The following is a 57,671-nucleotide window of genomic DNA, read 5'->3' on the forward strand; positions in this document are numbered from 1 at the left end:
CAAAATGTAGTGCCGAACAGCTTCCAGCCGACAGGTCAAGTGAATAGCATTACAGCTTTCACTCAACAGGCCGAAGGCTATGCATCAACAGGTGGTATGGGGTCGTCAAGCATTGTACAAAGCGTGTCAGACCAGTCCTACACCTCATAATATAAGACCAAAGACGGTTCAGAATATAGAACCGTCTTTTTTTGATCTAATCTGCTTACTAATATATAACTATTTACATTAGAGTGCTTATTGTTATAATAGTTGTTACGACAAGTTAATAGTTGTTGCAACAACTATTTCTGATTGTGCAGGTGAAATATTAGGAGGTAACACACAAAATGGTACTGCATTTGGAACGAAGGGTAGGTTACATGCTCGGTCAGACACACCGTAAGGTAGCTGCGGAGTTAGGGGCGAGATTCCGCCCTTATGATATGACGATTGAGCAGTGGGGAGTGCTGTTCCGTCTTGTTGAAGAGGAAGGCATTAATCAAAAGGGATTGGCTGAGCGATGCGGGAAAGATCAGCCAACCTTGACACGGATTGTGCAGCACTTGCTGCGCAAAGGGTGGGTAGAGCGCAGAACCTGCGAACAGGATCGGCGCGCATATCGGTTGGCGGTAACTGCTGCCGGGCGCTCTATTGTGGATCAGTTGATTCCCATTGAGCAGGAATATATCGCTCAAGTTATGGCGGGATTCTCAAGCGACGAGGAGCAGCATCTGCTGCAACAACTGCAGCGGATTCAAGATAATTCTGCTGCAGCTGAGAAGGAACGGTTGGCAGCGGCGAGTCAGGAAAGCGGTGCGAACAAGTGAAAGACATGAATGTGGACTATAGAAATAACGATGAGATTCTTGAAGAAAAGCAGCCATTGTGGACGAAGCCATTTGTAGTGCTAGCTGGCTCGAACTTTCTCGTATCACTGAATCTGTTGATGATAACGCCCGCGCTGCCAGCGTATGTGAAGGATGCCTATCAAGCAGACAACATGACTGTGAGCTTTGTCGTCAGTTTGTTCGCTTTGTCGGCTATTGTGACCCGACTATTTGCGGGAAGATTTTTTGATCGGTTCCGAGCGATGAGCATTTTGATTGCCGGTTTGCTCATTTATGCCTTGTCGACAGGCGCTTATGCATTTGTACCATCCTTGGCCTTGTTCATGCTTGTGCGCATGATTTACGGGGCGGGATTTGGCATTACGAGCACAGCCCTAGGGACATTGGCAACGCGGATTATTCCTCCTCGACGCATGGGCGAAGGAATGGGGTATTACGGCTTGTCTAATAGCTTATCCATGGCAATAGCTCCGATTATTGGTTTGTGGCTGCTGCAAAGCTACGGATATGAGTACTTAATTGGAACGACGTTTGTCCTTATCATTATTATTTTTCCAATGCTGCCCCTATTGCGCAGTGCCAAAGCTCCTGCGAGTCAAGCAACCATTCGGCCGCAAGGCTCTTGGATTGATCGGCGGGCATTGCTGCCGTGTATGCTTAATTTTCTTGTCACCATCACGTACGGAGGTATCCTGTCCTTTATAACCATGTTCGGTCAGGAAAGAGGGATCGCGAATGTGAGCCTATTCTTCTTATGTAATGCGATATCTATATTGGTTGTCCGTACATTCGCTGGCAAGTTGTATGACAGCAAGGGACATCTCGCGGTCGTCCCTGCAGGAGGAATAATGTTGGCAGCTTCGCTGGTGGTCTTGGCCTACAGCGCATCGACAGGGATGCTGTGTCTTGCCGCTGCTATGTACGGGCTTGGATATGGCAGTCTGCAGCCTGCATTTCAGGCATGGGCTGTGCAGCGTGTACCTGCTGACCAGCATGCCGCAGCAACAGGTATGTTCTACAATTCAATTGACTTGGGCGTGGCTCTCGGTTCGTTGTTGCTTGGTGCAGTAGCATCAATCACAACTTATAGCAATACGTACCTCGTATCCTCTTTGTCTGCGGTATTGTTGCTGCTCATTTATGCATTTGCTCTCCTTCGAGCGAGAGCTTCTCGGATGAGTGGGCGTGACGAAGCAACTGCTTCTGCCACTTAGGTGGTGGGTCAGAAAGAGCAGAACGACAAGTTGTCTTTGTTAAGCATACAAAATATAAATTAAAAATAAATTTAACTCATTTACTTGACAAAAGTAAGTTATAACATTTATTATACTTACATAAAGTAAGTCAATGACATTAAATAAGCGGACAATTTTGAGTCAACATCATAATTTGCCGCAGGCTATGAGTTATCTTGTCAGAACTGAATGTAAGGCAATAATGTTATACGAATTTAATTATGAGGTGAACATGATGAAAAAAGTACTTGTTATTAATTCGAATCCTAAACCAACTGAAATGTCCTTCGGTCTTCGTCTTGGTGAGCACTATTTGACTGCACTTCAAGCTGATGCGGATGTACAAATCGAGCGCGTAAATCTGTATGAAGAGAACATTCCATTGATCGACGGCACAGTGTTGGATGCTTGGGGTAAAGCTGCCGCTGGTGAAGCGTTGTCTGCAGAACAAACAAGCACACTTGGCCGCATGAACGAAATTTTGGAGCAATTTATTGCAGCAGATGTAGTGGTATTCATTACACCAATGTGGAACCTGAGCTTCCCAACGCTTCTTAAGGCTTATATCGATAACGTGGTTATCGCTGGCCGTACATTCAAATACACAGCTGAAGGTCCAAAAGGCTTGCTCGGAGGCAAGAAAGTGGTTCATATCGAAGCGCGCGGTGGAGTTTACTCCGAAGGACCAACAACAGGTCTTCGCTTCACTGACTCTTACTTGCAAACGATCATGGGCTTTATCGGCATTACCGATTACGAGAATGTCGTAGTAGAAGGCATGGCTGCAACACCTGATCGTGCAGAGGAAATCCTTGCTTCCGCAAAGCAACGTGCTGAGCAAAGTGCTAAAAACTTGCTTGCAGCTGTAAAATAAGCAATCCCAATTATACAAAAGTGTTCGCACCTGACCATGAGCCGGTTCCTATTGGAGCCGGCTTTTTTTCATTTGTCACCAATTAGGCACTCGCACATATGATGGTAACGAATGAAAGGGGGAGGGAGGTAACAGGCACTGAAGGGCTGCTTCTATCAATGGGCTCGTGACGCTGATATTCGTCTAGCTCAACGCGCAATCAATGGAGAGCGCACCTGGCCTGCTTCCTATGCAATGTGGTTCTTTAGGCGGGCGGAAGAGTGCCCAGATACGTGGTTCAATCAACAAAATTCTGGTCGGTATCGAGCGCATTATTTCTTTTCCCCAACTGGGGACGACAGTCCAGCAGTGTACTCGGGGTAACGAGGCTTCATTAAAAAATCAGTCCAGATGAGACTGTAAAGGAGAGAGTGTAGCATGAATTACATGAGTTATGGTTATCCAACTCCGAACCAATCCGGTAATAGTTCGATTTCTCCAATGAGCACGTCAAAAGGCGGATCTTGTTGCGGATCAAAAGCCCCAATCAGTCCAACTCCGACGCCATATCCGGCACAGCAATCGATGCAGAGCATGCCGATGCAGAGCATGCCGATGCAGAGCATGTCGATGCAGAGCATGCCAATGCAGAACATGTCAATGCAGAGCATGCCGATGCAGAGTATGCCAATGCAGAACATGTCGATGCAGAGCATGCCAATGCAACAAGCTGTACAGCCTTTCGCCAATCAGCCAATGCCAATGCAGCAGCCTATGTCAATGCAACAGCCATTAGCTATACAGCAGCCGGTTGCAACGCAGCAGGCAGCAACAATGCCTCCTTCGGTCGCCAGCGGTAATGTGATTACGCCTTCCGGCACGGTTCTGACGGGGCTCCCGCAAGAACAATCCTTTATCGAGAACATTTTGCGATTGAATCTTGGCAAGATTGGTACGTTCTATATGACATATGAGAACAACTCGGAATGGAATGCGAAGATATTCCGCGGTAAAATTGAGGCTGCTGGTCGTGATCATCTCATCATCAGCGATCCGAGAACGGGTCAACGCATCATGCTATTGATGGTTAACTTCGACTATGCGACATTCGATGAGCCGCTTAATTATGAATATCCATTCCGTCAGCCTGAATCTTCTGAAGAACAGTAATTAGGCTATCCGCCAGCAAGCCGCCGCCTCTCCGAGAGGTTAGGGCGGCTCTTTGCTTATATTCACAAAACATCCAACTTCCGTTAAACCTCTGATGAGGAACCAACGTTATAATCCGTGGGAAGGAAGAGAAAGATAAAATAATCTCAGGGAAAGGAGGGAAAATAAAGAATGCATAAAGCTGCTTACAAGATTATGATCTTAACGTCCCGTTTCGGGGAAGGGCATTGGATGGTAACGCAGGCGCTCAAAGGACACATGGAGCGGCTTGGCATGCAGGTTATTGTTGTGGATTTGATGGCTGAGGCGCATCCGATGATGGATGCGATGTTTCGGTTTATATTTATGCAAAGTCAGACGATGTCGCAATACGGGATTCACTATTATGGCTGGAGCTACTATTCAACGCGCCGAATTGAACGTACACATCCACTTGTGCGCACAGGGTTCACACTAGGCAAGCGCAAGCTGAAGCAGCTGCTGCTGGAGCATCGGCTTGACGGCATTATCAGTACATTTCCCTACTTCGACGTCTCATCAGTTGTCCGGCAGATGAACAAAGCGATTCCCACATTTACGGTCATCACCGATTACGATCTCCATCATCGCTGGATATTGTCCACCACAGATCACTACTATGTTGCAACTGTCGAATTAGCCGAACAGATGATGAGAGCCGGAATCGCTCCAGATCTAGTGCATGTTAGCGGCATTCCAATTCGTGATCAATTTGACTTGTACTCTCAGCAGTACACGATGCAGTCCTCCATGCAGAATGAAGAGCAAGTGGAAGCACTATTCCATAAATATGGATTACATTCGGGGCTTCGAACTACGTTAGTAATGTCGGGTGGGCTTGGTGCACAGGCAATATCCAATCGATTTCTTCGCCTATTAGAACGAATTCCGAATCACCAGGTTGTTATTGTATGCGGCAGAAATGAACGCTGGGAGACAGAACTCAAGGAGAAATTCCGTTCATTGAGCAATGTACATGTCTTCGGCTATGTGTCCGCTATTCATGAACTGATGTTATGCGCTGATGCAATGGTTACGAAGGCGGGAGGTGTAACCCTAACGGAAGCCCTCGCTATGCAGGTGCCTCTATTTATCGCGCGCCCGCAGCCTGGTCAAGAGCGGGAAAATGCTCGGTATTTCGCAAGGCATGGTGCAGCTGTTGTCGTGCGGCAGGACGTTGAGCTGGCGATGAGACTCTGCGAGGCGTATAATCAGCCAGCCCTGCTTGAATCCATGAAGCGAAGCATGGTGAGTCTGGCGCGTCCGTATGCTGCGAAACGGATCGCAATAGATATTCTGGACGCGATGACAAGTGAGACCTATCCAGCTCAATCCTCCTTGCGCGTCAGCCAGTGCTTGGATGCAATGGTTAACAATGCTACACATACGAGCAGTGAAGACACAGCGAATGCTGCCGAGAATTGATATTCATTGTATAAAATCTCAATATGGAGCGGCATCGTATTCGTCTCGCCTCGTATATGCCCCGATACGACGGATACCGCCCCGAATTCCCCCATTGCCCTCGCATTACAAATGACTATGCCGTATAACAGTCCCCACTTGATATTGGGCAGCGTCACACGCCAGAACATTCGCCACCCGCTCGCTCCCAAGGTGGCCGCTGCCTCCTCCTCCTGTATTCCTTGCGTCTGCATGAGCGGAATGAGCTCCCTGGCAACGAAGGGGAACGTGACAAATACAGTAGCCAGTACAATGCCCGGCAGGGCAAAGACGATTCGAATATTTTGATTGTCCAGCCACTCTCCAAACCATCCGTTTGAGCCAAAAATTAAAATAAATAAAAAGCCTGCAATGACAGGCGAAATTGAGAAAGGGAGATCCATCATAGTAATGAGCCATTGCTTGCCGCGAAAAGAAAATTTGGTGATACACCAGGCTGCTGCAATGCCGAAAATTGCATTTAAAGGAACGGCGATTGCTGCAGTGACAAGCGTGAGCCTGATCGCTGCTAAGGCATCTGGGTCAACAAGTGCTGCCAGATAGACATCAGCTCCGCGCTTGAATGCTTGCACGAACACGGCCGCAAGCGGGAGCAGAAGGACAAGGGCAATAAAGCCTAGAGCAGCTGTAATGAGTAGGTATCGGACATAGGGGGATTCCGATGTACATGGGCGGGATTGCGGCGCCGATGGCGGGCGTCCTCCTTCCATTGACTTGCGCCTAGTATGAGGGGGGGATTTAGGTTGTTCCGTAAGCAATGAGGTATCGGTCATACGGGTGATCTCCTTGTTTTCGCGTTTTCAAGTATTGTTGATGGGGTGAATCGGAGTGCAGTTTCATCCTTCATTGGCTCTAATGGGGCATAACGCGTCTGCCCATTCTCCATTGAATGAAATTGATGATAAACAGCAGGACAAAAGATATAACAAGCAATACAAGTGCAATAGCCGTGGCTGCGGCATATTCATATTGCTCCAGCTTCGTCATAATAAGCAACGGTGCAATCTCAGTCTTATATGGCATATTGCCGGAAATAAATACAACGGAACCATATTCGCCAATTCCGCGTGCAAAGGCAAGCGCAAAGCCTGTCAGCAGCGGCGGTATGAGTTCGGGGAAAATGATTCTGGAGAATACCGCCCAACGCTTGGCACCCAAGGTTGCCGCTGCTTCCTCAACTTCCGTGCTCCATTGCTCTAAGATTGGCTGAACGGTTCGCACCACGAAGGGGAAGCCAATGAAGGTCAGCGCGATCATGATGCCAATCTGTGAATAGGCGCTCTGTATGCCAAGCGGATACAACAGCTGTCCAATCCAGCCGTTCTCTGCATAGATGGAGGTCAGAGCAATGCCTGCGACAGCAGTAGGGAGTGCGAATGGCAGATCAATCAAGCCGTCTATCCATCGCCTTCCCGGAAATGAATAACGGACAAGCACCCAAGCGACAATCAATCCAAAACAGACATTGAGGAGTCCCGCGGCACAAGAGACGATAAAGCTGATCCGATACGCTGCGATGACACGGTCATCCAGCACCGTGCTCCAAAACTCGCCCCAGGTTAATTCAGATGACTTCAAGACGATGGCTGACAGCGGTATGAGTACGAGGAGAGACATATAAATCAGCGTATAGCCTAGTGTAAAGCGGAAGCCGGGAAGCACCGAATACGATGCTTTCCTCGGCTTGATGGGAGATCGGTCAAGGTGAGCGGATTGTGTGGTCATGATATCCAGTGCTCCCTTCTACTTTTTATAAATTTGATCAAATAGTGCTCCATCAGCGAAGTGCTTCTGATGCGCGGCTTCCCATCCGCCGAAGTCATCCTGAATGGTGAGCAGCTTAAGTTCGGGGAACTGTGCCTTGTGCTTGGCCGCAACGGCTTCTAAGCGTGGGCGATAATAGTGCTTTGCTGCAATTTCTTGTCCTTCCTCTGAATACAGATAGGATAAGTAAGCTTCGGCGACTTTGCGGGTTCCTCGCTTATCCACCGTTTTGTCGACGACCGCTACAGGCGGTTCTGCCAATATACTTAGCTTAGGAACGACAATTTCGAATTTATCCTGCCCAAGCTCGTTCGTGGCGAGGAAAGCTTCATTCTCCCAAGAGATGAGTACATCACCGATTCCTCGCTCCACGAAGGTGGTCGTTGCTCCGCGCGCGCCTGAATCGAGTACGGGGACATTGGCATAGAGGGCGGAGAGGAATTGCTTCGCCTTCTCTTCATCTTGTTTGTTCTCAGAGAGGGCGTACCCCCAAGCGGCGAGATAATTCCAGCGGGCGCCTCCGGAAGTTTTGGGGTTCGGTGTGATGACTTGAATACCGGGCTTGATGAGATCGTTCCAATCATGTATTCCCTTAGGGTTGCCCTTTCGTACAAGAAACACGATCGTGGAGTAGTAAGGGGCGCTGTTATGCTCAAAGCGTGTCTGCCAGCCCTCTTGAATCAAGCCAGCCTTGCGAATCGCATCAATATCGTACGCAAGGGCTAGGGTGACGACATCGGCCTTCAAGCCGTCGATGACAGCGCGTGCTTGCTTGCCGCTGCCGCCATGTGATTGCTTCACGGTGACGTTCTGTCCGGCCGCTTCTTTCCAGTGTGCGGCGAATGCCTTGTTGAAATCAGCGTATAGCTCACGGGTTGGATCGTAGGAAATGTTCTGCAGTTCCACAGTCTCTTCAGAAGCAGTATTTGGCTTAGCTCCTTCTGCTTCTCCCTGTTTGCCTGAACCTGAATCGCTGCGTCCGCAGGAGGCCATCAAGGCGAGCGTCAACACAGAAAGCAGGATGATGATACGTACAGGTAAACGACGTTGTACTTTCATCGGGATTGTCTCCTTTCTTTTGCGCCTTCCAGCTCGAAGCGGGTGCGTTCTGTCCGCTCCAGCTGTACAATGTGGCCGTCATGGATCGTGATGGTCAGTGATCCATAGTTGAGTCCTTTCAATTGTTCTGCGATTCGCTCCAGCCACTTCGGATGGATGGTATCTAACCCGATTTGCGTTGGTTGACTGCTCATATACATTCCTCCCTTGAACATGAATGCAAAAAAACCGAAGACACCCCTAAACATGCAGTTAGGTATGCGTCTCCGGTGATCCGGTCGACAGAAGTCATGAGTCGTTGTTCATAGTTGATTAATCATTATATTTCCTATAAGATAACTAAGGTATTGGTGTTATGGCAGTATGTTATCAGCAACCGGATAGGAAGTCAATGCAGCTGCCCACTTATTTCCAAAGTTATATTAAGTTCTGGGAAATCGTGAAATGTGCTTGCCCGAAACGCGTTTACAATAGCTTTGTTATGAGGTAGGACAGGATGGTTTGCACCAGACTGCCGTTTACGACTATACTGAAATTGTTGCTATATTTATGAAGGAGGCAATGAACATGCAAATTACGTTGAACAATGGCTTGAGCATGCCGCAGCTAGGTCTTGGGGTATGGCGCGTTGAAGAGGGACAGCAGGTGAAGGATGCAGTGAAGACTGCATTGGAGACGGGCTATCGCTTAATCGATACGGCAGCTATTTATCAGAATGAAGCAGGCGTTGGCGAAGCAATTAAAGAGTCAGGTGTGAAGCGTGAAGATATATTCTTGACGACGAAGGTATGGAATTCTGAGCAAGGATATGATGCAACTCTGAAGGCATTCGATGAGAGCTTACATAAGTTGGGAACCGACTATCTAGATTTGTATTTGATTCATTGGCCAGTTCCTTCCCGGGATTTGTATGTGGACACATACAAAGCATTGGAGAAGCTCTATGCAGACGGACGCGTGCGTTCGATTGGCGTATCCAACTTCCATATTCCTCACTTGGAGCGTTTGACGCAGGAATGCAGCGTGAAGCCGGTTGTGAATCAGGTGGAATGCCATCCTCGCTTGGCTCAGAACGAGCTGCGTGAATATTGCCAGCGCCATGATATTTATTTGGAAGCTTGGAGCCCGCTGATGCAGGGTGGAGATATTTTGCAGAATGAAGAGATCGCTGCAATCGCGGCTGCACACGGCAAGACACCAGCTCAGGTGGTTATTCGCTGGCACTTGCAGCATGGCCATGTCGTCATTCCAAAGTCAATTACACCATCGCGCATTCGCGAGAACTTCAATGTATTTGATTTCGAGTTGAGCAGTACTGAGCTGAGCAGCATCGATGCACTTAACGAAGATAAGCGAGTAGGTCCGAACCCGGATGAATTCGCAGTTACGTAACAGCAATTATTCGTTCGTTGCAACCCTGATATAGAATGGGAAAGTAATAGAACACGGTTTGCCCCACCTCGGGACAAACCGTGTTCTATTTGTCTTCGTCCATATTCCAATTGGCAAGCGCTGCGAATGGATTGTCCCGATCCTCATTGCTTGTATCATCTCGATATACAACATTGCTCTCATAGCTCGGATGTTCTTGAACCTCATTGCGAGTCAACTGAATGTGCTCTTGCATCTGTATATATACGAGTGCTGTGTTGTAGGCATCATCCAGTGCCCGGTGCTGATTCCCGACGAATGGGACGTCCAGTGCTTCCAGCGCAGCCTTAAGTCCAATCTGCTGATTATGCTCACGTTTCAGAGCAGTAGATACTTGCTTTTGCAAATTGTTATGATTGCGAAGCCAGTGCAGTGGAATCTTCTTCTGGCGGCATTCCTTTAGGAATTGGGATTTATCATCCGGCCCCCAGGAACATAGTGCATAGTCATCTGTGTCAATCCACGCGATGAATTGATCAAGGACATCCTGCAGGGTGGAGGCATGTGTAATATCCTCTTGTGTAATACCGGTAAAATTAACAGTATCATCTGTTAACTTGGGGGAAAGAGTCGGTTTGACGAACGCTTGAAACGTGTCAGCAACGGTGAATGTTCCCTCGTTCTCCGTCACTTTCACCGCCCCAATTTCAATGATTTCGGCAAACGCCCCTTTTTTGCGCTTTACGGTCATTTCCAAATCATAAATAATTGCTAACATGGTGCCGCTCCTATCTTTATTGACAGCGTATGATGCTTATATTGTAACACAAGTTGCGCCGGTCGTTGGAGGAACTACTTGGATTCTGCTGCTGCCCGAATTGAATCTATTCATTGACAGCGTGAAGGAAGCTTACTACAATGGAAGGGCATAAATAGAACGGTATGCACCAAACTCTATTTACAGTGTCGGAAGCTGTGAATAGAGAGGCGAAATTTTGCAAAGGCGTGTGAGTGGCCGCGTTCGGTAGAAGAACGTATGGCTTTGTATTGCCACAGCGCTTGGTTTCGTTCGCCCCCTGCTTAGAACGCAGGGGGCTTTTTTGCGTGTATAAGCGAGAGGAGCTTGACATCAATATGAAATTACTTCAGTATGCTTTGCTTGTATTCCTTGGGGCTTGCAGCTATGGAACTCTGTCTTCCATAATGAAGCTCGGGATCGGAGAAGGGTTTACCGTTCCAGAGATTGTAGGCGGACAATATTTCTTTGGATGGCTGATGCTTGTGGTTATGACACTACTCTTCTCACGACATAAGCTGCGCTGGAAGCAAGCCTCGGTGCTGCTCGCTTGCGGATTGTCTGTGAGCTGCACTTCGATTACGTACGGCCTTGCCGTAGGAGAATTGCCAGCCTCCATAGCCGTTGTATTTCTATTCCAATTTACGTGGATTGGTGTATTGCTGGAAGCGGTTGTTACGCGCACGCGCCCTGAACCGATGAAGATCATTTCGGTTATCATCCTGCTCGTAGGTACTGTCTTCGCGGGCGGTCTCGCTGATCATGGATTGTCCGGATTGAGCTGGAAAGGGGCGGTGTTCGGAATGATTTCCGCAATATCGTTTGCGATATATATTTTTGTGAGTGGGCGTGTTGCAACCGATGTGCCTATTTTGACGAAGAGCTTATCCATGATTACGGGGGCAATGGTTGTTGTATTCCTCATGTTCCCGCCAGCATTAATTATGGATGGCACCTTGGTAGATGGATTGTGGAAGTTCGGATTACCTATGGGGCTGCTGGGCATTATTATCCCAGTCATTTTCTTCGGAATAGGTGTCCCGAAGATTGGTTCTGGATTAGGCACGATTCTAGGAGCGGCTGAGCTGCCGGCAGCGGTAGTGATGTCTGTACTTGTTCTCCGGGAACAAGTTACGATGTTGCAGTGGGCAGGAATCGTACTGATTTTAGGAGGCATCTGTTTGCCGCAGCTGACTCTGGTGAATCAAAAGAAGGCGAGCATAAGAGAGAAGATAGAGCGTGCAGGTGCATAATAAGAATAATAATGGCATATTGTCGAATGGAGTAGGAAGGGGAATCGGTACAGCTCGTCGAAGTGGGAATAAAGCTACTGAACAACCTGTGGGAAAGGGAGAAATGCGCTATGCATCATGTCGTATATCAGAAACAGAAAGCAGCAGCCCGATTGTTCATTGCATTCATTTGTATTCTATTCTCGGCGGGCCTTATCGTTCTGGCCGTGCTCGATTTCAAATTGCCGCTCAGCTTGCGAATTGCCCTGGCAGCGGCTGCATGCATTGGATTCGCTTATTGTGGGAGCAATCTCGTCGTATCCGTGCGTGCATTAACAGCAGGAACCAATATCCTATTGACCTATGACCAAGAGACGATATGGAATGAATATGGGCTCCGCGCAGCATGGGCAGATGTAGTCGATATTCGTGTCGAGCAAGGTCGAGTGGGCATCTTGTTCGTACCGGTATTCCCCAAGTTCGTCGTCGTTCTTAAGGATGGAACGAGCAGGAAGGTTGAGACGTTCCATGTATTGACGGATCAGGAGATGAACGATTGGAGGGTTCGATTGAAGCAGCATCAGAAGGCTGTTCAAGGCAAGGCAGAGGCCGCGGAGCAATCGATGCCACTCGAAATGAAAGAAATTACACTTACCTAAGATGTACTTGTATTTGGGTATCCGGATTGGAACATATATTCATAATCCCTTTTAATAGAAAGAACAATGAGGCTAGTACGTCCCTAACTGGGAAGTACTAGCCTTCTTCTCGTTGCCACAAGGGAATTGATGATTTACGATCTGACCTAATTCTCCGTACCCAGCCATAAATCAATCGGCCGCTGTACGGCTGCGTGGAATGGCAGCACAATCTTGCGCCCTAATCGGGCGGAGGCATATGCTGCGTAGATGATTTCGAGTACGGCACGCCCGTCCTCGCCTGTTACGCAAGGCTCTAGATTTTGCCGGACACAGGTAATGAAGTGCTTCAATTCCTGTGGATATCCTTGATTGAATGCTTCTTCATAGATGGTGAACGACCACCCTTGGGTGGAGCCTGCCTTCTCCATCGCATAATCATAGCCATGTTCGCTATAGGTCAGAGCAGCGTTGCCTTGAAAGAGGTCTGCATAGCTTACTCCCTTCGTACCGTATACTTCTATGTTGTCTGTCATCCCGCCAGGCTTCGCCCAGCTGTCCTCCGCGATTGCCGTTACACCATTCTCGAACTCTACGATCGTAACCGCATTATCTTCGCCCTTCGTTATCGCGCCATGCAGTACAGTAGACATTGTCGCATATACGCTTTTCACTTTGGCGCCGCCCATCATCCAGCGGAACCATTGCAGCGCATGGCAGCCCAGATCCATGAGCACGCCACCGCCAGCCTGCTTGATGTCATAGAACCAATCACTGTGCGGACCAGAATGCTTCTCTGCCTGCTTCAGCATATACACATCGCCAACGGCTCCCAGCTCGATCAGCTTGCGCACCCGCTCGAACTTCGGCGCGAAGCAGAGCTCTTCCGCATACATGAGCTTCACTTCTGCGCTGCGGCATGTCTCGATCATCTCGTCGGCCTCTTCCAAGGTAACGCATAGCGGCTTCTCTACGATAACGTGCTTGCCCGCTTGCGCAGCCGCAATACATACGCGGTGATGGAGGAAGTTCGGCAGGCAGATGTCCACAACCTCACAACCGGAATGCGCCAACAGCTCATCCATGTCTGTATACACTTGCGGTATTCCATGCCGTGAAGCGAATGCTTCTCCTTTCTCACGATTGCGGGCATAGACAGCGACTACCTCTGCCTCTGGAACGAATCGGGTAAAGGACTCCATATGAATGTCGGCCACGAAGCCAGCGCCGCAAATGGCTACTTTCGTACGATTCATTACGCTTATCTCCTTTCAAATGCCGCATCATGCTGGTGAACAGCATGTGTGGATGGTTTCGATTTGAACAGCAGCAGGAACAACAGTGCCACGACAAGCGCAGCGCCTGCCGGGTACAGCCAGAAGCTCTTCCATTGTGCAAGCGCAGCCGTTCCGTTAGCTGTCACGGTATCGTTGAACAGACTGCCGGCAATAAGTGAGCCGAAGTAGATGCCGATTCCCTGCGTGAACAGGAGCAGCAAGCTTTGTGCCTGCCCCTTTACTTGGCTGTCTGCTTGCTGCTCGGCATAGATGAATCCGGTTACAAAGAAAAAATCATAACAGATGCCATGGAGAGCGATGCCTACGATCATGAGTGATCCAATCTGATCAGGCGCACCGAAGGCGAATAGGACGTAACGAAGTGTCCAAGCAAGCATGCCGATCAGGAGCATGATTTTGATGCCTAAGCGGCGGAAGAAGAACGGGATAAGCAGCATAAAAGCGATTTCCGACATCTGGCCGATCGTCATCACGCTGCCTACATTGGCGAACCCAGCAGCCTCTAAGAAGGGAGACGCAAACGAATAATAGGCTGCAAGTGGGATGCAAATAAGCATCGAGCAGATGATGAAAACACAATAGCTTCGCTCCTTAAGCATCTGCAGCGCGTCAAGACAGAGCAGGTCGCGAACAGAGAGAGGCTTTCCTCTGGCGGGAGCGGGCGTATTGGGCAGAGTGAAGCTGAATATACCGAGCAAGAGGGATGCAATAGCAGAGATGTAGAAGATGAAGGAACTGTCGGAGTAGCCCAGTTGGCCGATAAGGACGCCTGCCACAATCCATCCGATTGTGCCGAACACACGAATCATCGGGAATGTCTTTGCAGCATCCGCAATATGGTGAAAAGCTACATTGTTGCTTAGTGCCAGTGTAGGCATATAACACAGCATATACAGAAAAAGCGTCCACAACAGCGTTGTTCCGCTGCCTGCCTCGACTTGCCTGCCGACCATCCATAGAAGTGCACTGCCTGCAAGATGAAGGAGGCCCATCACTTTCTCAGAGGCGAAGAAGCGGTCAACTACCATGCCGAGGAAGAAAGGAGCAATAATGGATGCAATCGCTCCAACGGAGTAAGCGGTTCCAATAATGGATGACAAGCCATATTTGCTGAGTGTAAGCCCCGCAGTGGCGTACCAAGCCCCCCATACGAAAAATTGCATGAACATCATGAATGATAATCGTGGAATAACGAGCCGTCGCTGCATCTGCCTCCTCCTCACTTTATTTTACAACGATGAATGTCTGTGCTGTAACGCTATTATCATTCATATTCAACTGAGTTGTCTACTACGCATACAAGTTGCTGGCAAATTGGTTCACATAGAAGGATCATTTTTTTGTGTTTCCCCTAAAAACAGGAAGGCCCAGCCTTCATAAGATTCCAGTATTTGCCGATATATTCAATAATGATTAGGATATTTATACAATTTTGGTAAGAAGAAAAAAAGACCCATCAGATGAAAGATTCCAAGTGAGGGGGAATTGGCGATGAAGCATGCGAAAAATCAGCCTAAAATCGACTCGCCCGGTGCTGGATCAGTAGGATCTGAAAAGCAGCGGATGCAAGACGAGCAGATGGCGGAACATGCGGCCCGTATGAATGCAGAGGAGAAGTGGCGAGAGGATATGCGCAACGGAGTTCACCATGGCGGCGTCGATCTGAACGGCACGATTGTGGAATTCGAAAAGCAAGACTTTTTCGAGCCTGGACTGAGCTTTTTATTTCCGAAGGATTTTCTCCTGTGTACGCTAGAGACCGAACAACAGATGGTTTATCAGAATGAGGCTCATGCTCTGAACATCATCTTGCAATATACAGAACGTCCTGAGCAGGCCATCGACTTGAGGCAGATGAAGACGGATATGATTCGCAGCATGGCAAACATGGAGCTTCATACCGAGTGGCTGGAGGATGGAACGGAGGAAGTGAATGGGCAGCCGATCCATTACTGCTCCTTTTTGAATCCAGTGGCGCATGGCAAGGTGTTCAATTTTCTGTTTTTTGTAGATGCTGGACACAAACGCCTTATCGCCAACATTAACGGGAACGACAAGCATGTAACACGATGGTCCATCATCGCGCTGGAAATGATTCGATCGGTGGAGGTGGCGAGCGCATGAGTGTATCGACATTGTCCTATCAAAATGTACGAATAAAGCCATTTCCCCATATGCAGTTGCTGGAGCTCGCCATCGTGCAGCAGGTGAATGAACACGGAAAACTTACCTTTACGGGCGTTGTCGCGGAGGAGCATAAAGACAATGATCTCTTTTCGCTGAACGAGCAGACGCCGGTTCAGGTGATGGAGCTTCTGGAGCAGGGCGGAGAACGGATATTGTTTTCCGGGATTGTCACCGAGATGCGCATCGAACGGACGAGAGATGTATATACGATTCACGCGGAAGCATGGACAAGTTCCGTCATGTTGGATATTCGCGTCAAGAGTAGATCTTTTCAAGACGCTTCGATGACATACAGCCAGTTAGTTCGGAAAATGGGCGCGGATTACTCCAATTACGATGTGCAGTACACGACGGATCATAATCCGGGTATCGGGCAGTTCGTCCTACAGTATAAGGAAACGGACTGGGCATTTTTGAAAAGAATGGCCTCTCGCCTCGACACGGTTGTGGTGCCCGCCGAGAAATTCAAGGACGTCAAATTCTTCTTCGGCTTGCCGGATACCGGGACGGTCAAGAAGCTGGATGATTACCAATATGTCGCCAAGAAGAAGCTGGCGGATTATATGGCTTATCACCATAATATTCGGCCGGATTCCCAAGAGAGCGACTTTATCTCTTATGAGGTAACGACCAGACAACTGCTGCATCTGGGTGACGCTGTAGACTTCCAGAGGGCGAAGCTGTATGTCGGGAAAGTCGTCTCGACAATGGACAAGGGAGCTATGTCGCACACCTATACGATTACTACCCGCAAAGGTTTGAACCGGGAATTGCCATTCAACGAAGCCATTCGAGGAGCTTCGATAGGAGGAACGGTTCTGGCGATTAACAGAGACAAGGTCAAGGTAAGGCTCGATATCGATAAGAATCAGGATGCTGGAACTGCGCACTGGTTCCCTTACTCTACTGTATTTGCATCTGCGGATGGAAGCGGCTGGTATTGCATGCCAGAGGCAGGGGACAGTGTGCGCGTGACATTCCCAAGCGAACGGGAGGAGGAGGCATTCGCCATCAGTTCGGTCAATTCCTATGCCGGCGAACCTGCAGGTGCTTCTCCGGGTGGCCAGGGAGCGGGTGCATCGGCATCCAGCGGCGGTTCGCAGGATCGGATGGCCGACCCGAATGTTCGTTACTTCCGCAATTCGGCAGGCATGGAGGTTACGTTAGCGCCAGGTCATGTGCTCATTTCGGCCAATAATGGGCAAGCGACGATTATGCTGGATCAGAGCGGCTCGATCACGATTGCCGGTCAGAAGGAAGTGTCGCTGACGTCCAAGGAGAATGTGACCATCCGGGCGGACAAGAAATTGCTCATGACGGCTAGTGAGGAAATCGCGATAGAAAGCCAGAAGGGCGGCAAAATCGTGCTGAATAGCGGTGGAAATACGGAGCTCAAAGGAACCGAAGTATTTACGAACTAGCCAACATTTCTGGCGCTTGGTGCGGAAAGGACGATCAAAGTGACAAGAGAAGAGGCGCTGCGTCATTGGCTGGATACGGCTGTGGCCGACAAGCGCATGGAGCTGATGTTGGCTCTCCATCAGGAGGTGCTGGCGCATCGGGACAAGCTGACCGGCGAATGGATCGAGTCGTTCAAGCAGCTATGCGCGGACATCCGCCGCATGCAGGATGAGAAGCGGAAAGGCAAGATCAAGTATATTCATTATTCAATCCTGCGGAGCCAGATTTTGATCGGGGATCATCGCTGCCGCATAGCTGCGTATGATGCACAGTGGCATGGCGACACTTCGACATGCACGGCCGAGTATGAAGCGGGCTGGGCGTTCGCTAAGTTGGACGAATTCAAGCGGCATCTGTCCGAGACCAGTAAGAAGTATGTCGGCAAGCTTCTGCCGGCTGACGTGGCAGTTGTAGTGCAAGATATCGTCTGGTACATGGCCTATTTGATCAAGCTTGCCAGATATGCACTGAGAGAGGCCGTGCGAACAGACGAATTCGCAGCAATTGATAAGGAAGATGAACTGTTCATCTATGTAGGCGAGCACCGGGATCGCGGAGAGCTGGTGCACAGATACGAGGCAAGAACCAAGGATGTCGAGACGCTGAAGGAGATGTTCTCTGACAGCGGCAGATCGGAATATGTGTATGAAGTTTTTCGTGGCGCGAATTTGAGCGGCATGTACTTTCAACTGCTGAATCTTAGTTTTGCCGACTTTTCCGAAAGTGCATTGGTTGGCAGTTTGTACTTGGGCTGTGGGCTAATCGCAGCCGATTTTCGCGGAGCGAATCTGCAAGGAGCTGACTTGAGCAATAACATCTTGCATGGTGCGAGCTTCCGTGAGGCGAATTTGCAATCTGCCAAGTTGGAGCATATCAAGGCGGGAATGAGTTTTCCGTCGCAGGAACAGCTCCATATCCCACCCTTCATGGAGACAAGCTTTGCGGGGGCGAATTTAGAGCAGGCGAGCTTTCGGGGAGCAGAGCTTAGGGGAGCTGACTTCCGAGGGGCGGTGCTGACGGGAACGAGCTTCGCGGATGCGGACTTGGCCGGGGCGATGTTCCGGGCGTCAGATGTGAAGCGGCTTGATTTAACTGCTGAGCAGTTGGAGCACATCATCATCGATGGAAGCGATAAGGCATGATCAGCGAAGGTTGGATGGTTAGGCTGGGTTGAAGGGGATGAGCAAAGGTGGACTACTTTATCATTTCGCAGGATGAGTGCGTGGAAAATAAATTTCAATTCGCTGGCTTGAAATCCACCAATAAAACGATTGAGCTTACGCCGGATCGGGCGGATGAAATCAATGACATTACGGCTGTATTCGTCGAAGGCCATGCAGACAGTGTATATCCCGATTATATTGGCAAGCCGGTCGTTCTTGTAGCGGATGAGCTGAAAAAGGTACTGGAGCGGCATAATCCGGAATTGGCATACAAATGCGCCGTGTTGTCAGATCCGAAGAACAGCATGCAAAAGATATATTGGCTGCTTCTATTGCCGAGGGTGGATTGTTTATCGGATCGTACTGTCTTCGACAAGACGGGGGCAGTGAAGCGCATCGTCATTGATCGAGCGAAGGCGGACGGCCATGCGGTATTTCGCGTACAGGGATTGCTGGAGAAGCACGTCTTCATCAATCTCGATGTCGCCGAGAGCTTGCTGCGTAAGGAACTGCTGGGCATCAAGCTGGAGAAGGTGGAAAGCTGCTGCGAGCCGGATCCTACATCGTTTGATTCTGCATAGTTTGGATCCTGCACAGTTGGTACCCTTGTCGGTTTGTACTCCACACTGTTTGTACTCATGCATATTTTATACCCTCGCATAGGATGTGCTCTCGTTATGTTCGAGACTTGCATCATTCTGTTCGCAAACGTTGCGGCAGATAACGGTCAGGAGGAAATGGAAATGGAATTAATGATGGATGACGGAGGCGGACAGAAGGAGCCGAAATACGTCGTGCACGGTGCATATTGCTTTTGTCCCCAAGGGTCACGTCCAGCACGGATCGTCGTTCCAGCAAGCCATGGGGATTACATTCATGATCAGCCGCAGCTGAACGTGAACGATTGCGTGCCAATGGTCAATATCAGGCCGTTCGGCTTGTGCAAGAGTACGAGGAACCCTGCGGTGCAGGCCGTCATCAATGCGCTTCCCCCGATGCCGAAGCAGGAGGAGGCTGGCTGGTTCGCCAGTCTTTTTATTAAGAAAGAGGCACCACCGCCCGAAAAAGTGCCGGAGCCCGAATGTGTGGCGATGTGCGTGCCGAATATTACGTTTCCGTGGCAATCCGGGAAAGAGGATGTGTTGATCGAGGAGGCGCCCGCACTGCTCGATACGTGTTGGAATAAATGCGTATACGGTGAAACCATCAAGATTGTTCATAACGGTCAAAGGGAGTAAAAGCTGGCGGGAGGAGGGGCAAGAATGAAACTGCCATTTGGCGAATTGAGTGTGGAGATGGATGCGGAGCTGCAGCGCATTACCGAACTCTCCTTGCATATGAGTGTCAATGAACATATTGAGCTTCGACTCAGCGCCATCATACCGGAGCAGAAGAAGGATGGATTCCTTCATGATCTGAAATTCGGTGATCGGGTTATTGTTCGGCGCGAGTTGGGAGAGAACGAGGAAGACGGGCGAAGCTGGCATGGAGACGTGTTGTTCCAGGGCATCATTCGGAATATGGAAATAAGCTGCTTCCGACAGGTATATATGCTGCAGGTGGAGGCAGTGTCCTCCACCTATATGATGGATATTGAGCGCAAGAGACGCTCTTTTCAGCAAGTAGACATGACCTATAGTGAAGTGATCGAACAGGTGCTGAGCAGTTATCCGAAGGCAGATTACTTGGATTATGCCATGAACGGTGCCAAAATTGGACAACTAATTGTGCAGTATGACGAGACGGACTGGCAATTTGTAAAGCGCTTGGCATCGTATGTTGGCGCTGTCGTCCTGCCGGATGCGACTTCCGGGGCGGTTCGGTTCTCAGTTGGCGTCTCCTTGAACCAGCAGCCCGTCGCAGTTGCCAATGAGCATTATGTGATTCACAAAGATCTGCGCCGCTATCTCCTCGCCCAGACGAATGAGGATTCCAGGCTGCAGGATACGGATTTTATCAGCTTCGAGGCAGATATACGCCGTTTGCTGCGACTCGGGATGCCAGTGACCTTCGACCGAGGGGTGTTCGTCGTCCATCAGGCGAAGCTTGCCGTCCAAGACGGCCTCCTTCGCTGCACCTATTCGTTCTGCAGCGTTGATGGCGTAAGGCAGGGCCGGATTTTTAATACTCGGCTTCAAGGTGTGTCATTGGAAGGAACGATAACGGAAGTGTCTCGCAATCAGATCCGGATCCATCTCGGCATTGATCCCGCACCGGCTATAGGGAATACGTGCTGGTTCCCGTATTCAACCGGCATCGATAACCAGATTTCGTACCTGATGCCGAAGCCGGGCTCGCAGGTGAAGCTGCATCTGCCAACCGTGAACGAGGGAGAGGCCATTGCGATCGGATCGGTCAGACAAGGAACGGAGCAGAGCAAGTATGGGCATAAGCTCGCTGATCCGCAGAACCGGTCGCTGACCAACGATACGGGCAAGGAAATGCGGCTCACTCCGCACGATGTCCTATTCATCGCTGATGATGCGGGCAGCATCAAGATGCGGCTGGCAGGCGACGGGACGGTCGAAATCGCAGCCAATACCGATATGTATGTGCGGTCTTCGGATAACGTGTCGATTGGAGAGAGCGGGAGTGGCGCGGCGGAAGCAGTCCCGGTCGTGCCTAAGCGGATCAGCGTATCCGCCGGGGAGGATGTGCTTCTTAGTCGCAGTCCTGGGGAATTCGTTACTCTTGAGCATGCGATTGCTGTTCAGGATGCGACTTATGTGATGGCAGCCAAAATCATTTATTTGGGCGAGCCGGGGAAGCCGCCAGCTGTGACCTTCGATGACAGCGCTCTGTTGGAAGAAGACGCGAAGCAGATGAAGGAGGTTAACGATCAGGCGCTCGCCTATCGGGAAGCGTGCATTGCCAAGGCGAAGGAAGCGGAGAGCAAGATCGGGTTCGGGGTTATTGCGCTCGTCGTTGGTGTCGTGGCCGTGGCTGCTGCAACGGTAGTGACGGGAGGCGCAGCCTTGCCGCTTATCATCGGTGCGGCAGGCGCCGTGTCCGCGGTCGTAGGAGCGAGCGAAATCGCGGAGGGCAGAGAGGATTTCGCCAAGGCCCAGGTGGGCGATTTGTCCCAATCCTACAATTTCATGCGGGATACGGTTCTCGGGGGGAACGAGGAATTATACAATATCGTCAAATACGGCTCCGTTACCATTTCCGTGCTTGGGGGAGGCTTCATGCTCGGCGGCACTACCTTGCTGGTAGGCGGATTAAGCGGCGGTGCCATTAGCACGGGCGTAACTGCAATATTCGATCCGTATGCTCCGCTTGATGGGAGCTTCTCGTGGGGAGCGCTTACCGGGCATTACTTGAAGAGCTTTTATAACGGCGCCCTTGCGGGGACCATTTCCGCAGGTATATTAAAGGGCGGGTGCGGGGCCGGCTGGTTGACCCAGTTCGGCCAAAGATATGCGGCAAGCTACGTGTCCGCGAACGTGCTGCAAATTAGCAATTCCGGCAATTCGGATCTGGCTGGCAACGCGGTAACAAGCGTCTTTGGAGCGGCATTTTCTTTTATGGGCGGCAAGAATCCATTTGGAAAATACGGTGCTGGAGTTGCGGGCGATATGACGGGAGAATCGGCTCTCCAGCTCTGGAAGAACGGCCAGCTCGATAAAGAGACGCTGCTCAATCAGTTGAAAATATCGTTGGTCAGTAATGTCGGCAACCTGGTGACGAAGGGAGATCCGATTGATGTCGCCAAAGGAAGATTCTATGTACAGGCGACCGATCTGATTGTGCACGATATTGGAGATGTGCTGGAACTGACGCGTAGCTTCAACTCGCACAATCCGTTCGTCGGGCTGCTCGGCAAAGGGTGGATCAGCGCGCTGGAAAGCTCACTTACCCGAATTGAAGATCGGGCATTCCTGATCTGTATGGACGGGCATTATGAGAGCTTCGTTCAGCAAGACGGCGAATGGAGAAATGAACGGGCTGGTGCGCTCGATTACCGCTTGATTGAAGAGCCTGACAAGGAACGTTATCTCGTCAAGCACCAGCATATGACTTATGTGTATGACGGGGCTACAGGACGGCTGCAATCGTTCTGTGATCGCAATGGCAACGAAACGCTCCTCACGTATAATAAGCACGGATTAAGCACGGTAACGACACCGGGTGGGAAGCTGCTGACGATGACGTGCGAATATGGGAAGCTGCTGGCGGTTGAGGATAATATCGGTCGCAAGGTTGCGTACTGCTATGACGGCGATTTGCTAATCGGGGTTACCTACCCGAACGGAGGTAAGGTAGCCTATCTGTATGATACGGAAGGGCGGTTGCTGACCATAACGGATCAGAATGGCCGCACGTACGTCCGCAACGTCTATGATCGTCAGGATCGGATTGTAACCCAGTATGATTATGAGGATAACCGAACCGATATTACGTATGACGAACGCGGCAGACAGACGACCTTTACGTTCCATGCTACCGGAGTAACCGAGACTTTCCGTTACAACCGCGATTATTTCGTTACCGCAATTGAGTACGGAGACGGAACACAAGAAGCATACACCTACGATGTTTTCCACAATAAGAACAGCCATACCGCGGCGAACGGCGCCATAACGCAGTGGGAATATGACCCGTACGGCAATTTGCTGAAGGAGACGCTTCCTGACGGATCGCAGATTTGCCACCAGTACGACGAGGAGCAGAACCGGATCTGCACTCGAACATCATATGGCAGCGAGACGCATTATACCTATGACGCTTGCGGCAATCTGCTGGAGGAGCGCGTTCGGGTTGATGACGAGGATGGGGTTGTTAATGCGGTGGCTTCGGCATATGCCGTTACTTCCTATCGATACGATGAGCGCGGCAGATTGCTTCGCCGGATCGACCCGCTCGGATATGCAACTTCTTACCGCTATGAGGTGCAGCATGCAGACGCGCCAACCCTCGTCGAGGATGCGGAGGGGCAGCAATTCCGGTACGGCTATGACGATGCTGCGCGCTTGACGAGCATCGGAACCGCGTATGGAACGGTAGAGTTTGCCTACAATGCAATCAATCAGCGAACGCGCATTACGGATGCGGCCGGCAATACAACCATTCTGTTCTATGACCCGATGGGAAATCTCGTGAAGAAGGTGCTGCCGAACGAATACGTGGAGCAGCGGGGCAACGGGATAGGGACGGAATATCGGTATGACTTCATGGATCGGCTCATTCGGACGACGGATCCGATGGGCAATGAATATCGGGTCATGTATGACATTCATGATAATGTGATCAAGGAAGTGAACCCGAATCACTATACTCGCAAGGACGATGACGGGGCGGGCATCGAATATGTGTATGACCACCGAAATCGCCGGGTGAAGACCTTGTACCCGGACGGCGGGATTGGTCGTACGAAATACGATGCCGCAGGCAATGTGATCAAGACGATTGTTCCAGAGCATTACGATCCAGTGACGGATGACGGGCCGGGGATGGAGTATGCCTATGATGCGATGAATCGCCTGATCCAGATTACAGATCCGGAAGGGCATGTGAGCCACCATTTTTTATACGACGCCGCTGGAAGAGTGATCAAGTCAATTGATGCTCATGGCTGGCTGAGCGGCACGACGGATGAAGAGCGCTTTGGCACACTTTATGCTTATAATTGCGCAGGTTGGCTCTCTGAGAAGCGAGAGCCAGTGGAGGAAGCAGACGGAACGATTCGGTACAAGCTGACGCAGTATCGATATGATCTTGCAGGCAACCTGCTGGAGGAGAAACGGACGGCTGAGCATGTGAGCGAAGCAGGATATCCGGGTCTCTGTTACAGTATCCGCTACCGTTACGACAAGGTGGGCCGGGTCATGATGATTCGTGACGATACTGGAGCCGAGGTTCATTATACGTATGATTGTCTCAATCAGAAGACGTCCGAGCGGCGCAAGATAAGCGATCGGAAAGAGCAAATTACCTGCTATGAGTATAATGCGGTCGGCTGGCTGGAGCGGAAAATTGAAAGGATTGACGCGGAAGACCTCGCAGAAGAGCGGGCAGGAAGTGAAGGCGAGAAGGTTGCGGCTGTTACTTCGTATCAGTATGATCGCAACGGCAATTTGCTTAAGCTCGTTACACCGGAAGGATATGAGACGGGAGTAAGCTATGACCGGGCCGATCGCATCGTGCAGATTAGCCGCAGGCCAAGCAAGACTGCCAAGGCTAGCAGTGTGTATTTCAAATATGACCAAGCAGGCAATGTGCTGGAAGAAACGGATACGAACGGCAATCGCGTTCTATACGGCTATGATGTCATGAACCGGCGGATTCGCATGGTGGGCAAGCAGGGAGATACAACAAGGCTGTTCTATAATAAGAACGGGCAAGTCGTAAAGCATGTCACACCGAATCAATATAATAAGCTGACCGATGACGGAGAAGGCACGAACTATCAGTATGACGCGATGCAGCGCTTGACCGCGGTGCGAGATGCCTACGGGCACATTGTGGAGCGGAATCGTTACAATGCAGCTGGCGAACTGATGCGCAAGCTCATCGATGGCGTTGAAGCGGAATATACGTACACGATCGGCGGACGGGTGAAGCAGATTCGGACAGCGGAAGCGATCGCTCGCGGCAAGGTGAGCCAGCAGTATACGTACGACGCACTCGGTCATATTACGGGCATTGTAGATGGGGAAGGCAATGCTACGAATTATAAGGTAGATGCTTGGGGCAATGTTCGGACCGTGACTCGTGCAGACGGAAGCGAAGAGCGGTACGGCTATGATTATGCCGGGAATATTATTAGCTCTACAGATGGCAACGGGAATACAACGCAGTACCAGTACAACAGCATGGGCAAGCTGGCAGCCGTAATTGATCCTTCGGAGCAGAAGATGGTGTACCAGTACGATCGGCAAGGTCGTCTCGCCCGCCAGATTGATCGTAATGAGAAAGTGATTGAGTACGAATATAACTTCAACGATCAATTAGTGAAGCGTAGAGAAGTTTCCTCCGGTAAGGAAGAGATGTTCGTTTACAATGGCGATGGCACGCTGCGAACGGCACAGAATGAGCATATGCGCTACGACTACGCGTATACGGCGGACGGAAGGCTGTCAGCGAAGTACTGGAGCGAGCCTGCGGAGATTGCAGGTGGTCTGTCAGTTGCTGAGAAGCTGCGCCAGTCCGTAATCGAATCGAAGCAGCGCACCTCGCTAACGGATTCGGTTATGGGGTCGAGGGGCAATCCGACTAACGACGTTATGAACAAGCCGGATCACAGGCAGGAGCGGGTCAGACGGAAATGGTTCATGGGAACCCACTCTGCAGAGGAAGCGGGCGGCACCAAAGGATTGAACGGTTCGAACAGCTCGAATGGCTTCGATGGGATTAACCGCTCGAACAGCGCGGGTGGCTTCAATGGCATGAACGTTCCGAACGACACGAACCTCCTGAATGGGGGGGACAGCTCGAAAAGCCCGAATGGCTGCAATAGTTTGCCTGGCTCCAATGTTCCAAACGTTTCGAATGGTTTGCACAGATTGCAGATGAATGGGACGGGCGATCAACAACATGGCGGCATAGAACGAATCAGTGGGCAATCCGGGCAGCATGCAGGCCAGAGTGCGGGACTCGATGGGGCGAATTCTGTACGAGATACATCGCAGAGATTACAGCATGGGCGGCATGATGTAAATCCAAGTGATGCCCATCAACAACAAGCAGGTAAGTTGCCGAATCAACCAAGCGACGTTCAACAGCAATTGCGCGAACTGGAATCGCGTGGCGCTCGCAAATTGTTGGAGTACCGCTACGACGCAGGCGGCAACATGATTGGACTGACCGATGCGGCAGGCAGACGTATTGAATATCGCTATGATAAAATAGGACGTATCCAGGAAGTGGTACAAGGCGAGGAATGTCTTGCGCAATATCGATACGGAGAAGGCAATCGCATCGCCTTGATCTTGTATGGCAGCGGTGTCGGCGTCGAGTATGGCTATGACCGGGATGGTCAAGTGAAGAGCTTGCGCGCGACGAGTCCGGACGGCGACCAACTGCTGAACTATGAATACAGCTATGACGGCAACGGCAACCAGACGGTGAAGATGGAGCCGCAGCAGATGACGCTGTACAACTACGACAGCTTGAATCGGCTGAAGATAGTGGATTACGGCAGCGGAGCTCAGGAGCAGTTCAAGTATGACCGATCAGGCAACCGCATTAGCCGCATCCTAGATGGGAAGACGACAAGGTATTCATATGACAGCCGAAACCGGCTACTTTCTCTTTTGCAAGAGGACACGGAGCAGAAGACGGAGTTCGAATATGATCGTCAGGGCAATCTCATCTTGGAGCAGTCGCACCTCGGCACCACAGCCTATGCGTATGATGCGTTCAATCGAACCTCCAAGGTACTCATGCCGGACGGCTCATACATGGAGCATGGGTACGACCCGGAAGGACTGCGAAGCTGGGCGAATGAAAATGGCCGCGCAAGCCGTTTCGTGTATGATGGCTGGAACCTGATCAGCGAACTGGACGAAGAGCATCAAGTCAAGACATCCTACGTGCGCGGACATGAGCTGCTTGCACAGGTGAATAAGCAAAGGGACCCCTACTACTACCTGAACAACGAGCACGGAGATGTTGTGCGCATCACGAACCGTCTCGGCGGCATTCTGAACAGCTATGAGTACGACGCCTTCGGCCAGACGGTATCTGCCACAGAGGGCATTCCGAACCGCTTCCGCTACGCAGGCGAACAGTTCGACGCGATCACGCAGCAGTACTACCTGCGTGCAAGGTTCTACAACCCGGTCATTGCCCGCTTCACGCAAGAGGATGAGTACCGTGGTGATGGTCTCAACCTGTATGCGTATGTTGGGAATAATCCGATTAATTATGTGGATCCGAGCGGTTATAGCAGTCAGAATGTTGGCTGCGGTGGCGGCGGTAAGAAGGAAGGGCCTTTTGAAAACGGAAAAAATCCTGACCATCCGATAAGAGTTTATAGAGATACTGATTTGGAGATTTTAAACAGAGAATATGAGATAGTTACAAGGGGAGGAACATTTAAAACTAAAATTGTTGCCGACGAAAAGCTTATTATAGAGATGCCTTTCGTAGGGAAAGGAAATCAGAAAGCGAATTCTGAGGGTTGGTTGAGAGACAATGATTATTATTTCACTGAATTGTACAAAAAGCATCCTGAATTCTTTAGTGAAAGAAACATAGATAATTTGAAAAATGGACGTTCTATTGTCAACGATCCTATATTTAGGAGTTATTTCCCACAGTATGATATAGTAGGTTTGCGTAGTAAACCGTTACTTCATCATCATGTTGGGGGTGGAGGCCAATCGATGGCGATACCTGCTCCACTTCATCCTGGTAGTGGAGGTATACACAATAATGAGAAGCAGATAGGGGTATGGGGAAAAGATCAAATATTTGCAGACCGTCTTCAAATATTTATTGACAATAAATGAGGTGAAAAGAATGTCGGTAATAAATTCTTTAAAGGAATATTTTGAGACTTTACATAATTACTGGAACAGTAGCTATGGTACTCTGCCTCAAGTTCCTTTCGATGAATTGATTAACCCAATGTTGTACCAAGGTGAACCAGATGAAGAGGAGTATGTTTCATGGTTACCAAAATTAAAAGAAACTAATGAGGATTTCAAAGCAATCGAGAGTGATATTGGATTGTGTTTGCACTCTTCAATTAAGGAGTATTTTAATTCATATTGGTTCTTAGAGCTTCAAGGTTTCTTTCATTCAAAACTGATTCATTTAGAACCTGTTGAACCAGGGAAGGATCTTCGTAATTTTTTTGTTAATCAAAAAACTTACGAAGAAAATCAAGGTAAACAATTAAAAAATATTCATATTGGTTTTATTTCTCCTGATGATCTGGCTCTAGTCATCAATAATGAAACTGGGGAAGTATTACAAGAAAATTTCGAAACAGGGGAATTAACTGTTATTGCAGAATCACTTGAAATGTTAATTAGTGAATTAAGGATGTCAAAATAAAATTAATATAACAATTAGAGAATGAACTGTAATCTGTATATGAACAAGAGAAGAATTATTGTTAGACTGCTAAAAGATGAATCTCGAACTCATCGAAGGTCATAACATTGGTATTTCTCAAACTTTAAACAAGTGACAGCAAAATCCCCCTCATTTTTGTGTAAGGTGAGGGGGATTTTGTTGCAAATAGAAGGTTCCGAACGCTTCCACTATGTAGGTGATCAATTCGATGTTATTTACGCAGCAGAACTATCTACGCGTAGGGTTTAACAATTCGGAAGGAATACTAAGATTGGTTAATGAAAATGGGCTCACAGGCCGTTCGTAGACGATGGCTGGAACCTGATCAGCGAACTGGACGGAGAGCATCAAGTCAAGACATCCTATGTGCGCGGACATGAACTGCTTGCGCAGGTAAATAGGCAAGGGGATTCCTACTACTACCTGAACAATGAGCACGGAGATGTCGTGCGCATCACGAACCGTCTCGGCAGCATCCTGAACAGCTATGAGTACGACGCCTTCGGCCAGACGGTATCTGCCACAGAGGGCATTCCGAACCGCTTCCGCTACGCAGGCGAGCAGTTCGATGCGATCACGCAGCAGTACTACCTGCGTGCAAGGTTCTACAACCCGGTCATTGCCCGCTTTACGCAAGAGGATGAGTACCGTGGTGATGGTCTCAACCTGTACGCGTATGTCGGGAACAATCCGATTAATTATGTGGATCCGAGCGGTTATAGCAGCCAGCCGATTAGCTGTGGTGGCGGCGGCAAGAAGGAAGGGCCGTACGAGCAGACGGGTAAACCTAACGAACTAAATTCTCGTTACGTTAACTGGGGCAGTAATCTTGATGATATTAACGATACAATAGTAAAATTAGGATTAAGGGCGTTAAAGAATTCAGGAGGAAACTGGAGAAAGTCTGAAGCGTTATTTGAAAAATACTTGCAAACTGTTGAAAATCGGTTACGCAACGTGAATAGTGAGTATGGTGTTGAAATTCAACCTGCGGCTGTACAAGGGGGACTTCGTATCCCAGCTGGCTTCTGGATAGGGAAGAATAAGTGGGTACCATATCGTGGTTCAAGGCGATTAGATGCAGGTATAGTTGATCTTTCTCAAATAGCGAATTCTCCTACTAAGTATCAAGGGAAATATAAAACCGTTGTTTCGGGATTTGATATTACATTGAATCCAACAAAACCTTCGGTGATAACTAAATACCAAGAATACTTTGGGGATATACCGATATTTGACATTAGATTGCCGTAATGAAAAGAGGTTGTTCTTAATGAGTTCAGAAGAGTTACTTCCTTCTAACGAGATAATTGAAGCTGTATTAAAAAATTCGATTTACCCTATTCTTAAGCAACTAGAAAATGACATTGGGAAACTTAAGTATAGATGTTCTATTTATATTGATGATCAGGAAATGAGTTCTCAAGTATTGGATTTTTCTGAAATAAACACTTCTAGTGGAATCGCACAACCAATACGAGTAAGATTCAGACCAACATTTAATGCTAATCAACTAAAATTTCAAGTCGAAGCTGTGTTTTCACAAGATTTATCTCCCCAAGGTTCAGGTTTTTCTGGTTTCTGGACAAAAGGGAAGATTAATATCGATAATTTTATTGTACAGAGATCACCCTGGGTAGCACAGTATAATGTATGGAAATGGAGAGGGTGGAAATAAGCTAGGAAATTTATATTTGAGGCTATAAAGGTGTTCTTTCAAGTAAAAGTGTACATTCAGGTTTGCTTCCTAGAAGCAAGATCATACAATACAACCAACAAGCCAAACAACATAAATAACTTGACAAATACGCTTAGTCCAACTTTCAAAGGCTTATTCCACTTGAACAACGAGGGAGAATAAGCCTTTTATTCTTGTTCAAAATTAAAGAGGACAGGCGATCAGCATCATGGTGGCATAGAACGAATCACTGGGCAATCCTAGCCGCATCCTAGACGGGAAGACGACAAGCTATTTGTATGAAAGCCGGAACCGACTGCTATCCCTTTTGCAAAGGATCGGGGCATAAGACAAGCACCGTTACTTCATCATCATGTTGGGGGTAAGAGGCCAATCGATAGCGATACGCTCCACATGCACAATAATGAGAAGCAGATAGGGGTATGGGGAAAATATTATTGACAATAAATGGGGTGAAAAATAGTGAATAGTGATAATAACATTGTTCACCCATATGAATTACGAATACGTGAAGATCTTGATAAAGTATTGCCCAATGCTTATGACAGTATTGAAAAAGTTGAGAAGCTTCCACTAGAAACGGGTCTAAATTTACTTAAGATTCTTATTGAATATGCTTGCATGAGTCAGAACATAGTTTTAATTACGTTAGCAAGGGAGCAATTAAAGAAAATACCTTTAAAATGGTTGACACAATACTTTCTTGAAGTCGCCAATGGAAGCGTTGATTTTGATGATGAATGGGAGTACCTTAGATTACTAGAATTGGTGCGAGAAGCAGTGCCAGAATTATTAGATGGATTAATTGATCGTGGATTATTATCAGAAAATGACGAAGTTCAGGAAGCGGCGGAGTGGTTTAGAAACAAGTAGAATCCATAGAGCATTAGGGACGATAATATAATTTTGATTTGGAACTGGAGGAAAGAAACAATGTATGATAAAGATTTAATCAGAGATCTTTTAATAGACTCCACACACAGTATACAAGAGGCGAACACTTTTTTTCAGGAGAGACTGAATGATAAGGCATTATTAGATATCCTAGTTGACTTTGATATTAGACGATTATTCTAGTGACGCCTCAATGACGGCTTCTTACTGGATTTCGAACTTTCAGGAGAATTTACTGCTTACAATTGAGGAAAAATTATTAATACTCCAAGACTACAAATTGGATAATATTTTTGTACATGCATGGATCGCACTTGGAAAAATTAAATCCAAGAAAGGGTTAATATATCTAACAGAAAAAAGAATATCACCGAAGTTAAGTTGGGAAGCAGAAGCTTTAAAACATCATCTAAATGAATGTCTTAAAGATTAGGGAAGTACTTGAGATGGCAATGATTCTGAAGAAGCGAAGCGTTCGCCATTGTGACCGATTCCTATCTCGTGAGATTTGAGAGTTTAATGAAACAAGAATTCAGGGAACAACAACGATCGTAGAACATTTCAGGCTGTCGCCCTACTTTGTCTCTTAATGAAGTATCTCACTGCAAAACAGGTTTCAGAACATGTTAATTCTGGGACAATTGTAGGTTTAGGCACTGGATCCCCGGGAACCTATATATTGAAAATCAGAAGTGGGTATCCAAATGAAGCGATACTTGACTCTTCAGATTATGTGCTGAGGTTGGGGATTAAAGTAAATGAAGGAACAGTCTATTTTAGAGATCTCTATGATCTTATGAATGGACTAATAAATGCCCGAATGAAGAGTATCTTCGCAATAACAAACAATTCAATAGATATGAAAATAGAGACTAAAGTAGGTCTTCTCTCACCAAGGAAAACTCGACTATTTTCCCTCCTGGAAGACAGAATTATAGGTATATTGTTATATTTAATCATCTGATCAAATGGTCAAAAGACTCATATGGTGGTATATTTAGACGATATAATAGAGGAGGGAAATTGAGGATGAAGATGAAATCAATTGTAGTTCTAGTGCTGTCGGGCCTATTAGCATTTACGATTACAGGATGCAGCGGCAGTAACGAATCTAATCCATCTACTCAGGAACTAGAGAAGAAGATTGCTGCATTGGAGAAAGAGAACACCGAGCTTAAAGAAAAATTGAAGGCGGACGGGGAAACTGCAAAGGAACAGAGTGAGCCTGCCGACAAAGCGGACAAAGCACCTGAAGCAGCAAACCAAACGATTGAAGTGAACAAAGCGAAAACGATTGATGGCTTTGCTGAGCTGACAATTACAGGCGCTAAATTTGCCAACAAAATTGTACCCTCAAAACCAGATAGCTTTTACACTTACTATGAAGTGAAGGATACCGCAAATACATATTTCGACGTTGTCATTAAGGTGAAGAGCTTGCTGACAACCGGCAAGAGATCGAACGAGTTTGTTTCCGTGAAGGTAGTGTATGACGATAAGTATGAATATGATCCGTTCACAACGATTGAGAAAAACGGCGGAAGCGACTTCACGTATACGAATATTACGGAGATTGAACCTTTGAAGTCGGGCACATTGCACTATATTGCGGAGGTTCCTGCAGGGGTCGCAAAGGATAAAAAGCCGATTAAGGTCATCATCTCATGCAACGGGGAAGACTATACCTATACATATCGGTAAAACCGTGATCATTTCGTTTTCAGCAGTCAATGTTAACCCGTTAGAGCTCCCAATCCGGCAGGGTTAGATTTGCTGCTGATATCAATAATATTGATTAACAAGGGGCTTCCCCTATAGATCTAGCAATCTATAAGGGGCAAGCTCTTATTTATATTCCAGAATGAATATCATCATTGGGAGGGCAATAATTTTCATATTGACAATTTGTAAGCGTATACAATAAACTATCTCCAACAAGACTTTGTTAATAATTTTAACTAACTTAGATTGTGGAGGGAGGATGACGGATTGATTGGCAGAGGCCAGACCGGAAACGCTAAATTGGTGAAGCATATTAACCGTGAGGGAATCCTCCATCAATTACGCGATAATCCTCGGGTTTCGAGAGCCGATTTGGCGAAGTTAACAGAGTTAAGCCGGCCATGCGTCTCAGCGCTCGTCGATGAGATGATTATGGAAGGCTTGATCAGCGAGGTCGGATACGGTGAATCGAAGGGCGGCAGGAAGCCGATTCTTCTGGAATATAACTTTGATGCGTATGGTGTCATTGGCGCAGTATTCGAAGGAAGCACTTTGCAATTGGCGATTGCGAACCTGAAGGGGGAGCTGCTCGTCTCGCGCACGACGAATTTGCCGCATCCTATGGATGGCGAGATGGCAATTCGCAGCATTGAACAGGGATTGGACACTCTTCTCACTGCCAGCGGGTTTCCGAAGGAACGGCTGCTTGGCATGGGTTTGGGACTTCCCGGAATTACACAGCGCAGCGCAGGAACGGTCAGCTACGCTCCCAGCACAGGGTGGATGGGTCTGCCGGTACAGAAGGAAATTGAAGAAGCACTGGGATTGCCAGTCGTTATCGAGAACGACGTGAATCTGATGACGCTGGGCGAATTTCATAAAGGCATCGGCGTCGGCCACTCCAATCTCGTCTACATGTACGCGGGAACAGGAATCGGCGCAGGCATGATTATTGACGGACAGCTGTATCGGGGAGCCAATGAGGCAAGCGGTGAGATCGGCTATATGATGATTGGCCCAATCGGCAATCAGGCCAAAGGCGAGTATGGGGTGTTCGAGCGCAACTACTCGGTGAGAGCCATCTACGAGAAAGCCATTCGCATTCTCCCATCCATTGGCCCAGACAGAAGCATTATTCAGCAGATTGTTGAGCTGGCCAACGTCGGCAGCGACGAGGCTCAAAGGCTATTCGACGATATATGCCGGCACTGGACTTATGGGATCGCCAATGTCACGAGCGTCATGGATCCGGCGCTGCTCATCCTTAGCGGTGAAATGCTGCATATCGGGGACGAAGGCATTCGCAAAATACAATATTGGCTGAATGAATGGGTTCCATCTGTACCCATCATTAAGATGGCCACACTTGGCGATCAGGCGGGCTTGATAGGAGCCATTCACTGTACATTGGAGGCTTTCCCCTCCACGGCTAAATTTCAAAGGTAAACAATGATTTTTTCTCCAGCATGAATTGCTTCTCAGACAATGACAACTACGGATGTGCCTATATTCGCAACCAGCACAATACCGTCAGGTCAATTCTTCTACAGCGCAGAATCCAACAACATAGATGCAGCTGCTCACACATACGACATCAATTATGAAGTTCTACTACTCACGATTGATACTCACACGACAAATTCAACCTACACATCTTTCACATCAAATACAACGAATATACTCAAAATCGTACGACAATCACAATCACACTTACACTCATACCACACTCATCAGATAGTAAAATGTTAATCATTTCACTATAGCAGCACAGAACGATCTCACAGCTAATCATTTCACCATAGCACCACAGAACGAATCATAGCTAATTTTTTTTCACGATATCATCTCAGAACGATATAGAACTGTATGCAATTCCATAGTGGCAAACCGTACATAGCATAACGATTTCCTGCAACACAATGACCAAGTATATACGGATGTTTAGTTGGTCTAAGTAAGGGCTATTGTTCTGAACGTCAGCATAGCTTTGATCCATATAACCAACGAACGGGCTGTTGTTGAAGGACTACTACGTTTTTGCGGGATGCTGCATAGGAACATATCAACTCAGATTCATTTCGTCTTTTGAAGATGAATTCATCCGATACAGCGCGAAACACGAATCAAAAATTTATAGTAGGGGGAACGTCATGAAACAGGTAAAGGGGAAAGCAAAAACATGGTTGATGAGCTCTATGCTTGTCCTTGCGATGCTGGCAGTGACTGCTTGTGGAGGCGGCGGTGGGACTGCATCTGAGGGCGGACAGCAATCCGGGGAGAAATCATCATCGGGTAAAGAAAAGCTGGTTATCTACACAGCGAGAGACAAGAACGTCGTCGATGAGATTATCCCGAAATTCGAGGCGAAATACCCGAACATGGAAGTCGAAGTGCTCACGATGGGCGCACAGCAAATCTTGGAGCGCGTACGTGGGGAGAAGGCGAATCCACAAGCGGACTTCTGGTGGGGAGGCACACAGTCGTCACTGATGACTGCGGCAGATGAAGACCTGCTGGAAAGCGTGAAGCCAAGCTTCGCGGACAGCATTCCGGCATTGTACAAAGACAGTCAAGACCGCTGGTATGGGGAAATGCTGCTGCCTGAGGTCATTATGTACAATTCTCACGCGCTGAAACAAGAAGATGCACCGAAAGATTGGGACGATCTCCTTGATCCGAAATACAAGGACAAAATCATCATTCGCGGGGTGCTTGCTTCCGGAACGATGAGAACGATCTATTCTTCCATGATTTATAAGCAGGATGCAAGTGATCCAACGAAGGGCTTCGACTGGCTGAAGAAGCTGGATGCCAACACGAAGGAATACGCACAGGATCCGACTAACCTGTATTTGAAGCTGGCTCGTGAGGAAGGCACATTGTCCCTGTGGAACCTGCAGGACATTATGATTCAGAAGGAATTGCAGAAGCAACCGTTCGACTTCATCTATCCGGCCAGCGGAGCGCCAATCCTAGTTGATGGCGTCGGTGTCGTGAAGGGTGCGAAAAATAAGGAGTCGGCAATGAAGTTCTATGAATTCCTCTTTGACTCTAATTTGCGTGTAGAGCTCGCGGATAAGCTGTTCCAGATTCCAACACGGACAGATATCAGCAAGGATACGCTTCCTGCTTGGCTGAAGGGGTTGGAGCTGAAGCCGCTTGACATTGATTGGACGGTAATGGCGCAGAAGGAAAAAGAGTGGATGCAGCATTGGGATGAGAACATCAAGGGGAAAGGCACAAAATAATAGGTTCGTTCAGGCGGAGGCTATGCCCTTCGCCTGAGTATGATCATTTCAGAGGCAGGAGGGAGCCAGCTTGATAGAGGTAGCACTAGATCATGTTAGCAAGCAATTCGGGAACGTCAAGGGAGTTACCGACGTAAACATCCGGATTCAACCGGGTGAATTCTTCACCTTCCTCGGCCCTAGCGGCTGCGGCAAAACGACGACACTGCGGATGATTGCAGGATTTTATTTTCCAAGCGAAGGCCGAATCGTGTTCGGCGATCAAGATGTCACGACACTCCCACCGAATAAGCGCAATACCGGCATGGTTTTTCAGAATTATGCTTTATTCCCGCACATGACCGTATTTGAAAATGTTGCATTTGGTTTACAGGTGCGCAAGGTTCCAAAGTCAGAAATGATAGAGCGCGCCCATCGCGCGCTGAAGCAGGTTCATTTGGATGGGTATGGAAGCCGTAGAATTGACCAATTGTCCGGCGGACAGCAGCAGCGGGTTGCCTTGGCTCGTGCACTCGTGATAGAGCCGAAAATACTGCTTCTCGATGAGCCGTTGTCCAATCTGGATGCGAAGCTCCGCGAGGAGACAAGGATCGAAATTAAGAGACTTCAATTGGAGCTGGGAATTACAACGATATACGTCACCCATGATCAGGCAGAGGCGATGGCGATGTCTGACCGCATTATGGTCATGCAGGGTGGGGTTGTACAGCAGATTGGAAGTCCTGAAGAAATATATAATCGACCCGTTAATCGATTTGTCGCCTCCTTCATTGGCGAGTCGAACCTGTGGGAAGGAACGGTGGAACGAATCGAAGACGGCGAAGCCGTCATTCGCGTAGCTCCAGATCTCCGTCTAAGAGGGCTGACAGCGAATGCTTCTGCCAACTGTTCACTGGAAGCAGGCAAGAAGGTATCACTGTCGATACGTCCTGAATCGATTCGGGAGGCTGGTGGAGAAGAGACGGGGGACAATATCGTTACAGGCAGTGTAGTCATTTCTGAATTTACAGGAGTTAGCGTGAACTATGTGTCGCAGGTGACGGATCAGCAGTTGAAGGCGATGTTCGTCAATCAAGGGCATCGGGTTCGCGGACGAGGGGAAGCAATCTCCCTGTTCATTCCGAAAGAAAGCATTTACTTCTTAGGATAGAGAGGGGATGAATGATGATAACGAACACACCTAACGCGCCACGGCCATCGAAGCCACGCATGGGCTTGCCCCGCCGCTCGGGGCCCATTACGCAATCGCCTTACTTCGTCTATGTGCTCGTAGCGCCGCTTTTTCTCATACTGTTGGCATATGTCGTTTATCCACTATTTCAAACATTCGTACAAAGTATTCAAGTCGAGGATCAATTCTCGCTTACGAACTATGCGCGATTTTTCAGCCTAGAGCATACATCCAATCTGGAGGCACTGTGGACCAGCATTTATATTTCCGTCTTAAGTGTGATTACGTGTGCAATCGTGGGTGTAGCCATGGCATTTCTGTTGGAACGCTACGAATTTCCCGGCAGGAAGGTGCTGGCTGTCCTCGTTCTCGTTCCAATGGCACTGCCTCCGCTTGTCGGCGTACTGTCGTTCACGTTCTTGTATGGCGAGAGCGGTATCATTCCACGGGCGCTTAAGGAACTGCTTCATCTCGAACAAGTACCCTTTTATTTAAAAGGGATATGGGGCGTTCTGGTCGTACATACGTTTACGATGTATACCTATTTCTATATGACGGCGTCGTCTGCGATTCGGGGTCTCGATCCTTCGCTTGAAGAAGCTGCTGCAAGTTTAGGAGCAGGCAGATTGTACATCTGGCGGCGAGTGATTCTGCCGATGCTGACTCCAGCGCTTGTGGCCTCGTCACTGCTTGTATTCATGATTGCGATGGCATCATATACGGCTCCGCTTATCTTCGGCATCGAACGGACGATGACGATGCAGATTTATTTGTCGCGTACGAATGGCAATTTGGATATGGCTGCTGCGCAGTCGACGATCCTATCCGTTGTGTCGATTGTATTCTTGCTCGTGATGCGCTGGTATCAAGGGCTGCGCAACTACCAGAACATGAGCAAGGGCATCAGTGTCCATCGCACAGAGGTCAAGAGTGCGGTCGGCAAATATGTTGCAATGATTTTGTCTATTATCGGCGTCATTATTTTGCTGCTTCCCATCTTCGTGCTGGTGTTGATTTCATTGTCAACGAACGGCACTTGGACGACGCAAGTATTGCCGCCTGAATATACATTTGAGCATTATATCAAGCTGTTCACGGACAGCAAAACATGGCGGCCTATTGCAAACAGCTTCCAGATGAGCTTCGTCGCAACAATTGGGAATGTCATCTTCGGCGTGGCAGCTGCTTATGCGATGGTTCGCTTGAAGTTTAAAGGGAAGACGCTGCTTGATGTCTTAATTATGCTCCCATGGGCGCTGCCGGGTACTGTCGTTGCGGTCAACTTGATTGCGGCCTTCAGCGAGCCCAATGTATTCAGCTTCAATCAAGTGCTGATCGGCAGTTTCTGGATTTTGCCTCTAGCTTACTTCGTGCGCCACCTGCCGCTCGTGTTCCGTTCTACTTCGGCAACCTTGGTGCAGATGGATGCATCTGTGGAGGAGGCGGCACGCAATCTAGGCGCATCGTGGTGGTACAGCTTCCGCAGAGTTGTGTTCCCGATGGCATTAAGCGGGATATTGGCGGGTACGCTGCTCGCCTTTGTGCAGGGGATTGGGGAATTCGTATCCTCCATTCTGCTCTTTACTGCCAAGAGCACGCCGCTGTCGGTCGAAATCTTCCAACGGATGTATTCATTCGAATTCGGCACGGCTTGTGCATATGGTGTTCTTCAAATTGCATTGATCATCATCGTACTGTTCGTATCCCGCAAAATAACGGGCGACAACACGGCTATATAATCATTGGTCATTGCGTGGGAACCGCCTAGGGGTTCATCAACCACGTTATGATATACAGCTGGGAAATGGCCATTTCCAGCTGAATAACTATTCCACCATTCGAGGAGGGATTTGATGATCAAAGGTAAGTCGGCCTCAAAGATCTGTTCCATCGTATTAAGCGTTGTATTGGCAAGCAGTGTACTGCTGTCCACGCAAGCCGAGACCGTATCAGCGGATCGGGGAATTGTTGATTTATGGAAGTCGATCAAGCCGCTGACGACGATCGCAAGTGCGATGAACACGGGAGCTCACCCTGATGATGAGCACAGCGCGACCTTGGCGTACCTTTCCCTGGGAAGAGGAGTCAATACATCAAGCGTGATCGCTGTGAGAGGAGAAGGCGGACAGAACGAGATTGGAAGTGAGCTCGGAGCGGGCCTTGGGGTCATACGAACTCGGGAACTGCAGGAAGCATCCAAGATCACGAATGTGACATTGGGGATGCTCGGCGAGCATCTGAATGATCCAATCTTCGACTTCGGGTTCTCGAAGAGTGTAGAGGAAACGCTGGAGAAATGGGGGGAATCTGTTGCGTACGAGCGCTTAATTCGCAAAATACGCGAGCTTCGCCCAGATGTCATCATTCCTGCATTCTTGAATGAAAACTCTACACATGGTCATCATCGGACGATTAACGTGCTTACGGTGCGTGCGTTCAAGGACGCAGCGAATCCTGAAGTATATCCTGAGCACCTGAAGCAGGGGCTTCAGCCATGGCAGATCAAGAAATTATATTTGCCGGCGAATAACAAGGATTACACCGTGAGAGCGCCAATTGGGGAGTACAACTCCATCTATGGGGCCTCTTACCTGCAGCTTGGGGAAGAGTCGCGCTTCATGCACAAGAGCCAAGGGATGGGAAGAGTGGTTGACGAAGGGCCTGCTCAGGGGGACAGCTACTATAAGCTAGACCTGAGCACGGTAAAGACGAAGGAGAAGGAGCAAGACCTCTTCGACGGCATCGCATTCACTTTTGCAGATTTGGCGAAGGAAATTAGTGTGAAGGGCAAGGACGATAAGATTGCGAAGGATTTGCAAGCTCTGCAGCAGGATGCAGACAGGATTGTAGCGGCTTACCCAAGCTTCGCCAATGTCTTGAAGGAAGTCCACGGTATGAAGGCAGACGTTCAGACTGCACTCGATAATGTCAAGAAGTCCAGCTTGGATGCAGCAACGAAGGACGATTTGCTCCATCGCCTGCACGTGAAGGAAGAGCAGTTAAACAAGGCGAGTATGGAAGCGGCATCTGTTGTGGTGAAGGTTAAGCCAGATGCCAATGAACTTGTGGCTGGACAGCCGACGAAGGTAACCGTAACGGCATTTAATGGCGGTTCTACGAAATTAGACAACGTGAAGCTTAGCCTGAACGTGCCTGCGGGCTGGACAGCGGCGCCTGTGGGCGCGACAAGCTTTGGGCAGCTTGGCTATAACGAGACAGCTTCAGCTGTATTCGAGGTCAAGGTTCCGGCAGATGCACCGTTATTCAAGCCATACGAAGCTTCGGTATTCAACGCGAAGGTAGTATACGAGGCATTCCGTACTGTGACGTCCTTGCAGGAGACACCGCAAAATGCAGTGGCGGTACTGCCTCCTTACTCGATGACGCTCAGTCCGAGCGCTACGATTCTGAATACGCTCAAGCCAGGCGAGCCAATTCCGGTGAAAGTAACGGTGAAGAATTATACGCCAGGAGCATCCAAGGCGTCGATTGCATTGCAAGTTCCACAGGGCTGGACAGCCGAGCCTGCAGCAGAGGAGATTAGCTTTGCAGCGAAGGGGGAGACAAAGTCTGTTGCTTTCTCTGTTAAGGCAGCGTCTAACGTAAGCCCAGGCAAGTTCACGGTGACAGCGGTTGCGAAGAACGGCGATGTACAGAGCACGCACGGGACGCAGGTTATTCAATACCCGCACATCGGGAAGACCTACATCGTGCAGCCGGCAGAGCTTCAGATTCAAGCTTTCGACTTGAAGACACCAGAGAAGTGGAAGGTCGGCTATGTGTCTAGCGGCTTTGATAATATCGATCAATATTTGCGTCAAGTAGGCGTCAACGTGGTCAATTTGGATGCGAAGGAAATTGAGTCGGGAGATCTCTCTCAGTACAACGCAATTGTGCTTGGCATTCGTGCCTATGCGTTCCGTCCAGAATTGATTCCGAGCAACCAGCGTTTATTGAATTATGTGAAGAACGGCGGCAATCTGGTCGTTCAGTATCATAAGCCAGAGGATAAATGGTCGCCGGAACTCGCGCCGTATCCAATTAAGATTGGCTCGCCGCTCATTCAATGGCGGGTAACGGACGAGAATTCCAAAGTCACAACACTTGCACCGGAGCATCCAATGTTCAACGCTCCGAATAAGATTACAGATCAGGATTGGAACAATTGGATTCAAGATCGTTCGGCTTATAACCCTTCGGAGTGGGGCAAGGAGTATACGGAGCTCATTTCCAACGGCGATCCGGGCGAGAAGGAGTTCACAGGCACCTTCCTGACTGCGAACTACGGCAAGGGTGTATATACGTACAGTTCACTCGTATGGTATCGCGAGATTCCGGCATTGGTTCCGGGATCGATCCGCATGTTCGTGAACATGATCAGTCAGCATCAATAATGGCATTACTTAGTCGCAATTGTTCAGTTGGATAGATTCATCTAGATTCATCAAGTGCCTTGCACATCAGAACATCGGTGGGGGGCTCCTTCGGGACGTCTCCCCAATCGATGGAGAAGCGGAGGTATAAGGAGTATATGAATGTAATCGGAGTTCACGGACGGGAGCTAGATCAAGTGATCGGGAATACACAGTTCGCCGTTGTCCCTCTCGGATCAGTCGAATACCATGGCCCACATTCTCCACTCGGGACAGATATCATATTGGCGGAAGGCTTCGCTTGGAGGATTGAACCCTCCCTTCAGACGCTCGTGTATCCAGCAGTTCCGTTCTCAGCATGCCCGGGGAAGACACAGCATTATCCTGGAACGATCTCGGTTCGTCCTTCCATTTATATCGATTATCTTACCGATGTTGTCCTGGGGATATGTAGGCTTGGGATTCGCAATATTGTCCTGCTGAACGCTCATGATGCCAATATGGGGCCTTCCCGAACCGTTGCTGAATCCGTGACCGGAGCCTACACGGACGCCAGCTTCCTTCTTATTAATTGGTGGCAGATGGCGAGTGTTGAGTTCACGCAGCAGAACGGCTTATTCGGGAGGCAGGCTGGAAGAGGGCATGGCGGGCCTTATGAGATGTCAGCCGTGAAGGCGCTGCGCCCAGACCTGGTATCGGTGCAGGATACGGACTTGGAATTAGATTCGTGCCCTCCTTTATCTTCGCTGCCATATGTACTTGTGGAAGGATTCCCTCAGGGATGGGATGGATATACCGGACATATTCGTCAGACCTCCATGGAAGCGGGGCAGTTGATCGTTGAGGAAGCAAGCCGGAATATGAACCAGCTCATTCAAGAATGGCTGCATATGAGAATGAAGTCGAACAAGGAGGCTTACTAAGCTATGGGATATCGTGAGAAATGGATGGAAACGGAAGGAACTACTTTCCCCGGCAAGACCTATACGGAGGTTGTGCTTGAGCCTGCATTTAATGAAGCGAAGGCGCATCTGCTTAGCCCGATGATGGCAATCAATAAGGCACATCTAATCATGCTGGAGAAGCAGGAGCTTATTACGCATGAGCAAGCGGAAACTATTGCACAAGCCATCCGTTCTCTTGACCTTGAAGCGCTTAAGCAAGCAAGCTATACCGGTCAGTTTGAAGATTTGTTCTTTCAGGTGGAGCATCAGCTGCTAGAGCATGCCGGCGATATCGCTGGCAACCTGCATTTGGCTCGCAGCCGCAATGATATGGGGATTGCAATCTATCGAATGGTGCTGCGGGAGAAGCTGATCGTCACGTTATCTTCGGCACTCCAGCTTAACGAACAGCTGCTTCTGTTCGCGAAAGAGCATCAGGATACGCTTATGATCGGCTATACACATACGCAGCAGGCGCAGCCAACGACACTCGCGCATTACTTCATGGCTGTCGTCGATTCGCTTAACCGCGATATTCGGCGAATGATTGCGGCCTATAAGAACTGCAACCGGAGCAGCATGGGGGCTGCGGCGCTTACGACATCGGGCTTCGCAGTTAGCAGGGAGCAGATGATGGAGCTGCTCGCATTCGACGAGCTTATCGATAACTCCTATGATGCAATCGGTGGAGCTGACTACTTGGGCGAAGTGGCGACAGCTATCCAGCTCGCGGCGATCAATCTGGGTCGTGTCGTTCAAGATATGCTGCTGTGGTGCACACAAGAGTTCGGCGCGCTTAAGGTAGCTGCACCTTATGTACAGATTAGCTCTATCATGCCGCAGAAGCGCAATCCCGTGTCGTTCGAGCATATGCGGGCACTATTGTCGAGCTGCGTAGGCAATACGAATACGGTGCTGTCGATGATACATAATACGCCGTTCGGAGACATTGTCGATACGGAAGATGATATGCAGCCTTATGCGTGGAGAAGTCTTGCGATTATGGATAAAATGTACCGCTTGTTCGCTGCGGTCATCGGTACAATGGACGTGAACAAAGAGATGCTGCGTGAACGGACGCAGGGCAGCTTCGCAACCGTAACGGAGCTTGCGGATACACTCGTTCGAGTCGATGGCTTATCCTTCCGCAAGGCTCATCATATTGTCAGCGATGTCGTGAAGCATTCCTTGGCGCAAGGGTTGGCGGCCAATGAGATCACACTGTCTATTGTCAATGAGAGCGCCCGTCAACATATTGGTAGGGTTACATCGCTCACAGAGCAGACGCTGCGTGAAGCGCTAGACCCGGTGCATTTCGTCGAGATTCGTTCCTTGCCGGGCGGGCCGAGTCCGAAGGAGATCAGCCGCATGATCGAAGTGCGCATGAAGGATCACAGCGGATTTGCGAGCTGGCTGGGACAAGCGGAAGGCAGCATACAGGCAGCAATGAAGCATCTGGATCAAGTCATAACAGAGTGGAGCGGGTGTTGATGGGAACCTACAGCATTCCTCTGCTTGCGGTTGATGGTGGAGGTACGAAATGTCTCGTTAGGCTGCTCGATAGTGAAGGAACTACGCTTGGGGAGGGAAAGGGAGGATCTTCGAACTATCAGGGAGTCGGTGTGGATGAAGTTGTACGAGCGCTGTCTCAAGGGATTGAAGCGGCGCTGCGTGACTACTGCCGCAAGCAGGAGTGTAGTGCGACTTATGAGGCAATTGCAATCGAATGTGCCGTATTTGCACTTGCTGGATTAGATACGGAGCATGACCGTCATATCATCATGGGCCTTGTACACGAGGTATTGAAGCTGCTGCGTATTGAGGCAGAACATGTCATTGTGGAGAACGATGGCTATGCTGCCCTGCTCGGAGCGACAGGAGGGCAGCCAGGGTTGTTGGTGATTGCCGGGACAGGCTCCATAATATTCGGAATGAATGCTTACGGACTGACCGCAAGAGCTGGGGGCTGGGGCCATCGGATCGGAGACGAAGGAAGCGGGTACTGGATCGGCAAGGAAGCATTGCGAGCAATCATGAAGGGGTATGATGGCAGAGAGGAACGAACGAGACTCGGGGAATGGATTCTGCTTCATCTTGGATTGAGCAATGAAGAAGAACTGTATAATTGGACGTACGGCGAGGAGTATTCCGTTGATAGGGTAAGTGGACTGGCTGAAGTTGTAACCCGTGCTGCCATTGCCGGCAATCGGGAAGCGTCACGAATTCTCGTAGCGGCAGGTGATGAATTATTTCATGGTGCAGCAGCAGTCATGAACCACTTGTCCTTGGTGGATACTCCGTTTACAATGATTCTACAGGGTGGTGTTCTGCGACATGAGGGACACGTTCGCAATCGCCTTATGCATAAGATAGAAGCATATGCACCGAAGGTATCCTTTCATGAAGCATGCAAGGAGCCTATTGACGGCGTAGCTTCTATGGGTGTTGCCTATTTGCAGAAGAAGATGCTTGCCCGAACATAGGAAGATTTGAACAGCAAGGGGCTGAAGGAACATGAGGAAAAGATGGCTATTCGTTTTCGCCCATCCCGACGATGAGACCTTCGCAGCGGGTGGGACGATTGCCAAGCTTAGCAGTACAGGTCATGAGGTATATTTGGCATGCGCCACATCGGGATGCAAGGGGAAATCCGGCGAATTCCATTTTTCTTCCCGCGAAGAACTTGCCCGGTTTAGAGAACAGGAGATGCGAAGTGCCTGCTCGATTTTGGGTGTAGCCGATATTACGCTGTATCGTTATCCTGACGGCGGACTGCAGGAGATAGAGCCGAGGAAGTTGGCGGAGCGTATCGCTTCGACGATTGTGGAGCTGCGGCCGGACGCAATCGTGACCTTCCCGCCTGATGGAGTCACAGGACATCCCGACCATATCGCGATATCCGCAGCGACGCTTATGGCAGCGGAACTGGCGGAGGCGTATTATCCAGTGGATAAGCAGCCATCGCTTTATTATACGTCCATCCCACATTATTACGATTACTGCAAGGATTCGGGTCCGAAGGACAAGTGCCCCATTTCAGCACGGATTGATATTAGCGATTATCGCGGGCATAAAGGGAAGGCGCTGCAGGCATATCGCAGCCAGATTTACTCTGTGAACCGCGCCTATCCAGGCGTTATGGAGGATGATTATTCCGTCATTTGCAATTATGAATTTTATACGTTAGTTCGCGAGAACGGTCAGCCTAGACAGAAGAAGACGGCACTGCCGCTGGATGAGCTGCCGATGCTGGATTTGATTGACTAGTGTTAAATTGGCTGACGGTATGGGGGATATGCAGATTGTCGATGATTACATGTAGAAGCATGGACGATAAAACGGTAAGGAGGCTGCGTGGAATGACAAGATCTGATGCTATCAGGATTGGCTGTCATGGAAGGAACATGGGAACTGATTAATGGCAAAGCGTACAACATGACGCCGTCTCTCAACTCAACCCATCAGTTTATTGTCGGCGTGCTCTATTATGCGCTTCGCTTCTTTTTCCAAAATCAAAAATCTATGTGTTCGTAGCACCGCTCGATGTCTTGTTTAGTGAGCATTTGAATTACGATTCCCCGGATCATGTCGTACAACCGGACATCTCGGTTGTATGTTCGAAGGAACAAGTATCGAAGCAGGGTTGTCACGGTGCTCAGAGCTTACTTGTAGAGGTAATATCTTCATCGACCGCATTGAAGGACTTCAATGAGAAGTTCAACCTGTATCAGAAATATGGTGTGCAAGAGTATTGGATTGTTGATCCTGGAAACCGTACCGTTCATGTGAACACCCTACAGGAAGGCATTTATTCCATTCGCAACACGTATTCAGAGCAGGATATGGCACAGTCTACTCTTTTTCGTGAACTCCAGATTCCACTAAATCAATTATTCAGCATATAGATGAACACGAAGAAAGAAGCTGGTTCCCTCATTGAGGAGATGGCTCGATTGTTTTTAAGCTAAGATCATCGAGAAATTGTTTAATTTAGATCTCGATTTTCTGGGATATTTTCAGCTATGTTCATTAATAAAATGTTCGACATCAACACTGCTACTCATGATCATTCCTCTTGATCTCATATGATAATTAGTTTGCCGAATAAGCTTATGTACTAGTACTTTCGTCATACCTGTATCATCATTTCATCAAATACCAACTGTATCAAGATGTGAATTTAAATTGAGCGGATGAATTTATTTAGACGTATTTTACAAAGAGTGACAGCATTCTATATTTGTAGTGTGTTAAAATGTCTACCGAAAAAATGTAGTAAAACAACTGACCAGCTACGCATCACTGCCAGGATGGATAAATCTTACTCACTCTCACCTTTATGTCTTTTTCTAGTTCGAATTATTAGACTAAGTCAAAATAAATCGCAACATTCATATGATAAAATACGTATATAACTGTAGTTGAATCAGAGACAAACAAGTTTCCCTCATGAAGCACATCAATATCATTCATTGTTTACTGTGTAATGTGCTATTAGAATATGAACTACTTCAAATATAAAAAGGAGGGTATAACGTTATGACTTTCCATTTCGATTTTTTTATTACAAATATTATGTTTGGTGTTTTGGTACTGGGAATTGCGTGTTTTACCATTAAAAAAAGAAAAAAAGGTTAGAGTAATGAACCCACTACTGAACATTTGAACTATGACCCTTAACGTGGACAGGATAAAGAAAGCACTACGCTGCCAGAAGATGATTCCTATATTCGTAAGGGGTCATCTTCTTTAATGTCCACTGATATCGCTCGGTATTGTAAAAGTGAATATACTCATTAATGCGATTCCGTAGTTCATCAATACTCGTACAATCTTTGTACTCTAATTGGTCTTTCATATGACCGAAAAACGATTCCATTGGTGCGTTATCATAACAATTTCCTCTTCGGGACATGGATTGCCTAAATCCAGTTTCAACTACATGTTTTTGGAACTCAGGATGTGTGTAATGCATGCCTTGATCCGAGTGAAGAATGGCTTCGGGATGAATATTGCCATTAAGTCGTTCCAGTAGCTTGTCTAACGTTCGATTCACAAGCCATAGTTCCAGCGAAGTCGACAAATAATGTGCTAAGATCTCATTCGTAGATCCGTCTTTTACACAAGAGAGATATCCCCATTGCTGCCCATGGTTGTACTTGAGATACGTTATATCTGTGAGCAGCACTTTTTCTGGCTCTGCCTGATTAAACTGGCGCTTAAGCAAATTAGCGCACGTTTTATGTTCCTGAGTAGCTTGAGCGACTTTCCGATAAGGGTTAGCCCGACGGACTTTTGCTATGAGATTATATTTGCGCATGAGTCGACGGATTTTTTTATGGTTCATCACCACGTTATCCACGTTCTCGAGATTCATTTTGATTACGAGCGCGCCGGCTTTTCCGTTTAAACGATCAAAGTGGGTCTTAATGAGCAACAGATCGCGCTCATCGGCCTCCTCTTTTTGTTGACGGGTATCTTCGGCTGAAAGCCACCGATAATAACCGCTAACTCTTACCTTAGCAAGTGAGCAGAGATGACGAGTTTTTATATTAAATTGACGAATGGTTCGATTTATAAGCTCGGAGCACAATGATGTGCTTAATGTTTGTCTTGCTTCGCCTGCCTTTCTAGTGCCTTCAGCTTTTTTTAGAAAACTCATTTTCTATCTCCAGAAGCTTGATCTTGGCCTCAGCTCGTCTTAATTTCTCCTCGATTGAAAGCCCCTTACTGGAGGGTCTTCCAGAGCTTCCTTTGCCTCGCCGTTCCTCAAGAAGACCTGCTTTGCCATGAGTGGCGTAAATAGATCTCCAACGCTTCAAACTCTCCTTTGGTTTACGTGAACTAAACATATCTAAATCAAAGCCAGCCTCAAGGAATATCTCGTTTGGCGTTTTTCCAGCTTTATAGGCTTTAACTGCAGCAAGTTTAAAGACTGGAGTGAAGGATATATTCGTCTCTGATACACGAAATACGTTTGGGTTTCCCTCAAGTTTTTTGATTTGTAACTCGCTATACCACATGCTCATACTCCATTCTCAATAAATAAATTCAATTATGAACGTAAAGAACCCGAGAGAGGCACTTTTTTTAAAGTGTCCATCTCTCGGGTCATAGTTCAATTTTATGTAGTGGGTTTTGTATTTTAACGAATATTGTCGAAAAAAATCTATTTTATAGTACTTTCTTATCAAGTTCCTATTTTCATATTTACAAACTCACTTTAATGGGTTAATCTACAAATGTTTCCAAAAATATATATTACTAGGAGGTATATTCATGAAAAAGCTCTTTAGAAGTGTGACACTTGTATTAGCTTTATCCTTGGTAATGAGTATGACAGTTATGGCCAGCCCTCAAAAATCAGAATTTAATGTTTCTGAATTAAAATTGGCTCAGGATCAAGCTTACGAAATGGTATTACGTGGGGAAGCAGAGCAAGCTGATTCAAATCCAACAATCAAAAAATTTAAAAATTATTTTGAACAAAATCCAGAAGCATATGCTGAATACATCAATACACTAGATGTGTTGAATCAGGATAAGGTTAATGCAAAGCTCGCAAACTCCGAATTTACCACAACTGCAGACGGTAAATTAGTCATGAGAATGAATGATGGGAGCTTTTTAGTAACACATAACACTTTGACAGATGTTGATGGTAATATTATGCTTCCAGAATCGCCTCTATTAACAAATGCTGTGATTCAAGATACTAAATGGCAAACGTATTCTGCTACTATAGGAGAAAAATTCACTAACGATGCAAGACATGATTTCTGGGGCACTCACAAAATGCAAGAAATTCATTTGGTGACTAAATATACGGTGAACAGCACAGCAATACAAATAACTGATACGAGCACAACTGGTACAGCTTCATGGTTCCCAGGGACAGTCGAACCCGGAACACCTAGAGTTCTATCAAATAATGCAAGAGAAGTTGAAGCTACTTGTGGATATAAATACGGTGGGCTAGTAGACTGGGGTAGTTTTAGTAAGAGCGCGTCTATCACAACAAGTTTAAAAGTAAACTATGCTGGCAGCGGTAGTATCAGTTTCAGTGTAAGAAGTATCGTCGAAGGCTAATGCAACTAATTATATGGATTTAAAGAACCGTCCTCCAAAAATGATATGCTCCCATTATAGTGGACAGTAGAAAAAGCAAAAACTTCTACTGCTACAATGATGGGAGTTTTTCTAATGTCTAAAAGAAGACCAGTATCCTGAGCATCAGCTGCTTTTTGAAAAACTTCTATCGCAGTTTCATATTCTTTTCTTTCCAGCATCCTGTCCTTTTTTATATGGAATGATAATCCCTATTCAATTTATCACATCATCGGTCATTATGACATCTCATATCTGATACAAAAAATAGCTTGGAAGCAAAAATAACTGGTGTCCCAGTAATGAGAACACCAGTTACTATATTCCTCTAAATAAACTTCCGCGATACCTTCTTGCCATCATAGGTGAACAGGACCTGCTTGTCATCGACGGTCGTCTCGACGTGAACCGGCTTGCCCCACAGGGTATATACATAAGGCAGGGTACGTTCGACGTATTTCAAATCCAGCTCCACGGCTTCATATTGGTGTACGAGATAGAGCTCGCCAGAGCGCTGGTAATCGCCATCCTCAACTGTAATGTAGGGGAAGCCGCCGTTGACTCGTGAATAGACGAGCTGATCGCGGATGTTCTGCCATGACTTGTCGGTAATTTTCCACTCCGGCCCCTTCTTCTCGAAGATGTACAGATCCAGCTCCTCGGTCAGCTTCTTCGTCAAATAATTGCGAAGGAATGACTGATCCGATTCCAGTTCACGCACTTCAAATATTTTGGCCCGGCCCTGACCAGGTTGACGTCCATACCGCTCTTGCTCTTCCTTCGTTGGCTCATCCCAGCGCTTCTCAATATCCTCGAACAGTTTGATGCCAAGGTAATAAGGGTTCAAGCTATGACGCGATGGCTGTACGACAGAGCTGTTCAGCTTTGCATACTCGACTGTTTCTTCGCTAGTTAAATCCAGCTCACGTATAATCCGCTGATGCCAATAGGAAGCCCAGCCCTCGTTCATGATCTTCGTCTCGATCTGCGGCCAGAAGTAGAGCATCTCGTCGCGCAGCATGGACATAATATCGCGCTGCCAATCTTCAAGAACAGGCGAGAATTGCTGTATGAACCATATGATATCCTTCTCCGGTTCCGGAGGGAAGGGGCGATTTGACATGTCATGCAGGCTGAACTTGGATGACTTGGAGGCTTGGCTTCGTCTGTCTAGCTCCCACAAGTCATCGTACCGTCCAGGATCGCGTGGCTGTGCCTCGCGCAGCTCGCGCAGCTTCGCCTCCATATAGCGTTCCTTATCCAGGTTTCTCGGCTTGATGACATTTGGATCGATATGCTCCTGAATGCCGAGTACCGCGTCGATGAAGCTCTCGACTGCCTGGGTACCATACTCCATTTCATATTGATTGACACGTTCAGCCGTGACGGACATGCTGTCTACCATATTGCGGTTCGTGGCCGAGAACCGGGCGTTATTTTTGAAGAAGTCACAGTGGGCAAGCACATGCGCTACGATCAGCTTGTTTTGGATAAGTGAATTGCCTTCCAGCAGGAAGGCGTAGCACGGATTGGAATTTATGACGAGCTCGTAGATTTTGCTTAACCCGAAGTCGTATTGCATTTTCATCTTGTGAAAAGTCTTGCCGAAGCTCCAGTGGCTGAAACGTGTGGGCATACCGTATGCTCCAAAGGTATATATGATGTCGGCCGGGCAGATTTCATAGCGCATCGGATAGAAATCGAGCCCGAAGCCTTCGGCGATTTCGGTAATTTCGTCGATGGCATACTCCAGCTCCTGCATGTTATTTGCACTCATGTACGGCTACCTCCCGGCTGTTTTTTGAAAAAGTGCTTTAGCGCCCGGTACACCTCTCCCTTTTCCTTAATGACGTAGTGCATAAAGTTGGGCAGCTGGATATTGCGGTAAGCCGACATTAGGGTGCTGCTGCGGTTGTATTGGTTTACCTCACCGTATCCGAACATGTTGGCCTTCTTTAATATTTGGCCAATCAGCTTCACACAGCGATCGTTATCGCTCGTCAAGTTGTCACCGTCTGAGAAATGGAACGGATAAATATTATAGCTGGACGGTGGATAGCGTGTATCGATAATCTCAAGCGCCTTCACATAAGCGGATGAACAGATCGTGCCGCCGCTCTCTCCGCGTGTAAAGAATTCGTCTTCGGTTACTTCCTTAGCCTCGGTATGGTGAGCGATGAATACCAGTTCGACCTTCTCATACTGCTTGCGCAAGAAGCGTGTCATCCAGAAGAAGAAGCTGCGCGCACAATATTTCTCGAAGCTGCCCATCGATCCCGAGGTGTCCATCATCGCGATAATCACGGCGCTTGATTGAGGCTTAATAATTTCCTCCCACGTCTTGTACCGCAGATCGTCAGGACTAATGTGATGAATGCCAGGCTTGCCAGTGAGCGCGTTGCGCCGCAGATTCTCGAGGATCGTCCGCTTCTTGTCAATGTTGGACATGATGCCCTTCTTGCGAATGTCATTGAATCGAATGTCGGTTACCTCGACTTCCTCCTTATCCTTCTGCTGCAAGTTGGGCAGCTCCAATTCATCGAACAGCAGATTTTCGAGGTCTTCGATACTGATCTCCGCTTCAATGATGTCGGCACCGGCTTGATCACCAGCCTGCTTGCCCTTGCCTTGACCTTGTGAGCTGCTGTCCGTGCCGAGCACATCCCCAACCTGACTGTCTCCGTCTCCTTGACCGACGTGCTTCTTCTTATTGAAGTTATAGACGAATCGGAATTCGTCCAGACTGCGAATAGGGACTTTAATGATTTGTTTGCCATCTGACATAATAATGTTCTCTTCAGTAACGAGATCGGGCAGATTCTGCTTTATCGCTTCACGCACCCTCTGCTGATGGCGTGCTTGATCTTGATAGCCTTTGCGATGGAGCGACCAGTCCTCGCGGGACACAATGAACGTCCGTTCGTTCAATGGCTGACACCTCCTGTTGGACGTATTAACTGATGACCTTTGCTGCTTGTTATGATCAATATATTCACGGGTTGCTGGGATAATGAAACGAGAGATGCACGCGCTCATTGAACTGAGGAAGCAGATTGAGGATCGGCTGATTCATTTAGGTTTGAGGTCTGGCAATCAGGATGTGATACAATACAAGGTACTTAATTCTTATTTCATGAGTAACTTGAGGAAGTAGAAAGGGAGGTGCATGCGATGACAGCAGGCTCCAAGGAAGACGTAGAAGGACTGAAGGAGATTGGAAGGATTGTAGCATTGACCATCCAAGAGATGAAGAAGAGTGCACGTGCGGGCATGACGACAAAGCAACTGGATGAGATCGGTGGGGAAGTGCTGAAGCGTCATGGTGCTGTATCCGCACCGATGAAGGCTTTTAAATTTCCTGGGCATTCTTGCATCAGTGTGAATACAGAGGTTGCCCATGGGATTCCAGGCAAGAAAGTGCTGCAGCCTGGTGATTTAATTAATGTAGATGTATGCGCGGAAAAGAACGGCTATGTTGCGGATTCGGGCCAGTCGTTCCAACTTGCTCCTCACAGCACGGAAATTACGGAACTGTGTCAATACACGCATGATACGATGATGAAGGTCATCTCTTCATTGAAGCATGGAGTAAAGCTGAACACGATTGGGAAAATGTTCGAGGAAGCTGCTGATCAAGGCGGATATACCGTAATTCAAAACTTGTGCTCTCATGGTGTGGGGAGAGCTGTGCATGAAGAGCCAAGTATTCTGCCGATTTACAATCGACTCGATACAAGAATCCTGAAGGAAGGCATGGTTATTACGATCGAGCCATTCCTGTCTACAGGCGCGGACTATGCGGTGAAGCAGGCAGACGGCTGGACATTAAGCACGCCTGATGGCAGTGTAGCTGCGCAATTCGAGCATACGATTATTATTACGAAGCAAGATCCGATCATTATCACAGTTGCATAGAAGCATCAGAACGATCTAGACTTTCGTCCGGTAAGAGGACGATAGTTCTGGATCGTATTTTTTACTCGTTGAGTAGGTTCTAACTGTGACACAATCCGTGTTTTTCAAGAAGAGGGGAGCAGGACAAGGAAGGCGTGTTTGACATGAAACCAATAGGTGTCATATAATGAACACTAACATGAAACCAAATGGTTTCGTAATAATGTCGATCTCGTTAGCACATGCTGACAGATATCGAATAGTTGGAGGAATAACATCTATGACAAATCATGCTTCTCAATCATCTCTCGATATTCAAAAAACAATTACATTGCAAGCCCCGATCCAGAAGGTATGGGATGCGGTAGCTACTTCGGAAGGCATTGCAGCCTGGTTCATGCCGAATGATTTCCAGCCTGAGCTTGGCTACGAATTTCACCTGAATGCGGGCCCCTTTGGCAACTCGCCATGCAAGGTTACAGAACTCGATCCTCCGAACCGCTTGTCGTTCCGCTGGGGGAAGGATTGGACATTGACATTTGCCTTGGCTGAAGTTGATGGGAAGACGGAATTTACGCTCATTCATTCTGGATGGGATCCGGAGGGGATTACGGAGTTCGGCGAGACGCATACAGTTGTACGCGAGCGCATGAACAATGGCTGGGACGGATTGGTTCAGAAGCTTCGTTCTATCATCGAGGCGTAAGATGGGGGCATCTGCACCGAAGCATGATGTGTTCCAAGCGATTGCTGATCCTACACGCCGCAAGCTGCTGCAGCTGCTCGCAGATCAGGAACTTCCTGTCACGGTGATTAGCGGACATTTCCCGATGAGCCGGACTGCCGTATCCAAGCATTTGCGTATTCTGGCCGAAGCGGGACTCGTTAAGGATCGGAAAATTGGCAGAGAGGTTAGATACCGGCTGGATCCGGATCCGCTGCTGGAATTGAAGCGTTGGCTGGCCTATTATGATCGTTATTGGGATAACAAGCTGTCTATGCTCCAGCATTATGTGGAAAGCTCAGGTGATTCAGGCCGCTCTGAAGGTAATGTCGGAATACAGGAGCGATCAGACAGCAGTGAGGAATAATTCTATTGGTTAGATCGCTAATGCAGGATATTCCATATAAGTAATTTCTGCATGAAGGAAAGAACATCGTCAGCCGCAGTGACCTGCTAAGTAGCGAGCAGGTTGCTGCGGTTATTTTTTGTTGACAATCTAAAATAGACTTTTTCTAACAAAAATTTGAAAATAACCGATATATACAATGTATGACTTTGAGGGGTGGTGTGCACTTATTTTTGTCCCAATGGGAGCGATTCATTTACATGGATCGTTATCTTGTGGATGTGGGTACTGTGCTGGATGTTCTGTTATCAAAGTCATATCCGGCATTCCTGCTTCTCGATATGATTACATCATTAGTTAGAGGAAAATCCTAATGATGAGGTTGATTGAGATGGAAACAAAACAAGGGCAAGGTGAGATGCTGCCATCACCTTCGCGCCGTAAAGAGAACCACAAGCAGGAAGGGCCAAGAATCACACGAGAAAAACGGACTGTTCTGCTCATGCTCCGCATATATTGTCATCATCATCATACACTGGAGCTGAATCCACATTCCGAGAACCGTTCAGAGCAATACGGATTATGCCCTAGCTGCGCTGAATTGCTTGCCTATGCTTGGAAGCGTCTTACCTATTGCCGCTTCGGAGAGCGCAAGACGACATGTGAACGGTGTGCGGTTCATTGCTATAAGCAAGACAAGCGTGATGCCATCAAACTCGTCATGCGGGAAGTAGGCCCTAAAATGCTGGTTAAGCATCCGATTGTTGCATTCCGTCATGTATGGGATAACCTTCGCGCCCCTGAAGGTGGTAAATAAATCTCCCACCTCAGAATGCCCTATAGGATCATATTTGTTAGTGGAAAAACAGCAATAATTCAGATAATATATAATCGTATGAATATAGTTAAAAATTGCCGAAATGTGGCTTGAAGGAGCGAACATCATGTTGCGACGCTATACGATTATAGGAAGTATAAATATGCTGTTATCCGTCGCTCTCGGTGCATTTGGAGCGCATGTCATGAAGGGGTTGTTGACACCTGAACGGATGGCTACTTTTGAAACAGCTGTTCAATACCATATGGCGCACGCGCTTGGATTGCTTCTTATTGCGATATTGGCGGATAAATTGGCGGATCAGAAGAAGGTCGCATTGTCAGCTCGGCTGATATGGATCGGTATTATTGTATTCTCTGGCAGCTTGTATCTGCTGTGCTTCACAGGAATTAAAATGTTAGGAGCGATTACACCGATTGGAGGAGTGGCATTCATCGCTGGTTGGTTGATGCTTGCTCTTGCTGCTCGTCGATGAGTGTTCGTACTGACTCCAATGCTGGAAGGAAGATACTTAGTGAGTGACCGTAAGGTACAGAATGAACGGCAATTGCAGAAGCGGGATCGCTCAATTCGATATGCTTTATATGTAATGGCTATCTCTTTAATTACGGCAATCGTATGTACAGGGTGGGCAGTGCTGCAGTTGGAGGGATTGGCGCGATTGTGGGTGCTGATTCTGCTTACAGCGATGCTTGGATATGCTGCAGCTGCTAAGATTAGATCCTCACACTATCAACGGTTTGGAGTCGCACATAATCCGATTAGCACGATTGAGCCGCCAGCTGCCTCTGTTCAGCCAACATGGAAGTCTTATTACGATCACCTGCCTGTTCCTATGCTGTTTGTCCGTCACGATGGCAAGGTTGTCGGCATGAACCCAGCGTTCCAAGAGGTAACCGGGTTCGATGGCTCGCTCATCACTATCGGACAATGGATGGAGGAACAAGCTTGCTCGAAGCTGATTCAGGCCATGGATCAAGTAACAAGCGGGGGCGAGATCGAGCTGGAATTGGTCGGATGCTCGAAGGATGGCTTCCCGCAAGACTGGCTCATTCGAATGACGCAGCTTCCGGGACTGACTCATTGTCCAGAAGAGGAAGCCATTTTCTCAGTAAGTCTTCGAGACGCGAGTCCAAATCGATATATGGAAGAACGGATTCGCTACATGGCCTATTATGATGATATGACCGGCTTACCGAATCGTCGAATGTTCATGCAACGGCTGGAAGAAGCGCTAGAGATGGCTGCTCATGCCTCGTTTTCTATTGCGGTGCTGTACATGGATCTTGATCGGTTTAAGCGCATTAACGATACATTTGGTACTGATTTTGGCGATATGCTCCTCATGCAGATTGCCGACAGACTGCTGCGCTCGATGACTGAGAATGATGTCATTGCTCGCATGGAGGGGGATGAATTCATCTGCTTCATGACGAACGCAGGATCAGAGGAGGAAGTGAAGGAGCGTGTACGCCAACTGTTGTCGGTGTTCGAGGAGCCGTTCGAATTGAACGATATCCCCGTTCATGTAACGATGAGCATAGGCGTGAAGCTTATTCATGAAGATATGCGCATTCATGATGCAGGTCTGGCCGTTCAGCAGGCAGACTACGCTTTGTCTCGGGTGAAGGAACTGGGGAAGAACGGATATCTATTCTTCGTTCCAGAGATGAATGATCGTCCGCTTGAGCGTATTACACTGGAGCATGACATGCGCAAGGCGCTGACAAGAGGGGAATTCGAGCTCTATTACCAGCCGCAGGTAGATATGTCGACCTACCGAATTGTCGGGATGGAGGCACTTGTGCGCTGGAACCATCCGGAGCGAGGTCTCATTCCGCCGGGAGAATTTATCTCCTTGGCTGAAGAGAATGGCTTCATTGTAGCCCTCGGGACATGGATTATGGAAGAAGCCTGCAGACAGAATAAGCAGTGGCAAGATAAAGGCCTTGAACGTATACCGGTATCCGTTAATTTGTCAGTTAGGCAGTTCGAAATGAACAATTTGACGGAGACGGTACAGGAGGTACTACAGCGAACAGGGCTGGAACCTCAATACCTTGACCTGGAAATTACGGAGAGCATGACGATGGAAGTATCGCGTGCGTCACAGACCTTGCGCAAGTTGAAAGATATGGGCGTAGCG

50 protein-coding genes and 1 pseudogene (1 of these 51 running past the window's edge) are annotated in these 57,671 nt (G+C 48.2%); 40 read left to right on the top strand and 11 right to left on the bottom strand.

The window, feature by feature from the left end; genetic code table 11:
- The first annotated feature begins 329 nt into the window (after positions 1–329).
- From BLS15_RS14325 to BLS15_RS14355, 7 genes and pseudogenes are all read left to right on the top strand, one after another.
- The gene (locus BLS15_RS14325) at positions 330–809 is read left to right on the top strand and encodes a MarR family winged helix-turn-helix transcriptional regulator (RefSeq protein WP_081819899.1); all 480 of its coding nucleotides are present in this window, start codon (positions 330–332) and stop codon (positions 807–809) included.
- 5 nt (positions 810–814) lie between these two features.
- On the top strand, positions 815–2,044 hold the full coding sequence (locus BLS15_RS14330) for an MFS transporter (RefSeq protein ID WP_051614103.1): 1,230 nt from the start codon (positions 815–817) through the stop codon (positions 2,042–2,044).
- A gap of 256 nt (positions 2,045–2,300) precedes the next feature.
- Positions 2,301–2,939, top strand: coding sequence for an FMN-dependent NADH-azoreductase (locus BLS15_RS14335; RefSeq protein ID WP_028532675.1), 639 nt, complete (start codon positions 2,301–2,303; stop codon positions 2,937–2,939).
- 141 nt (positions 2,940–3,080) lie between these two features.
- Positions 3,081–3,302, top strand: a pseudogene (locus BLS15_RS14340) (cell wall hydrolase); the annotation flags it as partial.
- Positions 3,303–3,445: 143 nt separating this feature from the next.
- A complete protein-coding gene (locus BLS15_RS29480) occupies positions 3,446–3,778 on the top strand; it encodes a hypothetical protein (protein ID WP_021254205.1) in 333 nt (110 codons plus the stop codon).
- On the top strand, positions 3,699–4,088 hold the full coding sequence (gerQ, locus tag BLS15_RS14350; protein WP_231515121.1) for a spore coat protein GerQ: 390 nt from the start codon (positions 3,699–3,701) through the stop codon (positions 4,086–4,088). Before BLS15_RS29480 ends, gerQ begins: the two co-directional genes overlap by 80 nt.
- Positions 4,089–4,259: 171 nt before the next feature.
- Entirely contained in the window at positions 4,260–5,531 is a 1,272-nt protein-coding gene (locus BLS15_RS14355; protein WP_090512174.1) for an MGDG synthase family glycosyltransferase, read from the top strand.
- On the opposite strand, the gene cysW is transcribed toward BLS15_RS14355, so the two are convergent.
- The 4 genes from cysW to BLS15_RS14375 all read right to left on the bottom strand — a co-directional run bounded on the left by cysW (position 5,435) and on the right by BLS15_RS14375 (position 8,587).
- Positions 5,435–6,280, bottom strand: coding sequence for a sulfate ABC transporter permease subunit CysW (gene cysW, locus BLS15_RS14360; protein ID WP_090512633.1), 846 nt, complete (start codon positions 6,278–6,280; stop codon positions 5,435–5,437). The two genes, BLS15_RS14355 and cysW, sit on opposite strands and share 97 nt — an antisense overlap.
- A 142-nt stretch (positions 6,281–6,422) precedes the next feature.
- Positions 6,423–7,295 carry a sulfate ABC transporter permease subunit CysT gene (gene cysT, locus BLS15_RS14365; RefSeq protein WP_021254201.1) on the bottom strand — a complete coding sequence of 291 codons (873 nt, stop codon included), beginning with the start codon at positions 7,293–7,295 and terminating at the stop codon, positions 6,423–6,425.
- 18 nt (positions 7,296–7,313) lie between these two features.
- Positions 7,314–8,393, bottom strand: coding sequence for a sulfate ABC transporter substrate-binding protein (locus BLS15_RS14370; protein WP_090512180.1), 1,080 nt, complete (start codon positions 8,391–8,393; stop codon positions 7,314–7,316).
- Positions 8,390–8,587, bottom strand: a complete 198-nt coding sequence (locus BLS15_RS14375) for a YezD family protein (RefSeq protein WP_021254199.1) — start codon at positions 8,585–8,587, stop codon at positions 8,390–8,392. Before BLS15_RS14375 ends, BLS15_RS14370 begins: the two co-directional genes overlap by 4 nt.
- Positions 8,588–8,960: 373 nt before the next feature.
- On the opposite strand from BLS15_RS14375, the gene BLS15_RS14380 reads away from it, so the two are divergent.
- Positions 8,961–9,785, top strand: a complete 825-nt coding sequence (locus tag BLS15_RS14380; protein ID WP_090512186.1) for an aldo/keto reductase — start codon at positions 8,961–8,963, stop codon at positions 9,783–9,785.
- Positions 9,786–9,870: 85 nt separating this feature from the next.
- Here the strand turns inward: BLS15_RS14380 and BLS15_RS14385 are convergent, their stop codons facing one another.
- Positions 9,871–10,542, bottom strand: a complete 672-nt coding sequence (locus BLS15_RS14385) for a 3'-5' exonuclease (protein WP_090512191.1) — start codon at positions 10,540–10,542, stop codon at positions 9,871–9,873.
- A gap of 19 nt (positions 10,543–10,561) precedes the next feature.
- On the opposite strand from BLS15_RS14385, the gene BLS15_RS29835 reads away from it, so the two are divergent.
- The 3 genes from BLS15_RS29835 to BLS15_RS14395 all read left to right on the top strand — a co-directional run bounded on the left by BLS15_RS29835 (position 10,562) and on the right by BLS15_RS14395 (position 12,451).
- Positions 10,562–10,696: a hypothetical protein gene (locus BLS15_RS29835; protein ID WP_260612273.1), complete on the top strand. Its 135-nt coding sequence runs from the start codon at positions 10,562–10,564 to the stop codon at positions 10,694–10,696.
- A gap of 202 nt (positions 10,697–10,898) precedes the next feature.
- Positions 10,899–11,813 (top strand): EamA family transporter, encoded by a 915-nt coding sequence (locus BLS15_RS14390; RefSeq protein WP_090512637.1) that lies wholly within the window; start codon positions 10,899–10,901, stop codon positions 11,811–11,813.
- Positions 11,814–11,923: 110 nt separating this feature from the next.
- Positions 11,924–12,451: a hypothetical protein gene (locus tag BLS15_RS14395; protein ID WP_021254195.1), complete on the top strand. Its 528-nt coding sequence runs from the start codon at positions 11,924–11,926 to the stop codon at positions 12,449–12,451.
- A gap of 146 nt (positions 12,452–12,597) precedes the next feature.
- Here the strand turns inward: BLS15_RS14395 and BLS15_RS14400 are convergent, their stop codons facing one another.
- A complete protein-coding gene (locus tag BLS15_RS14400) occupies positions 12,598–13,686 on the bottom strand; it encodes a Gfo/Idh/MocA family protein (RefSeq protein ID WP_090512196.1) in 1,089 nt (362 codons plus the stop codon).
- 5 nt (positions 13,687–13,691) lie between these two features.
- On the bottom strand, positions 13,692–14,936 hold the full coding sequence (locus BLS15_RS14405) for an MFS transporter (protein ID WP_090512200.1): 1,245 nt from the start codon (positions 14,934–14,936) through the stop codon (positions 13,692–13,694).
- Between the two features lie 283 nt (positions 14,937–15,219).
- Here BLS15_RS14405 and BLS15_RS14410 point away from each other — a divergent pair, with 283 nt between their 5' ends.
- From BLS15_RS14410 to BLS15_RS14520, 22 genes are all read left to right on the top strand, one after another.
- Positions 15,220–15,852, top strand: a complete 633-nt coding sequence (locus BLS15_RS14410) for a hypothetical protein (RefSeq protein ID WP_090512203.1) — start codon at positions 15,220–15,222, stop codon at positions 15,850–15,852.
- Positions 15,849–17,336 carry a contractile injection system protein, VgrG/Pvc8 family gene (locus BLS15_RS14415; RefSeq protein WP_090512207.1) on the top strand — a complete coding sequence of 496 codons (1,488 nt, stop codon included), beginning with the start codon at positions 15,849–15,851 and terminating at the stop codon, positions 17,334–17,336. The genes BLS15_RS14410 and BLS15_RS14415 overlap by 4 nt, the downstream gene beginning before the upstream one ends.
- A 39-nt stretch (positions 17,337–17,375) precedes the next feature.
- Positions 17,376–18,518 (top strand): pentapeptide repeat-containing protein, encoded by a 1,143-nt coding sequence (locus tag BLS15_RS14420; RefSeq protein WP_090512211.1) that lies wholly within the window; start codon positions 17,376–17,378, stop codon positions 18,516–18,518.
- A gap of 47 nt (positions 18,519–18,565) precedes the next feature.
- Positions 18,566–19,120: an imm11 family protein gene (locus tag BLS15_RS14425; RefSeq protein ID WP_028532665.1), complete on the top strand. Its 555-nt coding sequence runs from the start codon at positions 18,566–18,568 to the stop codon at positions 19,118–19,120.
- A 96-nt stretch (positions 19,121–19,216) separates the two neighbouring features.
- Positions 19,217–19,777, top strand: a complete 561-nt coding sequence (locus BLS15_RS14430; protein ID WP_021254188.1) for a DUF4280 domain-containing protein — start codon at positions 19,217–19,219, stop codon at positions 19,775–19,777.
- Positions 19,778–19,801: 24 nt separating this feature from the next.
- Positions 19,802–27,994 carry an RHS repeat-associated core domain-containing protein gene (locus BLS15_RS14435; RefSeq protein WP_090512215.1) on the top strand — a complete coding sequence of 2,731 codons (8,193 nt, stop codon included), beginning with the start codon at positions 19,802–19,804 and terminating at the stop codon, positions 27,992–27,994.
- 10 nt (positions 27,995–28,004) lie between these two features.
- On the top strand, positions 28,005–28,544 hold the full coding sequence (locus BLS15_RS14440) for a SecY-interacting protein Syd (RefSeq protein WP_021254186.1): 540 nt from the start codon (positions 28,005–28,007) through the stop codon (positions 28,542–28,544).
- A gap of 387 nt (positions 28,545–28,931) precedes the next feature.
- Positions 28,932–29,819, top strand: coding sequence for an RHS repeat-associated core domain-containing protein (locus tag BLS15_RS14445; RefSeq protein ID WP_021254185.1), 888 nt, complete (start codon positions 28,932–28,934; stop codon positions 29,817–29,819).
- Between the two features lie 19 nt (positions 29,820–29,838).
- The gene (locus tag BLS15_RS14450; RefSeq protein WP_021254184.1) at positions 29,839–30,243 is read left to right on the top strand and encodes a hypothetical protein; all 405 of its coding nucleotides are present in this window, start codon (positions 29,839–29,841) and stop codon (positions 30,241–30,243) included.
- A gap of 483 nt (positions 30,244–30,726) precedes the next feature.
- Positions 30,727–31,137 carry a hypothetical protein gene (locus BLS15_RS14455; RefSeq protein ID WP_028532357.1) on the top strand — a complete coding sequence of 137 codons (411 nt, stop codon included), beginning with the start codon at positions 30,727–30,729 and terminating at the stop codon, positions 31,135–31,137.
- A gap of 1,050 nt (positions 31,138–32,187) precedes the next feature.
- A complete protein-coding gene (locus BLS15_RS14470; RefSeq protein ID WP_231515106.1) occupies positions 32,188–32,859 on the top strand; it encodes a hypothetical protein in 672 nt (223 codons plus the stop codon).
- 288 nt (positions 32,860–33,147) lie between these two features.
- On the top strand, positions 33,148–34,326 hold the full coding sequence (locus BLS15_RS14475; RefSeq protein ID WP_028532361.1) for an ROK family transcriptional regulator: 1,179 nt from the start codon (positions 33,148–33,150) through the stop codon (positions 34,324–34,326).
- A gap of 704 nt (positions 34,327–35,030) precedes the next feature.
- Positions 35,031–36,128 carry an extracellular solute-binding protein gene (locus BLS15_RS14480; protein ID WP_175460778.1) on the top strand — a complete coding sequence of 366 codons (1,098 nt, stop codon included), beginning with the start codon at positions 35,031–35,033 and terminating at the stop codon, positions 36,126–36,128.
- Positions 36,129–36,198: 70 nt separating this feature from the next.
- Positions 36,199–37,278, top strand: coding sequence for an ABC transporter ATP-binding protein (locus BLS15_RS14485; RefSeq protein WP_090512224.1), 1,080 nt, complete (start codon positions 36,199–36,201; stop codon positions 37,276–37,278).
- A 59-nt stretch (positions 37,279–37,337) separates the two neighbouring features.
- Positions 37,338–39,038: an ABC transporter permease gene (locus BLS15_RS14490; protein WP_090512643.1), complete on the top strand. Its 1,701-nt coding sequence runs from the start codon at positions 37,338–37,340 to the stop codon at positions 39,036–39,038.
- Between the two features lie 114 nt (positions 39,039–39,152).
- Positions 39,153–41,693, top strand: coding sequence for an NEW3 domain-containing protein (locus BLS15_RS14495; RefSeq protein WP_028532364.1), 2,541 nt, complete (start codon positions 39,153–39,155; stop codon positions 41,691–41,693).
- Positions 41,694–41,830: 137 nt separating this feature from the next.
- Positions 41,831–42,595 (top strand): creatininase family protein, encoded by a 765-nt coding sequence (locus tag BLS15_RS14500; RefSeq protein ID WP_090512229.1) that lies wholly within the window; start codon positions 41,831–41,833, stop codon positions 42,593–42,595.
- A gap of 3 nt (positions 42,596–42,598) precedes the next feature.
- Positions 42,599–44,107 carry an argininosuccinate lyase gene (gene argH / locus BLS15_RS14505; RefSeq protein ID WP_090512234.1) on the top strand — a complete coding sequence of 503 codons (1,509 nt, stop codon included), beginning with the start codon at positions 42,599–42,601 and terminating at the stop codon, positions 44,105–44,107.
- A complete protein-coding gene (locus tag BLS15_RS14510) occupies positions 44,107–45,099 on the top strand; it encodes an N-acetylglucosamine kinase (protein ID WP_021254167.1) in 993 nt (330 codons plus the stop codon). The genes argH and BLS15_RS14510 overlap by 1 nt, the downstream gene beginning before the upstream one ends.
- Positions 45,100–45,130: 31 nt before the next feature.
- Positions 45,131–45,883 (top strand): PIG-L deacetylase family protein, encoded by a 753-nt coding sequence (locus BLS15_RS14515; protein ID WP_090512238.1) that lies wholly within the window; start codon positions 45,131–45,133, stop codon positions 45,881–45,883.
- A 126-nt stretch (positions 45,884–46,009) separates the two neighbouring features.
- A complete protein-coding gene (locus BLS15_RS29485) occupies positions 46,010–46,150 on the top strand; it encodes a Uma2 family endonuclease (RefSeq protein ID WP_231515107.1) in 141 nt (46 codons plus the stop codon).
- Complete coding sequence (locus BLS15_RS14520; RefSeq protein WP_254777343.1) at positions 46,141–46,521, top strand: Uma2 family endonuclease; 381 nt, start codon at positions 46,141–46,143, stop codon at positions 46,519–46,521. Before BLS15_RS29485 ends, BLS15_RS14520 begins: the two co-directional genes overlap by 10 nt.
- 797 nt (positions 46,522–47,318) lie before the next feature.
- Here BLS15_RS14520 and BLS15_RS14525 read toward each other — a convergent pair.
- Positions 47,319–48,645, bottom strand: a protein-coding gene (locus tag BLS15_RS14525) for an IS3 family transposase (RefSeq protein WP_254777344.1) whose coding sequence is annotated in 2 segments (ribosomal slippage) — positions 47,319–48,278 and positions 48,280–48,645 — 1,326 coding nt in all. Because the reading frame shifts where the segments join, the coding sequence is not laid out codon by codon here.
- A gap of 250 nt (positions 48,646–48,895) precedes the next feature.
- On the opposite strand from BLS15_RS14525, the gene BLS15_RS14530 reads away from it, so the two are divergent.
- Positions 48,896–49,705 (top strand): hypothetical protein, encoded by an 810-nt coding sequence (locus BLS15_RS14530; RefSeq protein ID WP_028532369.1) that lies wholly within the window; start codon positions 48,896–48,898, stop codon positions 49,703–49,705.
- Between the two features lie 5 nt (positions 49,706–49,710).
- Here BLS15_RS14530 and BLS15_RS14535 read toward each other — a convergent pair whose 3' ends face one another.
- The 3 genes from BLS15_RS14535 to yhbH form a co-directional block, all read right to left on the bottom strand.
- The gene (locus tag BLS15_RS14535) at positions 49,711–49,905 is read right to left on the bottom strand and encodes a hypothetical protein (RefSeq protein WP_021254163.1); all 195 of its coding nucleotides are present in this window, start codon (positions 49,903–49,905) and stop codon (positions 49,711–49,713) included.
- Between the two features lie 146 nt (positions 49,906–50,051).
- Positions 50,052–51,500, bottom strand: coding sequence for a SpoVR family protein (locus BLS15_RS14540; protein WP_021254162.1), 1,449 nt, complete (start codon positions 51,498–51,500; stop codon positions 50,052–50,054).
- Positions 51,497–52,651 (bottom strand): sporulation protein YhbH, encoded by a 1,155-nt coding sequence (yhbH, locus tag BLS15_RS14545; protein ID WP_021254161.1) that lies wholly within the window; start codon positions 52,649–52,651, stop codon positions 51,497–51,499. The genes BLS15_RS14540 and yhbH overlap by 4 nt, the downstream gene beginning before the upstream one ends.
- Before the next feature lie 243 nt (positions 52,652–52,894).
- Between yhbH and map the strand changes: the two genes are divergently transcribed.
- From map to BLS15_RS14575, 6 genes are all read left to right on the top strand, one after another.
- The gene (gene map / locus BLS15_RS14550; protein WP_028532370.1) at positions 52,895–53,638 is read left to right on the top strand and encodes a type I methionyl aminopeptidase; all 744 of its coding nucleotides are present in this window, start codon (positions 52,895–52,897) and stop codon (positions 53,636–53,638) included.
- A gap of 259 nt (positions 53,639–53,897) precedes the next feature.
- Positions 53,898–54,323 (top strand): SRPBCC family protein, encoded by a 426-nt coding sequence (locus BLS15_RS14555; RefSeq protein ID WP_021259039.1) that lies wholly within the window; start codon positions 53,898–53,900, stop codon positions 54,321–54,323.
- A 1-nt stretch (position 54,324) separates the two neighbouring features.
- Positions 54,325–54,708: an ArsR/SmtB family transcription factor gene (locus BLS15_RS14560; RefSeq protein WP_021254158.1), complete on the top strand. Its 384-nt coding sequence runs from the start codon at positions 54,325–54,327 to the stop codon at positions 54,706–54,708.
- 370 nt (positions 54,709–55,078) lie between these two features.
- Entirely contained in the window at positions 55,079–55,504 is a 426-nt protein-coding gene (locus BLS15_RS14565) for a nitrous oxide-stimulated promoter family protein (RefSeq protein ID WP_235074978.1), read from the top strand.
- Between the two features lie 127 nt (positions 55,505–55,631).
- Entirely contained in the window at positions 55,632–56,000 is a 369-nt protein-coding gene (locus tag BLS15_RS14570; protein ID WP_021254156.1) for a DUF423 domain-containing protein, read from the top strand.
- 39 nt (positions 56,001–56,039) lie between these two features.
- Positions 56,040–57,671: the 5' portion of a sensor domain-containing protein gene (locus BLS15_RS14575; protein WP_254777345.1), read on the top strand. The gene runs 342 nt beyond the window's last position; the window shows 1,632 of its 1,974 coding nt (coding positions 1–1,632); the start codon lies at positions 56,040–56,042; its stop codon lies beyond the right edge, outside the window.

Source organism: Paenibacillus sp. cl6col, assembly GCF_900102125.1.
In the GTDB taxonomy this organism is placed as follows: Bacteria; Bacillota; Bacilli; order Paenibacillales; family Paenibacillaceae; genus Paenibacillus_B; species Paenibacillus_B suaedae.

Bases quoted from the DNA above. Each gene is read 5' to 3' on its own strand.
- BLS15_RS14325 (WP_081819899.1), top strand. From the start codon at position 330: ATGGTACTGCATTTGGAACGAAGGGTAGGTTACATGCTCGGTCAGACA.
- BLS15_RS14330 (WP_051614103.1), top strand. From the start codon at position 815: ATGAATGTGGACTATAGAAATAACGATGAGATTCTTGAAGAAAAGCAG.
- BLS15_RS14335 (WP_028532675.1), top strand. From the start codon at position 2,301: ATGAAAAAAGTACTTGTTATTAATTCGAATCCTAAACCAACTGAAATG.
- gerQ (WP_231515121.1), top strand. From the start codon at position 3,699: ATGCAACAGCCATTAGCTATACAGCAGCCGGTTGCAACGCAGCAGGCA.
- BLS15_RS14355 (WP_090512174.1), top strand. From the start codon at position 4,260: ATGCATAAAGCTGCTTACAAGATTATGATCTTAACGTCCCGTTTCGGG.
- cysW (WP_090512633.1), bottom strand. From the start codon at position 6,280: ATGGAAGGAGGACGCCCGCCATCGGCGCCGCAATCCCGCCCATGTACA.
- cysT (WP_021254201.1), bottom strand. From the start codon at position 7,295: ATGACCACACAATCCGCTCACCTTGACCGATCTCCCATCAAGCCGAGG.
- BLS15_RS14370 (WP_090512180.1), bottom strand. From the start codon at position 8,393: ATGAAAGTACAACGTCGTTTACCTGTACGTATCATCATCCTGCTTTCT.
- BLS15_RS14375 (WP_021254199.1), bottom strand. From the start codon at position 8,587: ATGAGCAGTCAACCAACGCAAATCGGGTTAGATACCATCCATCCGAAG.
- BLS15_RS14380 (WP_090512186.1), top strand. From the start codon at position 8,961: ATGCAAATTACGTTGAACAATGGCTTGAGCATGCCGCAGCTAGGTCTT.
- BLS15_RS14385 (WP_090512191.1), bottom strand. From the start codon at position 10,542: ATGTTAGCAATTATTTATGATTTGGAAATGACCGTAAAGCGCAAAAAA.
- BLS15_RS14390 (WP_090512637.1), top strand. From the start codon at position 10,899: ATGAAATTACTTCAGTATGCTTTGCTTGTATTCCTTGGGGCTTGCAGC.
- BLS15_RS14395 (WP_021254195.1), top strand. From the start codon at position 11,924: ATGCATCATGTCGTATATCAGAAACAGAAAGCAGCAGCCCGATTGTTC.
- BLS15_RS14400 (WP_090512196.1), bottom strand. From the start codon at position 13,686: ATGAATCGTACGAAAGTAGCCATTTGCGGCGCTGGCTTCGTGGCCGAC.
- BLS15_RS14405 (WP_090512200.1), bottom strand. From the start codon at position 14,936: ATGCAGCGACGGCTCGTTATTCCACGATTATCATTCATGATGTTCATG.
- BLS15_RS14410 (WP_090512203.1), top strand. From the start codon at position 15,220: ATGAAGCATGCGAAAAATCAGCCTAAAATCGACTCGCCCGGTGCTGGA.
- BLS15_RS14415 (WP_090512207.1), top strand. From the start codon at position 15,849: ATGAGTGTATCGACATTGTCCTATCAAAATGTACGAATAAAGCCATTT.
- BLS15_RS14430 (WP_021254188.1), top strand. From the start codon at position 19,217: ATGTTCGAGACTTGCATCATTCTGTTCGCAAACGTTGCGGCAGATAAC.
- BLS15_RS14435 (WP_090512215.1), top strand. From the start codon at position 19,802: ATGAAACTGCCATTTGGCGAATTGAGTGTGGAGATGGATGCGGAGCTG.
- BLS15_RS14440 (WP_021254186.1), top strand. From the start codon at position 28,005: ATGTCGGTAATAAATTCTTTAAAGGAATATTTTGAGACTTTACATAAT.
- BLS15_RS14450 (WP_021254184.1), top strand. From the start codon at position 29,839: ATGAGTTCAGAAGAGTTACTTCCTTCTAACGAGATAATTGAAGCTGTA.
- BLS15_RS14470 (WP_231515106.1), top strand. From the start codon at position 32,188: ATGAAGATGAAATCAATTGTAGTTCTAGTGCTGTCGGGCCTATTAGCA.
- BLS15_RS14480 (WP_175460778.1), top strand. From the start codon at position 35,031: ATGAAACAGGTAAAGGGGAAAGCAAAAACATGGTTGATGAGCTCTATG.
- BLS15_RS14490 (WP_090512643.1), top strand. From the start codon at position 37,338: ATGGGCTTGCCCCGCCGCTCGGGGCCCATTACGCAATCGCCTTACTTC.
- BLS15_RS14495 (WP_028532364.1), top strand. From the start codon at position 39,153: ATGATCAAAGGTAAGTCGGCCTCAAAGATCTGTTCCATCGTATTAAGC.
- BLS15_RS14500 (WP_090512229.1), top strand. From the start codon at position 41,831: ATGAATGTAATCGGAGTTCACGGACGGGAGCTAGATCAAGTGATCGGG.
- argH (WP_090512234.1), top strand. From the start codon at position 42,599: ATGGGATATCGTGAGAAATGGATGGAAACGGAAGGAACTACTTTCCCC.
- BLS15_RS14510 (WP_021254167.1), top strand. From the start codon at position 44,107: ATGGGAACCTACAGCATTCCTCTGCTTGCGGTTGATGGTGGAGGTACG.
- BLS15_RS14515 (WP_090512238.1), top strand. From the start codon at position 45,131: ATGAGGAAAAGATGGCTATTCGTTTTCGCCCATCCCGACGATGAGACC.
- BLS15_RS29485 (WP_231515107.1), top strand. From the start codon at position 46,010: ATGGAAGGAACATGGGAACTGATTAATGGCAAAGCGTACAACATGACG.
- BLS15_RS14530 (WP_028532369.1), top strand. From the start codon at position 48,896: ATGAAAAAGCTCTTTAGAAGTGTGACACTTGTATTAGCTTTATCCTTG.
- BLS15_RS14535 (WP_021254163.1), bottom strand. From the start codon at position 49,905: ATGCTGGAAAGAAAAGAATATGAAACTGCGATAGAAGTTTTTCAAAAA.
- BLS15_RS14540 (WP_021254162.1), bottom strand. From the start codon at position 51,500: ATGAGTGCAAATAACATGCAGGAGCTGGAGTATGCCATCGACGAAATT.
- map (WP_028532370.1), top strand. From the start codon at position 52,895: ATGACAGCAGGCTCCAAGGAAGACGTAGAAGGACTGAAGGAGATTGGA.
- BLS15_RS14555 (WP_021259039.1), top strand. From the start codon at position 53,898: ATGACAAATCATGCTTCTCAATCATCTCTCGATATTCAAAAAACAATT.
- BLS15_RS14560 (WP_021254158.1), top strand. From the start codon at position 54,325: ATGGGGGCATCTGCACCGAAGCATGATGTGTTCCAAGCGATTGCTGAT.
- BLS15_RS14565 (WP_235074978.1), top strand. From the start codon at position 55,079: ATGGAAACAAAACAAGGGCAAGGTGAGATGCTGCCATCACCTTCGCGC.
- BLS15_RS14570 (WP_021254156.1), top strand. From the start codon at position 55,632: ATGTTGCGACGCTATACGATTATAGGAAGTATAAATATGCTGTTATCC.